This is a genomic window from Foetidibacter luteolus, assembly GCF_009650435.1.
Taxonomy (GTDB): domain Bacteria; phylum Bacteroidota; class Bacteroidia; order Chitinophagales; family Chitinophagaceae; genus Foetidibacter; species Foetidibacter luteolus.
The window spans coordinates 28178-84522 of the sequence record NZ_VVIP01000005.1 but is presented as its reverse complement, the minus strand read 5'-3'; the positions used below and the strand labels follow the sequence as shown (position 1 = coordinate 84522).

At 44.9% G+C, this 56345-nt stretch carries 36 protein-coding genes and 1 tRNA gene; 22 read left to right on the top strand and 15 right to left on the bottom strand.

Annotated elements, in window-relative coordinates; genetic code table 11:
* Positions 1-622: 622 nt before the first annotated feature.
* The 4 genes from sucD (at position 623) to F0364_RS01810 (ending at position 10452) form a co-directional block, all read left to right on the top strand.
* A complete protein-coding gene (gene sucD, locus F0364_RS01825) occupies positions 623-1495 on the top strand; it encodes a succinate--CoA ligase subunit alpha (protein ID WP_153796040.1) in 873 nt (290 codons plus the stop codon).
* Positions 1496-2219: 724 nt separating this feature from the next.
* Positions 2220-8450, top strand: a complete 6231-nt coding sequence (locus tag F0364_RS01820; RefSeq protein ID WP_153796039.1) for an alpha-2-macroglobulin family protein — start codon at positions 2220-2222, stop codon at positions 8448-8450.
* A 421-nt stretch (positions 8451-8871) separates the two neighbouring features.
* Positions 8872-9945, top strand: coding sequence for an NAD(P)/FAD-dependent oxidoreductase (locus F0364_RS01815; RefSeq protein ID WP_153796038.1), 1074 nt, complete (start codon positions 8872-8874; stop codon positions 9943-9945).
* Between the two features lie 36 nt (positions 9946-9981).
* The gene (locus F0364_RS01810) at positions 9982-10452 is read left to right on the top strand and encodes a hypothetical protein (RefSeq protein ID WP_235920987.1); all 471 of its coding nucleotides are present in this window, start codon (positions 9982-9984) and stop codon (positions 10450-10452) included.
* Positions 10453-10607: 155 nt separating this feature from the next.
* On the opposite strand, the gene F0364_RS01805 is transcribed toward F0364_RS01810, so the two are convergent.
* From F0364_RS01805 to F0364_RS01760, 10 genes are all read right to left on the bottom strand, one after another.
* A complete protein-coding gene (locus tag F0364_RS01805) occupies positions 10608-11705 on the bottom strand; it encodes a hypothetical protein (RefSeq protein WP_153796037.1) in 1098 nt (365 codons plus the stop codon).
* 7 nt (positions 11706-11712) lie between these two features.
* Complete coding sequence (locus F0364_RS01800) at positions 11713-13329, bottom strand: FAD-dependent oxidoreductase (protein ID WP_153796036.1); 1617 nt, start codon at positions 13327-13329, stop codon at positions 11713-11715.
* Position 13330: 1 nt separating this feature from the next.
* Complete coding sequence (locus F0364_RS01795) at positions 13331-14857, bottom strand: polyamine aminopropyltransferase (RefSeq protein WP_153796035.1); 1527 nt, start codon at positions 14855-14857, stop codon at positions 13331-13333.
* A 190-nt stretch (positions 14858-15047) separates the two neighbouring features.
* Positions 15048-15248 carry a DUF350 domain-containing protein gene (locus F0364_RS01790; protein ID WP_153796034.1) on the bottom strand — a complete coding sequence of 67 codons (201 nt, stop codon included), beginning with the start codon at positions 15246-15248 and terminating at the stop codon, positions 15048-15050.
* Positions 15249-15280: 32 nt separating this feature from the next.
* Entirely contained in the window at positions 15281-15457 is a 177-nt protein-coding gene (locus F0364_RS01785) for a hypothetical protein (protein WP_153796033.1), read from the bottom strand.
* A gap of 1 nt (position 15458) precedes the next feature.
* Positions 15459-17342: a DUF4178 domain-containing protein gene (locus F0364_RS01780; RefSeq protein WP_153796032.1), complete on the bottom strand. Its 1884-nt coding sequence runs from the start codon at positions 17340-17342 to the stop codon at positions 15459-15461.
* A 2-nt stretch (positions 17343-17344) separates the two neighbouring features.
* Positions 17345-17698: an adenosylmethionine decarboxylase gene (speD, locus tag F0364_RS01775; protein ID WP_153796031.1), complete on the bottom strand. Its 354-nt coding sequence runs from the start codon at positions 17696-17698 to the stop codon at positions 17345-17347.
* Between the two features lie 303 nt (positions 17699-18001).
* The gene (locus tag F0364_RS01770) at positions 18002-20437 is read right to left on the bottom strand and encodes an ABC transporter permease (RefSeq protein WP_153796030.1); all 2436 of its coding nucleotides are present in this window, start codon (positions 20435-20437) and stop codon (positions 18002-18004) included.
* 512 nt (positions 20438-20949) lie between these two features.
* On the bottom strand, positions 20950-23313 hold the full coding sequence (locus F0364_RS01765; protein WP_153796029.1) for an ABC transporter permease: 2364 nt from the start codon (positions 23311-23313) through the stop codon (positions 20950-20952).
* A gap of 255 nt (positions 23314-23568) precedes the next feature.
* Complete coding sequence (locus tag F0364_RS01760) at positions 23569-25692, bottom strand: tetratricopeptide repeat-containing sensor histidine kinase (RefSeq protein WP_153796028.1); 2124 nt, start codon at positions 25690-25692, stop codon at positions 23569-23571.
* A gap of 374 nt (positions 25693-26066) precedes the next feature.
* Between F0364_RS01760 and F0364_RS01755 the strand changes: the two genes are divergently transcribed.
* From F0364_RS01755 to F0364_RS01730, 6 genes are all read left to right on the top strand, one after another.
* The gene (locus tag F0364_RS01755) at positions 26067-26945 is read left to right on the top strand and encodes a bifunctional 5,10-methylenetetrahydrofolate dehydrogenase/5,10-methenyltetrahydrofolate cyclohydrolase (protein ID WP_153796027.1); all 879 of its coding nucleotides are present in this window, start codon (positions 26067-26069) and stop codon (positions 26943-26945) included.
* Positions 26946-26979: 34 nt separating this feature from the next.
* Positions 26980-27624, top strand: a complete 645-nt coding sequence (locus F0364_RS01750; protein ID WP_235920986.1) for a 7-carboxy-7-deazaguanine synthase QueE — start codon at positions 26980-26982, stop codon at positions 27622-27624.
* A gap of 448 nt (positions 27625-28072) precedes the next feature.
* A complete protein-coding gene (gene atpD, locus F0364_RS01745) occupies positions 28073-29572 on the top strand; it encodes a F0F1 ATP synthase subunit beta (protein ID WP_153796026.1) in 1500 nt (499 codons plus the stop codon).
* Between the two features lie 82 nt (positions 29573-29654).
* Entirely contained in the window at positions 29655-29909 is a 255-nt protein-coding gene (gene atpC, locus F0364_RS01740) for an ATP synthase F1 subunit epsilon (protein ID WP_153796025.1), read from the top strand.
* A 643-nt stretch (positions 29910-30552) separates the two neighbouring features.
* Positions 30553-31485 (top strand): CE1 family esterase, encoded by a 933-nt coding sequence (locus F0364_RS01735; RefSeq protein ID WP_153796024.1) that lies wholly within the window; start codon positions 30553-30555, stop codon positions 31483-31485.
* 373 nt (positions 31486-31858) lie between these two features.
* Positions 31859-33349: a hypothetical protein gene (locus F0364_RS01730; RefSeq protein ID WP_153796023.1), complete on the top strand. Its 1491-nt coding sequence runs from the start codon at positions 31859-31861 to the stop codon at positions 33347-33349.
* Positions 33350-33358: 9 nt separating this feature from the next.
* Here F0364_RS01730 and F0364_RS01725 read toward each other — a convergent pair whose 3' ends face one another.
* Positions 33359-34267 carry an alpha/beta hydrolase gene (locus tag F0364_RS01725; RefSeq protein ID WP_153796022.1) on the bottom strand — a complete coding sequence of 303 codons (909 nt, stop codon included), beginning with the start codon at positions 34265-34267 and terminating at the stop codon, positions 33359-33361.
* Positions 34268-34470: 203 nt separating this feature from the next.
* On the opposite strand from F0364_RS01725, the gene F0364_RS01720 reads away from it, so the two are divergent.
* From F0364_RS01720 to F0364_RS01710, 3 genes are read left to right on the top strand one after another with little or no spacing between them, the layout of a single operon-like run.
* A complete protein-coding gene (locus tag F0364_RS01720) occupies positions 34471-34800 on the top strand; it encodes a hypothetical protein (protein ID WP_153796021.1) in 330 nt (109 codons plus the stop codon).
* An 11-nt stretch (positions 34801-34811) separates the two neighbouring features.
* A complete protein-coding gene (locus F0364_RS01715; protein ID WP_153796020.1) occupies positions 34812-35216 on the top strand; it encodes a hypothetical protein in 405 nt (134 codons plus the stop codon).
* Between the two features lies 1 nt (position 35217).
* A complete protein-coding gene (locus F0364_RS01710; protein ID WP_153796019.1) occupies positions 35218-36054 on the top strand; it encodes a sterol desaturase family protein in 837 nt (278 codons plus the stop codon).
* Positions 36055-36273: 219 nt separating this feature from the next.
* Here F0364_RS01710 and F0364_RS01705 read toward each other — a convergent pair whose 3' ends face one another.
* Positions 36274-38727, bottom strand: coding sequence for a TonB-dependent receptor (locus F0364_RS01705; protein ID WP_153796018.1), 2454 nt, complete (start codon positions 38725-38727; stop codon positions 36274-36276).
* Between the two features lie 390 nt (positions 38728-39117).
* On the opposite strand from F0364_RS01705, the gene F0364_RS01700 reads away from it, so the two are divergent.
* The 7 genes from F0364_RS01700 to F0364_RS01670 all read left to right on the top strand — a co-directional run bounded on the left by F0364_RS01700 (position 39118) and on the right by F0364_RS01670 (position 47888).
* Positions 39118-39708, top strand: coding sequence for an OmpA family protein (locus F0364_RS01700; RefSeq protein ID WP_153796017.1), 591 nt, complete (start codon positions 39118-39120; stop codon positions 39706-39708).
* A 212-nt stretch (positions 39709-39920) separates the two neighbouring features.
* A tRNA-Val gene (locus F0364_RS01695) sits at positions 39921-39995 on the top strand.
* A 172-nt stretch (positions 39996-40167) separates the two neighbouring features.
* On the top strand, positions 40168-40833 hold the full coding sequence (locus F0364_RS01690) for a conflict system bpX4 domain-containing protein (RefSeq protein WP_153796016.1): 666 nt from the start codon (positions 40168-40170) through the stop codon (positions 40831-40833).
* Positions 40800-41954, top strand: a complete 1155-nt coding sequence (locus tag F0364_RS01685; RefSeq protein ID WP_153796015.1) for an AAA family ATPase — start codon at positions 40800-40802, stop codon at positions 41952-41954. The genes F0364_RS01690 and F0364_RS01685 overlap by 34 nt, the downstream gene beginning before the upstream one ends.
* An 8-nt stretch (positions 41955-41962) precedes the next feature.
* Complete coding sequence (locus F0364_RS01680; RefSeq protein ID WP_153796014.1) at positions 41963-42670, top strand: hypothetical protein; 708 nt, start codon at positions 41963-41965, stop codon at positions 42668-42670.
* Between the two features lie 131 nt (positions 42671-42801).
* Complete coding sequence (locus tag F0364_RS01675; protein ID WP_153796013.1) at positions 42802-45207, top strand: hypothetical protein; 2406 nt, start codon at positions 42802-42804, stop codon at positions 45205-45207.
* On the top strand, positions 45204-47888 hold the full coding sequence (locus tag F0364_RS01670; RefSeq protein WP_153796012.1) for a bpX3 domain-containing protein: 2685 nt from the start codon (positions 45204-45206) through the stop codon (positions 47886-47888). Before F0364_RS01675 ends, F0364_RS01670 begins: the two co-directional genes overlap by 4 nt.
* Positions 47889-48222: 334 nt before the next feature.
* Here the strand turns inward: F0364_RS01670 and F0364_RS01665 are convergent, their stop codons facing one another.
* Entirely contained in the window at positions 48223-49149 is a 927-nt protein-coding gene (locus F0364_RS01665; protein ID WP_153796011.1) for a VOC family protein, read from the bottom strand.
* Between the two features lie 515 nt (positions 49150-49664).
* Between F0364_RS01665 and F0364_RS01660 the strand changes: the two genes are divergently transcribed.
* Complete coding sequence (locus F0364_RS01660) at positions 49665-49985, top strand: hypothetical protein (protein WP_153796010.1); 321 nt, start codon at positions 49665-49667, stop codon at positions 49983-49985.
* A gap of 47 nt (positions 49986-50032) precedes the next feature.
* Here F0364_RS01660 and gldG read toward each other — a convergent pair whose 3' ends face one another.
* Together gldG and F0364_RS01650 are read right to left on the bottom strand one after the other, a co-directional pair.
* Positions 50033-51799 (bottom strand): gliding motility-associated ABC transporter substrate-binding protein GldG, encoded by a 1767-nt coding sequence (gene gldG / locus F0364_RS01655; RefSeq protein WP_153796009.1) that lies wholly within the window; start codon positions 51797-51799, stop codon positions 50033-50035.
* Positions 51800-52133: 334 nt separating this feature from the next.
* Positions 52134-52856: an ABC transporter permease subunit gene (locus tag F0364_RS01650; RefSeq protein ID WP_153796008.1), complete on the bottom strand. Its 723-nt coding sequence runs from the start codon at positions 52854-52856 to the stop codon at positions 52134-52136.
* A gap of 676 nt (positions 52857-53532) precedes the next feature.
* On the opposite strand from F0364_RS01650, the gene F0364_RS01645 reads away from it, so the two are divergent.
* Positions 53533-56151, top strand: a complete 2619-nt coding sequence (locus tag F0364_RS01645; protein ID WP_306452321.1) for a phosphocholine-specific phospholipase C — start codon at positions 53533-53535, stop codon at positions 56149-56151.
* Positions 56152-56345: the final 194 nt, after the last annotated feature.

The window sequence follows — 56345 nt, the reverse complement described above, 5'->3', positions numbered from 1 at the left end:
TATTTGCGGCGTTGACGGAAGCTGAATAAGTACGATTTACGAAGTACTTTAGGTAAAAGCCTTTCTATTTGCGGCGTTGACGGAAGCTGAATAAGTACGATTTACGAAGTACGAAGTACCTTTTTTGTGTAAGATGTTTGATGTGGGATGTACGATGTAATTAAGTACGATTTACGAAGTACGAAGTACTTTAGGTAAAAGCCTTTTTATTTGCGCTGTTGCAGAAATACAGGCTGCTAAGGAAAGTACTTCGTACTTCGTAAATCGTACTTTATAAAAACCCGCCTGCAAAAAAAGCAGCCTGTTGCACGTCGGGTGAGGGATTGAAGCGGTTACCCCGGTGAAGGTTTTGTGGGTTGGCTGCTGTGCCGGAGTAATAGCGGAAAGCCCGACCCCTTGCGTAGCTTGGGGGCACCCCCCATAGCAAGTACGAAAAGTGAAGTACGAAGTACTTTTTTATGTGAGATGTTAGATGTGGGATGCACAGTGTACAAGTTTACACCCTGGTACTTCCAACTTCGTAATTTGTACCTGCCCGTTTGCCGCTGCAATAATTTTTACTGCCGTTAATTAACCATCGAACCCTTATTTTTGCCCATCTTTTACCAAAAACTCCGTTTCCATGTCAGTATTAGTCAATAAAGACTCAAAGATCATCGTTCAGGGTTTTACCGGAACTGAAGGTACTTTTCATGCCACGCAAATGATTGAGTATGGAACCAATGTGGTAGGCGGCGTTACGCCGGGCAAAGGCGGCTCCACACACTTAGACAAACCGGTATTTAATACCGTTGCTGAAGCGGTTAAGATAACCGGTGCAGATGTAAGCATCATATTTGTACCGCCGGCTTTTGCCGCCGATGCCATTATGGAAGCTACTGACGCAGGCATTGGCCTGGTGGTGTGCATTACCGAAGGCATACCCACGCAGGATATGGTTAAAGTAAAAAATTACCTGCTGGGTAAAAACACCCGTTTAATAGGGCCTAACTGCCCTGGTGTTATTACCGCCGGAGAAGCTAAAGTGGGCATAATGCCGGGCTTTATTTTTAAACCGGGCCGCATAGGCATTGTTTCTAAATCCGGTACACTTACCTACGAAGCGGCTGACCAAACCGTTAAAGCCGGGCTGGGCATAAGCACTGCCATAGGCATTGGCGGCGACCCGATTATTGGTACCCCCACGGTGGAAGCTGTTAAGCTGTTGATGGAAGACGATGAAACAGATGGCATTATTATGATTGGTGAAATTGGCGGTGGTATGGAAGCGGAAGCCGCCCGTTGGCTAAAAGATAATTTGCGCAAACCGGTTGTTGGTTTTATAGCCGGCCAAACAGCGCCCCCCGGCCGCCGGATGGGCCATGCAGGGGCCATTATTGGCGGGGCCGATGATACTGCTGCGGCTAAAATGAAGATTATGGAAGAGTGCGGCATTCATGTAGTAGCAAGCCCGGCAGATATTGGCAAAACCATGGCTGCAGCATTAAAGAAATAACGAGCGATTTTTTTAAAAAATATCGAAACTGCTGAAAAATTTTCAGCAGTTTTTTTTGTGCCTTTGGTGCAACCGATTGCCTTAGAACAGCATTGCTTTTCAGCCCCGGTGTAGCTGTTTGCCATTCACTCAGTCATAACCGCCACTTGTATAATTGCGGCGCCGGGCATGTGGTTCGTATCAGATTTTGCCTTAATCTTGTACCTGAATTTCAGATAACACTGAATTATTCAATTTTCAAATTTCATTGGGGGTTAAAGCTTGTGGCGTCTGCCACAAGCTTTTTTTATGCCAGGTAAGCACGGAAAGAAAGGAAGTTTTTGGGGGTGCCCCCAAGCTATCGCAAGGGGTCGGGCTTTCCGCTATTACTCCGGCACAAAGCCCCTGCACAAAACCTTCACCGGGGTAACCGCTTCAATCCCTCACCCGGTAGTGACACCTGTTGCCCTTTTGCAAAAAGGTTGCTTGCAAGGCCGGAAAGAATTGCCACGGAAACACAGAAAAAAGGTAGAGTTGCACTATTGGCCGGTTCTTGTCCCTGCCCTTTGGAGAGGGGTTGGGGTGAGGTCAAACCTTTTAATTATTTAGCCTGGCAATAATGATTGCTTTTATCTTTCTCCTTCCGCACCCTCGTGGCATAACCGTTTATGCAATTCGTTAAACCGCTGCATCTACACTTCAACTTATAATAATTGATATTACTTTACAGCCTCAAATATTCTCTATGAGAAAAGCTTTTCTGCTTTTAGTATCCTGTTTGGCCTTTTGCCTTTTTGTTGCCGCCCAAACCACAGACCCGGACTTTACCAAACAATGGATTGAAATTGATACGCTGATTGTGCAGAAAGACCTGCCAAAATCTGCCCTTAAAAAAGTGAACAGCATTTACAACATAGCCAGGCAAAAAAAGCTGGCCGCCCAGGCCACAAAAGCATTGCTTTATAAACTTGCATTGGAAGACAAAACGACGGAAAAGAACATTAACCAGGAAGTAGCTTACCTGCAAAAGGAAATTGAAACATCTTTCAACGTTACCCACAAAAGCATACTGCAAACCCTGCTGGCAAAAACTTACCAGCAGTATTACAACAATAACCGCTGGAGATTTTACAACAGGAACAAAACAGCCACTTACAATAAAACCGATATTGAAACCTGGAACAATGACAACCTGCACCAGGCAATAACGAAAAACTACGCCGATGCCTTACAACCTGCAACCATATTGCAGCAAACCACGCTAAAACCGTATAATGCCATTATTATTAAAGGCAATACAGACAGCCTGCGCCCGACACTGTATGATTTGATTGCCCATGAAGCCCTTGATTACTTTAAAAGCGGGGATGCTTATTTAACCCAGCCAGACTATGCTTTTACCCTTACCGATAAAACAGCATTGGGCACAGCGGCAGAGTTTATGCAATACAAATTTGAAAGCAGGGACACTGCTTCCCATCTTTTACTGGCATTGCACCTGTTTCAAGAGCTTATGCGTTTTCACAGCAAGCACAAAGAGCCTTCCGCATTTATTGACGTTAACCTGGAAAGGATAGAATGGGTAAAACAGCAGGCTTCTATTGACAACGAGGATGAACTATATATTGCCGCCCTTAAAGACATTACCGGTACTTACCCTGATGAACCCGCCGCGGCCCAGGCCTGGTACCTGTTTATTAACACCTATGCGGCAAAAGCCCAACAGTACAAGCCGCTGACTGATACCGCCAACCAGTACGCTTATGTAACAGCTAAAGCACTCATCGGGCAACGCTTAAAAGCCCAGCCGGCGCCCAGCGAAGGCAACAGCAACATGCAGCAACTGCTTGACCGAATTACCGAAAAGGAAATTACCACACAGGCTGAAAATGTGAATATGCCCGGCCAGCCTTTTCGCCTGTTGGTGCAGTATAAAAATACAGACACTTTTTATGCACGTATAATCAACGCGGCCCTAATTGACAAAGCAGGGCTTAACCGCTACGATACCGCTTACTGGCGGCAACTGGCCAGGCTGAAGTATATCAAGGCTTTCAGCCAGCAACTGCCTGCAACCGGTGACTACCAGCAACATGCCGCAGAAATAAAAGTGGATGCATTGCCGGCAGGCAAATATGTTCTGTTGGGCAGCACCAGCAAAGATTTTGCAACTGCCGGCCGGCTGACAGAGCAACGTTTTGATGTATCCTCCATCAGCTACATTAAAAACGGCGAGGATTATTTTGTACTGAATAGGGAAAATGGCCAGCCTGTTGAAAAAGCAACAGTTAAATACATCAACTATTATTACGACAGCAAAAAGGGGAAATCCCTTACCGAAGAAGGCAGGCTGGAGACTGATAAGAACGGGTTCTTTACGTTAAAGAACAGGCTGAAGCATGGCAACAGCAATGTTCAACTGAAGTTTTACAAAAACGATGACTCCCTTGCGCTGGAAAACAACGAATATTTCTATAGCGACAGCAGCAGTGAAGATGATGAAGAAGATGAAGACGAAGATTATGAGAAAGACAATGCGAGGGTACACTTCTTTACAGACCGCAGCATTTACCGGCCGGGGCAAACCGTTTATTTTAAAGGCATTGTTATCACCAAAGACCGCAAGACCAAACAACCCAAACTGCTTGCCTGGAAAGACAGCATAGAAGTAATACTGAACGATGCAAACAGTCAAAAGATTGATTCGCTTGAATTGACGTTAAATGAGTATGGCTCTTTTACGGGTAAATTCAAACTGCCGGAGAATGTGCTGACCGGGGAATTTGAAATGGAAACAGAAGATTTTGAAGGCAACCTAAGCTTCAATGTAGAAGAATACAAACGCCCTAAATTTTACGTGGAGTTTGATACCCTAAAAGCCAGTTACCGGCTGAATGACAGCATACATATTACCGGCCATGCCAAAGCTTACGCAGGCAACAGTATTGGCGGGGCACAGGTAAAGTTTAATGTGCAGCGTGAAGCAAGGTTTCCTTACCCCTGGTTGTTCTGGCGGGTGCCCATGCCCCGCTCAGCCTCTCAGCAAATAAAAAACGGAACGGTTACTACGGATGATGACGGCAAGTTTGAGATAGCGTTTGCCGCAACGCCAGACTCCTCAATAGATAAAAAAACAGAGCCATTTTTTGATTTTGAAATAGAAGCCTCAGTAACAGATATCAGCGGCGAAACCAGGGAAAAGAAGACTACTGTATCGTTGTCTTATAAATCTTTATTCCTGCAACTAAATGTACCAAAGGTTGCAGATGCGGCAACGTTTAAAAATATTTTTGTAACGGCGCAGAACACCGCCGGCCAGGACATACCAACGGATGTAAAAATTTCCATTTCCCCACTTACCACACCAACCACCTTTTACCGCAAGAGATACTGGCAGCAGCCGGATGTTTTTGTAATGACGGAAGCTGAATACCACCTCAATTTTCCCTATGACGAGTATAAAGCGGAAAGCGACTACCAAAGCTGGCCAAAAAGCGATGCAGTAATAGCTGGGAATATTCATACAGACACTTCGTCAAAATTCGGCATTCCCAACCCGTTGCAGCAAGGCTGGTATGTGGTAGAAGCCACAGCAAAAGATAAGGATGGCAACGAAGTAAAAGATGTTAAGTATGTACAGTTGTACGATATGGCTTCGGAAGCACTTCCATCGCCCCAGGCCAATTTTCAGCAGGTGGTTAACAATAACCCATTACCCGGGGAACAGGCCAGGTTGTTGACGGGCACATCCTTAAAAGATGTGTTTGTTATACAACAAACTTTAAGAAAAGAAGCGAAGCCGCAATACAACTACTACAGCTTAAACAACGGTAAAAAGCAGCTTGATTTTACCGCAACAGAAAAAGACCGCGGCGGGTTTGCAGTGTACTATGCTTTTGTAAAACACAACCGCTATTACAGCAATGGTATGAATGTGTACGTTCCGTTTGACAATAAGGAACTGCAGGTAAGCTACACTACCTACCGGGATAAAACAGAGCCCGGCAGCAATGAAAAATGGAGCGTGCAGGTTAGCGGCAACAAAGGTGGTAAAGCAGCCGCGGAATTGTTAACCGCCATGTACGATGCATCGCTGGACCAGTTTAAGCAGCAAAGCTGGGCGGTGCCGGATGTGTGGAAAACTTTTGAAAATGGTAATGAATTTGAGAGCAACACTTGTTTTACGGAAGTCAATTCTACTTCCAACGAAACAGGAATTATTTATAACGACCATTTTAAATCATACAGTCAACTTGCTCTAAATGCCAGGCAGATATATAGTAACCTTAGATTTTCAACCTACCTTCAGGAAGGGGATATGTTTGTGAGAGGTATTTCTAGCCCGCGTCTCCATTACAGGGGTGGGAGCGACAGAGCCATCCATTCACTCTACTTTAACGGTGCAGAAGAAGAAAACAATGCATACAAACTGGCTACTCCCGCTATGGCAGAAGTTGTAATAACAAAACTTACCACTCCACAAGTTGTGCCAGACGAACAACAAAAACCAGAAAACATACAAGCCGCAGAAAATAACAAGCCTATCCAGCTTCGCAAAAACTTCAACGAAACGGCTTTCTTTTTCCCGCAATTGCAGGCAGATACAGCCGGCAATTACAGCTTCAGCTTTACCATGCCGGAAGCTTTAACCCAATGGAAATGGCTAACCCTGGCGCATACCAAAGACCTTGCTTTTGGCCTTAACCAGCGCAGCATTGTTACCCAAAAAACTTTAATGGTACAACCCAACCTGCCCCGCTTTGTAAGGGAGGGCGACAAAATGGAACTAACCGCCAAAATAAGCAACCTAAGCGATAGCGAACTCACCGGCCAGGTACACCTGCAACTGGTGGATGCCGCCACCCAGCAACTGGTGGATGGCCTGTTGCAGAATGTTTTTCCAGACCAGTATTTTACCGCCTCTGCCAATGGCAGCGCCGTGGTAAAGTTCCCGGTAAGCATCCCTTTTAATTTTAATAAACCACTCACCATACGCATCAGCGCAAAATCTAAACTCCCCTCCTCCGTTGGAGACGGGCAGGGGGGTGAGGTAAGCGATGGCGAAGAAAACACCCTGCCCGTACTCACCAACCGTATGCTGGTTACAGAAACGCTGCCATTATACGTTAAGGGCGATACCACCCGGCATTTTACATTTGATAAGCTCCTTAACAACAAGAGTGAATCGCTTCAAACACAATCCCTAACGGTAGAATATACGGCCAACCCTATCTGGCAGGCTGTACAGGCGTTGCCCTATTTAATAGAATATCCTTACGAATGTGCGGAACAGACCTTTAACCGCTTTTATGCCAATGCACTGGCAGCCTATATTGTAAAGCAGCACCCACGCATAAAACAGGCATTTGACCAATGGCGGGCCGACTCCCTCTCCTTTGGAGAGGGCCGGGGTGAGGTTAGTAACCTGGAGAAAAACCCGGAGCTGAAACAAATACTGTTACAGGAAACGCCCTGGGTGCTGGATGCGCAAAATGAAACACAGCAAAGAAAAAATATCGCACTGCTGTTTGATGCTGTCAAGATGGGCGGCAGCGCTAAATCATCCTTGCTTAAACTACAGGAAATGCAAAATGAAGCTGGTGGCTTTAGCTGGTTTAAAGGCGGGCAGGAAGACAGGCATATCACCCAGTACATACTAACCGGCATAGGCAAGCTGGCCAAACTGAATGCCATACCTGCAGACTGCAAAAGCATTACCGATGAAATTATTACCGCCGGGCTTAAAAACTCGGATAATGCAGCGGCAAAAGAATATGATGAGCTTGTTGCACACAAGGCAGACCTTACCAAAAACCAGCTTAGCTACATGATGGTGCAGTATGCTTATATGCGCAGCTTCTATCCTAAAAGGGCAGAAACCATTCCTGCCAGGGTTGCTAAATTCTACCTTAGCCAGGCACAAAAATTCTGGGCAGAACAGCATAGCCTGTACATGCGCAGCATGATTGCCCTTAGCCTGCACAGGGTTTTCCCTCTTGAGCCATCAACAACAGGAAAGTTCAAAAACACGCCGATGGAAATCATCCGGTCCATTAAAGAAAATGCTGTAGAAACCAACGATGGCGCCATGTACTGGAAGGCCAATACCAATGGCTATTACTGGCACCAGGGCGCTATAGAAACGCAAGCCTTGCTCATTAACGCTTTTGATGAAATTGCGCATGATGCCAAAGCCGTGTCTCAAATGCAAACCTGGCTGCTGCTGAACAAACAAACCAATAACTGGAAGACCACCAAAGCCACTGCCGACGCCTGCTATGCACTACTCTCTAACAACAGCCTTAAAGCAGACAAGAAGGCGGTTATACAATTGGGCAATATTGAAATCAAACATTCAGCAACAGAAGCCGGTTCCCGTTATTTTAAAGAACGTATTGATGGCAGCAAGGTAACAGCCGGTATGGCCAACATTACCGTAACCACTACCAGCCAGCCTGCCGGTAAGGCTGCGGCCACCCCATCCTGGGGCGCTGTTTACTGGCAGTATTTTGAAGACCTGGATAAGATAACAGCCGCCGCGTCTCCCCTATCGCTGGGCAAGCAATTGTTCGTGGAGAAAAATACCAGCAAAGGAAAAGAACTGCTGCCTGTTAATGCCAACGGCGAGCTGCATGTGGGCGATAAAATAACCGTACGCATCATTCTTAAAAGCGACAGGGATATGGAATACATTCACCTGAAAGATATGCGGGCTTCTTCCATGGAACCGGTGAATGTGTTAAGCGGCTACAAATGGCAGGATGGCCTTGGTTACTACGAAGCCACCAAAGATGCCAGCACCAGCTTCTTTATTGCCAACCTGCGCAAAGGCACTTATGTTTTTGATTATCCTTTGTACGTTACACATACAGGCAGTTTCTCTGTTGGTGTGGCAACCGTGCAGTGCATGTATGCGCCGGAATTCAGCAGCCATAGCGAAGGGATAAAGGTTAATGTGGCGAATGAGAAACAATAAATTGTTTATGCAGAAAATATTTTTGAGCCCGGCTGTAGATCCTTGTGGCATCGCCTGTTGCGTCGCAATACGTTCATCGTTCGGTTCATTGGGCGTCTTTTCAGACCCGGGTAGCTTCCTGAATGTGCTGCACCCGCTTCTGCCACCGACAGGTGCCAGAAGCATCATAAGCATTCACGAACTTATTGATTTGATTTTGCCGGCCTCTTGTTTGAAAACGTGTCTGGCAGCAAAGCTGGCAGACACTACCCGGGGCTGAAAAGATGCCATAAAAAACAGAACGATGAACGGATTGCGACGCAACGAAGCTCCCCATGAAAAACCGAACGCTGGTATCCGAATGTTGCTGGTCAAGTGTATTTTGATAATGTGTTTTTACTGCCTCATTTTTGCAACGTTATTCATAAAGACCATTCACCACATGAACGTTGACTTTATTATTGTTGGCCAGGGTATCTGCGGAACTTTTTTAAGTTACTACCTGCGCCAGGCAGGCAAGAAAATACTGGTGATAGATGAGGCCCGGCCATTTTGCGCAAGCAAGGTTGCCAGCGGTGTTATTAACCCTGTTACAGGCAGAAGGGTGGTTACGGTTTGGATGGCGGAAGAGTTGCTTGACTTTTCGTGGAAGGCCTATACCACGCTGGGTAATGAACTGGGAGAAACATTGATAACACAAAACAATATTGTGTCTTTTCCACCTTCGCAGCAAATGGTGGATGTGTACAACGAGCGGCAGGCAGAGAATAATTCCTATATACAAAAAGCGCAGCCCGGCAATTACCAGCAGTGGTTTGCTTACCTGTTTGAACCTGTTGAAATAGCCCCCACCTACCTGGTTAACCTGCACCCGTTACTGCATGGGTGGCGAAAAAAATTAAAGGAGATTGATTGTTTGCTGGAAGAAGGTTTTGATGAATCCCTACTGCGCATGCAGCCGGGTAAGGTAAGCTATAAAGGCATAGATGCGCAATGCATAATTTACTGCAACGGAGCGGATGCCTGGCGATCTACCTACTGGAAAAACCTGCCATCTGTTTACAATAAAGGCGAAGCGTTGATTGTAGATATACCGGGCTTGCCGCAACAACATATTTATAAGTTTGGCGCCAACAGTTTTGTGCCCTGGTACGATGGGCTTTGGTGGGTGGGCAGCAGCTACGATAACAACTTTGCCGATGAACTGCCGACAGAGCGGTTTAAACAGCAAAAAGAACGTGAACTTGGTTTTGCCTTAAGACAACCTTTTACTATTGTTGACCACATTGCGGGCGTAAGGCCGGCAACTATAGAACGGAGGCCCTTTGTAGGTTTGCACCCGTTACATGACCAGGTTGGCATATTAAACGGCATGGGTACCAAAGGCTGTTCGCTGGCGCCATATTTTGCCCTGCAGCTATCGCAGCATTTAACCAGCGGGGCTACCATAATGGCAGAAGCGGATGTAAAGCGTTTTCAAAAAATTTTAAGTAACAAATCCGCCATAAAAAATTAATATTGCAGCATTCATAAACCATTCCAACAAAACTAAATGGGCAATGCAAATGCCGCGGCAAATGTAAATGAGCCGCCCTCAGGTGTACAAACCGTTTCCCCCATAGCGGCCAGTGCAGAGCCGCAGTATAAAATACCTGTCCGCTACCGCAAGATGGAAAACCTGCACATTGTTTTTTGGTTGTTTAAAGATGTATCCTGGTGTTTATCGCTGCGTTTTTTGGGCATTGCCATGATTGTGCCTACATTGCTTATTGCCATTATAATAGCCTGGCGTACCAGGCATTTAATGAGTGAGCTTTGCCATAACATAGCTATTGCCGTTTGGATATCCGCTAACTCTTACTGGATGATCAGCGAATTCTTTCATTTTGATGAAAAAGAGGTGGTGCCAGGCGTTACTTTCAAACACCTTGCGTTAATACCCTTTACCATAGGGTTAATAGCCCTCGGCTATTATTACCTTTACTGGAAGCCCCGCCACAAAGACACATTGGAAACCATGTAGGTTTTGGATACCAGCTACAGGAACTTTGTGGAGGAATCGTTGCAAATAGGATTTTGTTATAATTGGGTCTTTCAGTGAAAGAACCGATTATAATCAAGCACTTCATCGTTCGGTACATTGGGCAGCAATGGGGTTTCAGGGTGGGTTTATGTGTTTCAGTCTTTTGCTTCACTGTTCCATTTAAAATTATCCTTTCGTATGCGCCAGATGTAGCCGTCAATAACATAATGCGTTATTTGTGGAAGTGCTAACAAAGGAACAATAAAAGCCAGCATCTTATCGCTTACATTAACCTTTATAAAATGAAAAGCGGCGAATACATTGGCACGTTCTTTCCATACCGCGATATCCCACAATCCTTCTTCTACATATGCTAAAAGAAAAATAATACCCACAAACAGCAGAACGCCATACTGGCTAAAAACAAGCCTTAAAAAACCGCCTGCTTTTGAAGTGGGTAAAGTATAATTTTTCTTTCCGTACAACCATATCAAAGCCATGTAAGGTACACCGTGACTTACTACATTAAGCAGGGTAAAAGCCATATCGCCATTAAAATAAACAATGCCAAAATACCAGGATAGAGCAGTGCCTGCAATTACAGTAATACGCGGCAGATTAATACTCCTGGTTGAAAAGCAAAAAACAACCTCCTTTACCAGGTATAAAGCAATAGTTAACCAATACAACGTGGTAGCCACGGCTAACAATGTTGCCGATTTAACGTTTACAAAATCTCCCTCAGTAAACCAGTTAAAGTTGCGGTTATCACTAAAATGCCAATATAACAGCGGGTAAACAGTTGCCGCATAAATTGTAAGGCTGTCTATACGATTGTACCAATTGTTCTTTTCCTCCTTGCGACTATATACACGAAGGAAACCATATTGTTGCCTTACAAAATGAAATACTGCTACATAGGCAAGCAGCCGCCAAAATAAAATGCTGCTGATACTATAGAATACAACCCCTGCGATAAAGGCGATAAAAGGGATGCCGAATAACAATCCTTTTTGCTGATGAAATATCTGCCTGTCAAAGTAAGTGCGGTACAAAGTGCTGTAAACATGCGCCACATCAATCAACAGTATCAGGATTACCCACCAGGTATCCGGAATGTCTTTATTATCCCGAAACATAGAAGGAAAAAGGAAAATGAACAACAAGCTTGCAAAAGGCGGCAGCAGGATGAAGATTATTTCTATCCACGGTTTACCAACCCACGGTTGCCTGTATGGTAAAGAAGAAGTCATATAGCCATTAGATAATTATACTTCCGTTTTTATGCTGAATAACAGACCCCGCAGCTTTGATACCCTGGTAAAAGGCCTCCTCAAAAATGCTGATGCCGGCCACATCCGTATGGGCAAAGAATATCCTGTCATCAACGGCTGCGCTTAACCTTTTGCGTGTATTCCCAAAAACAAGACCGGGTAGCGGTTGAATCATGGCATGTCCCCAAAGCATAATATCAAGCCGCTCTGTTTTCTCTGCAATGTCAGGGTGCACCACTTTTAAATCGTTGATGATAATATCTACCCACTCGCTGTAAGTTCTTTGTAGCGCAGCTTTTCGTTGAGCCGCAGGTTCCAGATCTGTTAATGGCAGGTAATAGGTAAGGTTTCTGTTTTTTATATCCTGCTGCAGTAATTGATGTGTAGCTACCACGTAACCCAAAGAATTGCTGCCATACAAAACATTATCCCAGCAGGCAGGTACACCACTACGTTCGGTTAACTGGCCTACTTTCAGGTTTGCTACCATCCAGGGGGCATAATGCATGTGCTGATGAACCAACTTAATGCGTTCATCATCTTTCGGTAATAAACGGGCTGCCACAAACTGCGGAACAGCCAGTATACAATACCTTGCTTTTATGGCTTTTAGCACGTTGGCTCTTACATCAAGATAATTCACCTGTATGGCATCGCCGTTCTTCTGCACTTTAACAGCCAGGCTACCAGTAATAACCTGCTTTTCAAACCGTTTCTTTAACTGTTCCACCAGCCAGGCATTGCCCTGCGGCCAGGTTAACACATCATGATAATTGATATTGGAACCCATCCCTTTACGGGCAGCAAAATAATGAATACCCATCCAGGCGCTTATTTTATCGTAAGTGGTACCAAAATCATCCCTTGTACAATAGTTTACATACCATTCAAGGTAAGAACTGCTAAAGTGCTGCTGCTCCATCCACTCTTTCATCGTTATACTATCCAGTATCGCAAAGGCTTCATCCCTGCTTGATTCATCAACAGGTATACTAAAGGCATCCTTGCCGTCTTTTCCTTTTGCATACCGGTAATTATTCATTAGCCGCAAAAAATCATCCATTTGTTTTACATCCTTTTGCGGAACAGCAAACTTTGGAACCAATCCCTCCTGCCAGCTTCCGTGAATATAAAGCCGCTCTTCAGGGTCAAAACAAACGTAGTAATCATTGTAAATGGGCAGTCCTTTTTCATCAAACCCCGTAACAACATTGCACTGCTTCAAAAACTCAATGTATTCGGGAAGATTATTATTGGGTGTGGGCAAATAATGTGCACCCCAGGGAAAAGATGAAATTTCATTAGCGCCAGATACAGAATTACCCCCAGGTTTATCCTCCAGTTCTATAACTGCAAAATCTGTTACGTCATTTTGATACAGCCACCGCGCTGCCGACAATCCACTAACGCCGCCGCCGACAACCACAACTTCATGCTCTTTAACAGTTTTAGGCTCAGCAAATGATTTATCTCTCAACAAATGCCCTACCTGGGATGAAGCGCCAATAATTGTACCCTGTATGTGCCTGTGTCTACAGGATTGCTGTAACAGGTTTAATCCGGCCAATGAAGCTGATAGTTGTATAAAATTTCTGCGGTGCATACTATTGCTCTGAATATTTCCCCCATTCTTCTTCAAAATAATTAACAAGGGCCTGGTTATTCAACTTATTAACAGCCAATATTTCATGAGGTTTCATGTCTTCAGGAAAATTCAGCATTTGCTGCCATGTTTCTTTGTTAAGGTACTTCAGCCGTGCCGAAAAGTTTCCCAATGCAGTATTTGCCTTTTCCATCGTGGCCATAATGTACCCCCACTCTCCAAAAGAAGGAACGTAATTATGATAAGGCACTGTGTTAAAACCAACTGTTCTCAATGTCTCATTAACACACCAAAAACTTTTGGGCGCCACAAACGGAGAAGTACTCTGTACCACAACATACCCCCCAGGCGCTAATGTATTTTTTACTAGCTGGTAAAAAGCAGTGCTGTATAACTTCCCAATAGAAAAATTAGATGGGTCTGGAAAATCAATAATGATGCAATCGAAAACCTGCCTGTTATTGCGCAGCCAGGTAAAGGCATCATTATTAATGATTTTTACAAGGTTATTATTAAGGGATGACTGGTTGATTTGCGTTAAAATGTTCTGGCCTTTGAAAAGTTTTGTCATATCTGCATCAAGATCAACAAGTGTAACAGCTTTAACAGAAGAATGTTTCAGTATTTCCCTTACAGCCAAGCCATCCCCGCCGCCCAATACCAAAACTTTTTCAGGACTGCCGGAAGCCAGCATTGCCGGGTGTACCAGGGCCTCATGGTAGCGGTATTCATCCAGGGTACTAAACTGGAGGTTTCCATTTAAAAATAAGCGCAACTCCCTTTTATTTTTGGTAACCACTATACGCTGGTACGGAGAAGATTTAGCGTATACAACACGGTCATTAAACATGAGTGTTTCACTAAAGTTCATAATGGAATCACTCATCACAAAAGAAACGAGCTCTGCCAGCAGAATAATTATGCCGGTTATCCTTATAGCTGTTACCTGTCTTAACTCCGTTGAAAATTTTTGCAACAGGTATAGACCAACAGCAATATTTAAAATGCCGAAAAACAGGGATGTTCTTATCAAACCCAGGTAAGGCACCAACAACAAAGGAAACACCAGGGAAGCGAGTAAAGCCCCAATATAATCAAATGTAAAAACCCGGCTTACCAATTCCTTAAACTCTACTTTATCTTTTAGAATACGCATCAGCAAAGGAATTTCCAGTCCCACAAGAACACCGGTTAATAATACAATACCGTAAAGTATAATTCTGAAAGAAGCTGCAACCGGGAAAGTAACGAACAAAATAACCGCACTGTAACCGCCCACAAAACCTACAAGTAATTCAATTTGTATAAACCACTTTAAGAGATTGCCATTAAAATACTTTGACAGGTACGCCCCCACCCCCATAGAAAAAAGATATACACCTATAATGGTACTGAATTGTGTAATGCTATCACCCAGCAGGTAGCTTGCCAGCGTGCCTGCCACAAGCTCATATATCAGCCCGCATGTGGCAATAACAAACACAGCTATCAGCAAAATCCATTGTGCACTGTTTCCTTTTTGTTGCATGTGTAAATAACTTATAAGCTTTGCATAGCGGCCCGGAAGATTGTACAGCAACCCGTAGCAGCCACAATAACCGAACGATAAACCGATTGATTATAATTGGTTCTTTCACTGAAAGACCCAATTATAACAAAATCCTATTTGCAACGATTGCCCTATAAAAAACTATCGCTGGTAACCCGGTAAAGAAAACTTAATGAATGGCCGAAGCAATAATAATGGCAATGGCCAACATAAAGAAACCGGCAAGCACAGCCACCGCCATGTTTTGCTTTTCCAGTATTTCTTTGCGTATGTTGTGTTTGGGTGTAAGTATTTCTATGAGGAAAAATGAAATAAACAAAATAGCTATACCCAAAAAAGAAAACAGGATAGAATTGGTAACGTATTGCATAGATAATTGTTTTATAATTTGTACTGCCATCGCTATTTGTGATGGGTTCCGGGGCCGCTGGCACTCCACTGTTGCTGATTGCCAAAGCTGAACACATTCCAGCCGGAATAATCGGCATAAGCCAGCCAGCCTGTTAATGCCACAGCTATTACAATAAACCACCTGAACGGGTGCAGGCGGGATTCTTCGTTAAAAAAATTAATCTTCATGTCACGATGCCGAAAATGGACTGTTATACCATCTTCTTTTTTCTTTATTAATTATTTGTATGCATTTAATTACCGGCCACAGCAGCAACAAAACTAAAAAGATGTAAAAGTTTCGGCTCATAGCGGTATCGTATGTAACTTTTATTTGGAAGCTGTTTACCAGGCTAAACATCTCTTTCGTTCCGCTTAGTTGCAAAAAATAAGTGCCGGCAGGAATGCTGCTTAAGTATACGGTTTCATTTGTTGATCCTTCGCTCCAGCTTTCGCCTCCATCATAGCCGGTATAGTATTCAACACCTTGCTCAACAGTGAATTCTTCACCGGTTTTTGCATTTACAAGGTTGGCCTGCAACTCAAACCAGCTATTGTTAACAGGGGCTATTATTTGAAATTCAAGATTGCTTTTTCTTTTGGTTAGTTCAAATTTATCGGTAACAAAGCTGGTTGTATTAAGGCTGTCAATAAGGGTGTAAGATGCATCCAACAGTACTTTGTTTTGCAGGAACGACCCGATTATCATGTGTACTATCAGCATAAATATAACCGCCAGCACACCAGCTTTCAATATTCGTAGCGGGTTAATAAACCCCGGCTGTAATACCCCTACGCCAGAAGGATAAGGCAAAGTATAAGGGAACTGCTCTCTCATCTTTCTTTCGCTCACATACCTTCCATAAAACCAGGTAACACCTTCTCTCTTGTTTATCTCCACACTCCACATTTCCGGTGGCGATATAAACTCCCACACCTCTGTTTTGCCGTCATTAAAAATGTCGTAGGGAAATTCCCCGGCGGTATCAACAGTTTTATAAGTGTATGTATTAAAACGTTTAAAAGGTTCAAGCCTATACTCAATTTCATCAACATTCAAGCGCTTAACAACAGGGGCATCACCCTGTTCTCTCAGGTAAATCCAATGTCCATTGTATTCACTTAAAAAAGCATATCCTTCTATTTTATTGTACAAAATATACTCTTTCCATTGCGACTGGTATTCATTCGCCTCTTCCTTTTTAGCATACCCAATCACCTCATACATTATGCCTTGAATATTGCCTTTTGCCCCAAGCGGAATGCTCAGTGCATTATCGTCAAACTTATCCTTACCGGATTTTTTAAAGTCAATACTGTTATGCAACGAAAAATGATTGCCACAGTTTGTACAACTGCAACTTTGTGCATACGGAAATGTTTTTACCTGAATACTTATTTTACATACAGGGCATTTAAATTCTTTACCCCGTAACGCTGCATCATTTGTATTGGCCAACTCAAGATCACCGGGTTTTATGTATTCTACCCGGTAAGCGGTTAAAGCATCAGGCGCCCATTCCAGAAACTGCAGGTGCAAACCAGTGTAAGATGAGAAATTGTAAATCCTTACATCCCGTGGTTGGCCGGGTATTATGCATTCACCTTCTACTTCTATTTTAACAACAGTATCTTTGCCGTGATAGAGATAATCCCCTTCGCCCAACAAATTTAGCTCGCTGCCTGTACCGGCATTCTTAATACTAAAATTGGAGGCGGTTACTCTTTGTTCCAGCGGAGTATGAAAAGCATATAATCCATAGCCTTCCGCCAAATAGCAAATACTGCCATTATCAAAAATAACCGTCCAATAGTTATATACAGCTTCATCAAGCCACAAGCGGCAACGGCCTATAACTTCAAATCTTACACCATTACGTTTTCCGGAAGTGCCGGTTTGAATATAGTCTTCGGGAAAAGCGACCACTGCTACAGCAAGAGACGACATTGCACCGCTCTTTAACCGGCTTACTACCGTTCCGCAGGAGCAAACTAAAGTATTTGCTTCACTACTGCGGTAGCTGATGGGCTTGGAACAGCCAGGGCATTGATATAATCCTGTAATACTGCCCATACTTAACGTTTAAGTGTTTGCATATCCAATGCTACCCCATCAAAAAAAGACAAAAAAGATTGGTAAATACCATGAACGGCACCCTCGTTATTTTTTTGATAGTTACTTAGGTAAATATCAAGGTTAACCTTGCCATACTCCGGCCAGGTGTGAATAGAAATATGGCTTTCGCTAAGGCATATTACGCCCGTAAAACCTGCCGGAGAAAAATCATGGTACACTTCGCCCAGCTTTTGCAGGCTGTGTTGCTTTATCACATCATCAACCAGTTGCTTAAAGCTGGCAGAGGCTGCAAGGGCAGAAATATTTTCTGACTGTATAGAAGCAATTAGATGAGTTCCCGGGTAATACATCATAGTTTGGGAGAAGCTTTTCTTTGATATTGAAGATGAAAATAAAGAAAAACCAGCAAATGCTTCAGCAATACAAGCAGCCAAAACACCGATGCTTTTTTTGGATACCAGCTACAGGAACTTTGTGGAGGAATCGTTGCAAATAGGATTTTGTTATAATTGGGTCTTTCAGTGAAAGAACCAATTATAATCAAGCACTTCATCGTTCGGTACTTTGGGCAGCAATGGGGTTTCAGGGTGGGTATCTCCAAAAACAAATGGCAACCTTTACAGATTGCCATTTGCAGTAAAAATATTGATTGATATTTACTCTGTTCTTAAGCTCTTTACAGGGTTCATCAAAGCGGCACGGATGGCCTGGAAGCTTACGGTAAGTAACGCTATCAGCAATGCGGCGCCACCGGCAACAGCGAATATCCACCAGCTAATGCTGATGCGGAAAGCAAAATCCTGTAGCCATTTGTTCATGGCCCACCAGGCCAGCGGCGAAGCTAATACGAATGATATGGCTACCAGCTTCATAAAATCTTTCGACAACATCTGTACAATACCATTTACACTAGCCCCCAATACTTTGCGTATGCCTATTTCTTTGGTGCGTTGCTCTGCTATAAAAGTGGCCAGGCCAAATAAACCCAGGCATGCTATTACAATTGCAAGTACCGAGAATATCATGGCAATGGTACCCACACGCTGCTCTGCACGGTACATTTCATCGAAGGACTCGTTTAAGAAGCGATAGCTAAAGGGCATTCCGGGGGCCATGGCTTTCCATTTGTTTTGCACCTGGCTTACCAGGTTTTGCACGTTACCGGCATTTACTTTAAAAGAAACCGTCCATGGGCTTTCGCCTAAAAACAAACCCAGTGGCCCAACGGTATGATGAATTGTCTCGAAATTGAAATTTTTAACTACGCCGATGATGGTATAGGCTTTGTTTTCACCATCGCCGCCGGAAGCGTAGTACACCTGCTTGCCCAGCGGGTCTGCATAGCCGAGTATCTGTGCCGTAGTTTCGTTAATGATAATGGCGGAAGAATCAGCGCCATAATCCGGGCTAAAGTTGCGGCCTTTAATGATGTTCATGCCCATCGTTCTGATGTAGTCATAATCTACACGCCAGTTCTGCATATCAAAACCGTTGGCCACATCCATTACCGGTGTTTTAGAAAAAGTGTTATCGTTTCTTGATGAATTGGAAACCGGTAAAAAAGCGCTGATGGTACCGCTTTGCACGCCCTGCATTTTCAGCACATCATTTTTAAAGGCCTTCACATTGTTGCCCAGCACACCAGTGCCATCAACTACCAGTACCTGGTCTTTATCAAAACCCAGGTTTTGGTTTTGTATATAGTGCAGTTGCCTGTATACTACAATTGTACCGATGATGAGTATGATAGATGTGGCAAACTGAAACACTACCAGCACACTTCTAAGCCCACCGCTTTTACTGCCCAGCTTTAGTTTTCCCTTCAACACCTCAATGGGCTTAAAGGCTGAAAGATAAAAGGCCGGGTAGCTGCCTGCCAGTAAGCCTGTAACAAAGGGCAAAGCCACAAGTAACGGCAATATATAGGGAGAGAACAAACTTCCCAATGTCATTTTCTTATCGGCCACATTGTTAAACAAATCGAGCACTGAATAATCAATAGCCAAAGCGATTACAAGGGACAGTACCACCATCAACGTAGATTCAATTAAAAACTGGGTAACCAGCTCTTTGCGCTCGGTACCTAATACTTTTCTTATACCTACTTCCCTTGCCCTGTTGGCAGAACGGGCTGTTGTAAGGTTCATGAAATTAATACATGCGATAAGCAATATAAATACCGCCACTGCGGAAAAGATATATACATACTGTATGTTTCCTGCAGGCCTGAGTTCAAACTGCCTGTCTGAATGCAGGTGGATATCCGTAAGCGGCATCAGGCTGTACTCCAGTTTGTTACCGGCTTTCTGAAACTCATCCATGCTTTGCACATTCATGTATTGCCTGGCCATAGGCATTACATATTTTTCAATGTACTCACCAAACTTAGCCTGTACCTGTTTGTAACCGTTTTCATCCTTCATTAGCAGGTAAGTGTAAAAATTATGGCTGGTATGTTGGCCCCACTGGTAATCCACGTTCTTCATAGAGAACAACATGTCAAACTTAAAATGGGAATTATCCGGCATGTCTTCAATAACGGCATTTACCTTATAGGGCACTACTTTTCCATCTTCCTGTAGTTCTAATGTTTTTCCCAGCACCTGGGTTGAGCCAAAATACTTTTGTGCCGCAGAAGCAGTTAATATGGTTGTATTAGGCTCGTTTAAAGCGGTATGCACATTGCCTTGCAGGGAAGGCAGTGAAAAGACTTTAAAAAAGGTGGAATCTACATGGCCCACCCGGTTTTCTGTTATGAAATCGTTGCCCTTCTTAACCAGTTTGCTGCCGTTAAAAGTATAAACGCGGGTATATTCTTCTATTTGCGGGTAATCCTTTTTCAGTAGCTGCCCCATCATGTCTGACGACAAAGGCATGTGCAGGTTAGCGCCGCCAAAACGTATATCGCTGTTAACGCGATATATCCGCGATGCATTTTTATAATGCCTGTCAAAGCTAAGCTCGTCCATTACATACAATGCAATCAGCAAAAAACACGATAAACCAATAGCTAGGCCAGCTATGTTGATAATGGAGAAAGTTTTATTCTTTCTCAAATTCCTCCAGGCAATTTTGATGTAGTTCTTAAACATGGTTTTGCTTTTTACAAATGCAAAAAAATTACAGTAGTATTTTTCGCAAGGGTGCTATAGTTTTTGCCAGCTACAGTCTCCCCAACCCTTCGACAAGCTCAGGATGGCATTGACCAGGGTGGCAGCTTAGCTGATACTGTAAACAGGGTAAAAATGTGCCATAACATTGTTCAACCCCTTCGGGGTTGGTATCTCTATCATTAAGCCCTCCCCGGATTTCATTCGGGGCTATTCACATTTAGCCCTTCGGGCTATTGCATAGTTTCATCCTGTGCGTACTATAACATTAAGTATTGAATTTCTCCTGTGCTTCATCAGCTAAAAAAATCGTTAGCCTTTTACCCATTTTACAGGACCGGCAACCTGTAACTTGTAACCTGCAACGGTCTTTCGGGTGAGGGATTGAAGCGGATACCCCGGTGAGGCCATCGCAGCATAGCTTTTGTGCCGGAGTATGAGCGGAAAGCCCGACCCCTTGCGATAGCTTGGGGGCACCCCCTGAAATACATGTCCTACTCTGTTCTTAAGCTTTTTACCGGGTTAGCAACGGCCGCCCTGATGGCCTGGTAACTTACTGATGCCACGGCTATGAATACAGACACCAGACCGGCCAACACAAATACCCACCAGCCAATAGGTACACGGTAAGAATACGTTTGCAGCCAGGTATGCATGGCCCACCATGCCGCCGGCGCCGCCAGCACAAAAGATATTAATACCAGCTTTAGAAAATCTTTAGACAGCAGCGCCGCCAGGCCGGTAACTGATGCGCCCAACACTTTGCGTACGCCTATTTCTTTTATGCGGTTTTCTGCCATATAGGTTGCCAGGCCAAACAAGCCGAGGCATGAAATAAAAATGGTAAGCCCGGCGAACAAAGCAGCCAATGTACCCTGCCGTTTTTCATCTTCAAATTTTTGGGCATACTCCTCGTCAATAAACTTGTACTCGAAGGGATACTCGGTGTTATATTTTTTAAAGATAGCTTCGGCCTTCTTTAAACTTTGCGCGGTGGAAGAAGCAGTGTTTAACTTAATTAGCACCACATTAAACCAGGCTTTGGCGCCATATATAAGCATGGGCTTTGTGGGCTCGTAAGGCGAGGTTAAAATAAAGTCTTTAATAACGCCAACGATATGCCAATCCTGTCCATTGTCTTTTACAATTTTGCCGATAGGATTTTTGAACTTCATTACCTTCAGAGAAGACTCGTTAATGATAAGACCATTGGAATCTGTAGGAAACTGCTTCAAATCAAAGTCACGCCCCTGCACAAACTGCAGGCCTGCTGTAACGCCAAGGCCTTCATCTTCATTATAACGGAAAAAATCGGTTTTGTCGTTGGGGTCTTTGCCTTCCCATTCCTGCCCCCATCCATCGCTCCAGCTTTGTGTTAGCGGGGCACTTGTTTTGGTTACTGAAGAAGCCGCGCCGGATGCCAGCAGCTCGTTTTTGATGAGGGGATAATTTTTCTCTATATCGCCGGTAAACATGTGGTAAACCAGGTTGTTTTTATTGTAGCCGGTTTCTCTGTTTTGGGCGTAATCAATTTGCTGTTTTACTATAATGGTGCATATGATAAGTATGATGGCAAATGTAAACTGTATTACCACCAGCGCTTTACGTGGTGTTACCAGTGCATGGGCTTTTTTAAATGTGCCTTTTAACACTTTTACCGGCTGAAACGCGGAAAGAAAAAATGCGGGGTAACTACCCGCCAGCACACCTGTAAACAGCACAAAACCCAATGCTGCCAGCCAAAACCCTGGGTTTGAATAATCTATAGAAAGCTGTTTATCTGTAAGTGTATTAAACCCTTTAAGGCTAAGCTGAACCAATACTACCGCTACAATACCTGCCAGGAAGGCAAGCAGTACAGACTCGCCTATAAACTGCGAAATAAGAGATGCTTTTTGGGCGCCCACCACTTTGCGTATGCCTACCTCTTTTGCCCTTTTCTCGCTCCTGGCAGTGCTTAAGTTCATAAAATTAATACAGGCGATAAGTAATATTAACCCTGCAATTACCGCGAATATTTTAATAAACACAATGCGGCCGCCACCATCTTCTTTGCCGTTGGTAAAGCTGGAATACATCCTCCATTTATTGAGGGGGTAAATAAACATTTCCCACTTAGGCTCGTCTTTTGCGTACTTCTGTTTAATCACTTTTATTTTTGACTGTGCAGAAGCCAGTGAAGCATTGGGTTTAAGCATTACGTACGTACGGGTGCTGTTGTTGCCCCAGTATTCATCATCATCGCCTTTGGAGCGTTTATAAGCCCAGGGTACCAGGTATTCAAAATCGAACCTGGTATTATTGGGAGGGTCTTTAACGATACCTGTAACGGTAAAGTTATCCTTGTTATCAATCTTGATTATTTTACCCATCGGGTCTTCGTTGCCATATAGCTTTTTAGCCAGCTTTTCTGTAAGCACTATGTTGTGCATGTCTTTTAATACGGTGGAAGCGTTGCCCTTAACCAGTGGGAAAGTAAACACCTGCAAAAAGTTAGAATCTACAATGCGGCCTTCTACAGTTAATCTTTTATCGCCTATGCTGAAGAGAAAGTTGCTGCCCCAGTCAACCCTTACGGACTGCTCAACTTCCGGTAAGTCGCGTTCCAGTGTCCTGGCAAGCACCTTAGGCGTAGTATTCCAGCAGTTAAGTTCACCGCTGAACTCAGCCCTGTTCCAGGCTTCATAAATACGGTCTTTTTTTTCATGGAACTGGTCGTAGCTTACTTCATTCAATATCCACATCAATATCAGCATGGCGCTGGCCATACCTATGGCCAGGCCGGCAATATTGATAAAAGAAAAGCCTTTGTTACGCAGCAGGTTGCGGTAAGCCACCTTAAAAAAATTCTTCAGCATTTGATAGCGTATTTTATTTCAGTTGCATAATACGTGCAACCCTATTGTTTGTTACACTGTGTTCTTCTATTTGCCCTATACAGGGCAAACCACGAACAACAGTTATGCCAGCCATCTTATACATTTGAAAATGAAATGATTATGAACAGCACAGGGATGCAGGTGTTCGAAAACGAACAGTTTTTGTACGGTGGCGTACAGGAAAAAAGATTGTTTACGGGGATAACGTAATCTAAAGAATAAGAGAGAACATGATTACCATTGGCCATTTAATGGTAGCTCCACGTAAAAGACAGTGCCCTTACCATCCTGGCTTTCAAACCATAACCTTCCATGATGCTCTTCCACAATTTTTCGGGAAATAGCAAGGCCCAGTCCATAAGATTCTTCACCGGCGGTACCGCTTCTAAGGGCATCGGGGGAAAGACTGAATATTTTATCCTGCAATTCAGCAGGTATGCCAATACCATTATCCTTTACGGATACGAGTATGGATGCCTCTTTTTTCTCAAGCGTTACTTCTATAACAGAATCGGCCGGGCTAAATTTGATGGCATTGGTGAGTATGTTGCTTGCTACCCGCCACATTTTCTGGCGGTTTACCAATAAGCTTACCGGCTCTGCATGCAATAGCAACTGCTGATTTTTTTCGCTGGCCTTTGGTTGCAGCAGCTCGATGCAGTATTCCAGCAGGCGCAGCATATCTACATTCTCCTGCTTGGCTACTGCAAGCTTTTTTTTCTCGCTCAGCAAGTCTTTAATAAGCCTCATGGAGTTAGCGCAGGCGTCCTGTATAAGTTCCAAAACCTCTTTCAGGCTTTCAGGCTGCTCTTTGCGCAGCATGGCATATACAAGGTTGTAAATACCACTGATAGGGTTTTTTAAATCATGCGCCACAATCCTGGTAATTCTGGTATTTTCTTTATGGCTTTGCTCAAGGGAAACAAATGCTTTTTGCAGGTCTTCATTCTTCTGCAGTATCTCATCGTTAAGTTGCTGCAGGTTTTCATTTTTTTGCTGTACCTGTACGTTCAGGTCTTCCAGTTGTTTAACGTGGCTGGCAGAACGGCGCAGGTTAAACCATATTAACAATACTATTACTACAGCCATTATTGATGCTATAATGGAAACCAGCAGGTACAGGCTCTTTAGTTCGTTCTCTTTCTTCAACAGTTCATTCATTGCCTTCTGTTCACGGTTTTCCAGTTCCCGGCCTACATCAAGCCCGGGCAAAACCTTTTCGCGTTCATCAATAGAGTCTTTTACAAAAAGGTATTTTTGCAGGTACCGGTGAGAAATTACAGGCTCCTGTTTTTTATCGTACAAGTTAGCCATAAGGCGGCTCCACCGTAATATGCCGCTGCCCACCAGCGAATGGGTGAAATTAGGGTTAATCTCTTTCAACAATTTTTCAGCCTTGTTAAGGCTATCCTGCCTTATATACATAGCGGCCAGGTCAAGCTGGGTAGCGCGGCCATAGTCTACATCTTCCTTCATTACATCGTTAATGCTTTTAAGGTAAAGCTGCTCCGCCTCTGCAAAGCGGCCCTGTTTATCGGCCACTCTTGCAAAACTTCCATAAACCACCGCTTTGGCTGTTATTGTAAAAACTTTTTTATCAGGAAAATCACCGGCGGTTTTGTTAATAAAATCCAGTGCACGTTTAAAATAGTAGCTGGCACTATCGTACACACCCGCATTATAGTAGCAGGTACCCACATTGTTAAGGTTGCCCTGCATATATACAAATTTCAGGTACCGGTCTTTTTGACAAGTGGCTTCTTCATTGTATCCCTCCAGGTAATACCTGGCAGCAGTAAGATAACGGCCCTGCCTGAAAATTATGTTGGCAATGCGGCCGCTATACCCGGCAAGTGCACACTTGTCTTTTATGCGGGTAACAACCACCTGCTTACCCAGCAAAAAGTATTCTATAGCCTTGCTATAGTTTTTTGCAGCAGAATATGTATCGCCCTTTTTAAAAAGCGCATTAGCATAAAATACCGCAAAGCGCTGTTCTGCAATACGTGGCTGCGCTATCAGCAACATACTGTCTGCAACCGCAAAAGCTTTTTCGTAATCTTTAGACACTTCAAGGTAAAAAAAGGTTTTGCGGCTGTATATCTCAAGCTTGTCCCCATCGCCGGCAACAGCAAAATTTTTAAGTGCGGAATCCAGCATGGCAATACCTGCGGGCCGCATTTCGTTTGGTAAGGAATCGTAACTTTTAAAAACAGCGCTAAAATATTCGGGATGATCATCTTTGCCCGAGGCTGGCTTACAGCCATAAGAAAAAACAATTGCTATGCAGGCAAACAGCAGTTGTATATAAGCAAGCCTTTTGGGGTATTGAAACATTGTTTTGAAAAAAAAATACATCTGCCAGCCAGGTTATCTATCTACAAGATACTTATTTTAGCCTTACTGCAAAATTTGCGCACACCTGTTGGCCCGGTTTTGCCTGGCTGTGTACAGCAAAAATCGACGAAGGCCGCACTATCTCCTGCACACTTGTAAAAATAACTTTTGCAATGCTGTACAATTTAAATTACATATACCCAACGTTCGCAATAATTATTAAGCATCGTTTAGCAACCTTGCGTGTAAAAGCAATAAGATTAGAACACTTATACGCCTTGCTACTTCATTCAGCGGAGAAAATACAGCCTGCCACATTACATCCACACTGGCGGCATAAAATGTATAAAATTACAAACTTGCCATTTGCAGCTCAGAAACTTACCTTTGCGCCCATGTTAATATTAGATGGTAAAATAGCCTCCCGGGCTGTAATAGATACATTAAAAACCGAAGTAGAACAAATTAAGTTAACCGGAAAAAGAACGCCACACCTTGCGGCGATTTTAATTGGTAATAACGGCGCCAGCGAAACTTATGTGGCCAGCAAAGTAAAGCATTGCGATGAAATTGGTTTTGGCTCTACGCTTATACGGCTGGCAGACAATATTTCAGAAGCGGAACTGATTGCAACAATTACTGAACTTAACAACAACGATGCAATTGACGGCATCCTTGTTCAGTTACCCCTTCCCAAACACATCAGCGAACAGAATATTATTATGGCCATTAACCCGGCAAAAGATGTGGATGGTTTTCACCCGGTTAGTGTTGGCAAACTGGTGCAGGGCCTGCCCACATTTATACCTGCCACGCCTTACGGTATTATGCTGATGCTGGAACATTTTAATATTACCACCAAAGGCAAACATGCCGTTGTTATTGGCCGCAGCAATATTGTGGGCCGCCCCATGAGCATATTGCTCAGCAGCAACCAGCCTTACGGCAACTGTACAGTTACGGTTTGCCACTCCCACACACCCAACCTTAACGAGATTTGCCTGCAGGGCGATATTATTGTAGCCGCTCTTGGCCGGGCAGAATTTGTTAAGGCCAATATGGTAAAAGAAGGCGCGGTTGTTATTGATGTAGGCATCACCCGAGTGGAAGACCCGACTGCTAAAAAGGGCTATCGCATTAAGGGCGATGTTGCTTATAACGAGGTTGCACCCAGAACTTCCGCCATTACACCTGTTCCCGGAGGCGTGGGTTTAATGACCATTGCCGGCCTCATGAAAAATACATTACAGGCCTATAAGGCAATTGGCAAATAACCACCATTAAGCCGCCCTTCTATAACTTTGCATTATGCTTACAGCTACACAGCCTACTGCCGCTTTGCCGGTAATGGAATCTTTTTACACCCTGCAGGGTGAGGGCTTTCACCAGGGCCGGGCCGCTTATTTTATAAGGCTGGGCGGTTGCGATGTGGGCTGCTTCTGGTGCGATGTAAAGGAAAGCTGGGATGCATCTATACACCCGGTTAAATCTATCCAGGAAATGGTTGAGCAGGCTTTACAGGAAATAGGCGGCGCCAGGCCCTCGGAAACGAAAAACCTGGTTGTTATAACCGGTGGGGAACCGTTAATGCATAACCTTGATGCGCTTACCCTTGCCCTGCATCAGGCCGGTTTTGAAACTAATATAGAAACTTCGGGTTCGTCCCCTCTTAGCGGATACTGGGACTGGATATGCCTTTCTCCCAAAAAATTTAAAGCACCATTGCCCCAGGTGGTTGCCGCAGCCAATGAACTTAAAGTTGTTATTTATAACAAAAGTGATTTTACCTGGGCTGAAAAATATGCCGCCCAGGTTTCTGCCAACTGCAAATTATACCTGCAGCCCGAATGGGATAAAAGCGCTGAAATGATGCCGCTTATCATTGACTACATAAAACTTAACCCCAAATGGGAACTTAGCCTGCAGATACACAAATTCATTAACGTACCTTAAAAATATCATATTTATCAAACGCAAATTACACATTTGCGCAGGTGCTATTTCCCGCTCCCTATTCACCATCCCCCATTCACTTTTTATGGTACCGGCGACATAACCTTATGGCATCATCGTTGCGTCGCAATCCGTTCATCGTTCTGCTCTTTGGGCGGCTTTTCAGACCCGGGTAAACAGCAGGCAACAAATACTTTGTTCATTGAACACGGTAGCATTAAACATTTAAAAAGTAGGCTGCACAATGCTCCATAGCATACAAGGCGTACAAGTAAGCAATCCTGTGTGTCAAAGCATTAGGATTGGCAACAACCAAAGCCCAATAGTGTTCCCTTCGCCGGCTACCACAAAAATTCCCATTTTTAAAAATGCCCGGCATAATTTTGAACACCTGAAACCCTTACCTTTGCCGCCAAATAAAAAAACCTCTTTTAAATAACATAGCTATATGGCTAAAACAGGTAAGGTTAAACAAATCATTGGTGCCGTGGTTGACGTTCAATTCGAAGGCACATTACCAGAAATTTATAACGCATTGGAACTCACCCGCCCCGGTGGCGAAAAGCTGGTACTGGAAGTACAGCAGCACCTGGGTGAAGACAGCGTTCGTACCATAGCCATGGACGGTACCGAAGGCCTGGTACGTGGCACCGAAGTAACCGATACCGGCAAAGCTATCGCAATGCCTACCGGTGAAGCCATTAATGGCCGTTTGTTTAATGTTACCGGAGACCCCATTGATGGTTTGCCAGCGGTTAGCAAAGCTACTGGCCGCCCCATCCATGCTATGCCCCCCAAATTTGAAGACCTGAGCACAGCTACCGAAGTACTGTTTACCGGCATTAAGGTAATTGACCTGATTGAGCCTTACGCAAAGGGTGGTAAGATTGGTTTGTTTGGCGGTGCAGGTGTAGGTAAAACTGTATTGATCCAGGAACTGATTAATAATATCGCTAAAGGTTACGGTGGTTTGTCGGTGTTTGCAGGTGTGGGTGAGCGTACCCGTGAAGGTAATGACCTGCTGCGTGAAATGATTGAAGCCGGCATTATGAAATACGGCGACAAATTCAAGCACAGCATGGAAGAAGGCGGTTGGGATTTGAGCAGTGTGGATATGGAAGGCCTGAAAGAATCTAAAGCTACTTTCGTTTTCGGACAGATGAACGAGCCCCCCGGCGCCCGTGCACGTGTGGCATTAAGCGGTTTAACCATCGCTGAGTACTTCCGTGATGGCGACGGTACCGGCAAAGGAAAAGACATCCTGTTCTTCGTAGATAATATCTTCCGTTTTACCCAGGCAGGTTCCGAAGTATCGGCGCTGTTAGGCCGTATGCCTTCTGCGGTGGGTTACCAGCCTACGTTGGCTACTGAGATGGGTTTGATGCAGGAGAGGATCACTTCTACCCGTAACGGTTCAATTACTTCCGTACAGGCGGTTTATGTACCTGCGGATGACTTGACTGACCCTGCTCCGGCTACCACTTTTGCCCACCTGGATGCTACTACGGTATTAAGCCGTAAGATTGCGGACTTAGGTATCTATCCTGCGGTTGACCCGCTGGATTCTACCAGCCGTATCTTAACCCCGGCCATTGTTGGCGACTTGCACTATGATACCGCCAACCGCGTTAAACTAATTTTACAGCGCTATAAAGAATTGCAGGATATCATTGCCATCCTTGGTATGGATGAATTAAGCGATGACGATAAAATGACGGTACAAAGGGCACGTAAGGTACAGCGTTTCCTTTCCCAGCCTTTCTTTGTAGCTGAACAATTTACCGGTTTAAAAGGCGTGTTTGTAAGTATAGAAGATACTATCCGTGGCTTTAACGCCATTATGGATGGCGAAGTGGATGAATACCCTGAAGCTGCCTTTAACCTGGTAGGTACATTGGAAGACGCTATTGAAAAAGGTAAGAAATTGCAGGCCCAGGCGCAGGGATAAATGCAAAGTCATGTAGTCAGTAAGTCAGTAAGGCTGATGACTAATGACCATTGACTAATGACTTAATGACTCGTTGAACTTTATGACTCTTGAGATATTAACTCCGGAAAAAAAGCTTTACAGCGGCGAAGTGTATGGCGTTCAGTTGCCCGGCATTAACGGTTTGTTTGAAGTGCTGGAAAAACACGCACCTTTGGTAAGCGCCCTGGCAAAGGGTAAGCTAAAAGTGCTCAAGTCCAGGAACGAAGCAAGCAGCTATTCAATAGAAAGCGGTTTTGTGGAAGTGCTGGATAATAAAGCTACTGTATTGGTGGAAGGCGCTGTTGCATTAGATTAACAACACATCTTAATAAATAAAACGGCTGTACAGTTTTGTGCAGCCGTTTTTTTGTACCTGGCTATGCCCTGCGGGCAATAGCTGAAAGATTATTGTCCGGTCTGTATTACTACTATTGGGCTTTGGTTGTGTCACTCACTTGTACGGCTGGTTTTTCATGGCATCTTTTCAGCCCCGGTAGATGGGCGGCATCCCCGAAAGTGCTGCAACATGCCGTACATTTTCCCTGTGCAACACTTTGCAGGTACAACATTGCAGGTTGTTACCTGTACGCCAAAATACGCTTTGTGCAGGTATCTGTGGGTTTGAGCACAAAATACCCCGGGTAAATTCAGGCACACACTACTGCCGTCTATTTATGCGCTGCCTCAACCCAAAATTTTGCAGCTTCACCACTCTTACGCCTCAACAGCTACAGTTCCATCAATTTCTTTGTGGCGCTTTATTAAATATTGGTCAACGTAAAATGCGTACTTAACGGGTTATGGTTGAATGCTGCATTGGCAAAGGCTGCCAACAAGGTTCTGCCTGTACAACAGTTAGATTTAACTATTATCACTGAAAGCCCACCTGTTTTCCCGGTAACCTTACGGCTTGCCGGCTACGTATTTGTTACGGCGTGCCTGGATACAAAAAAAAGTTTATGAATACAATGGCAAATATTATCGGCCTGCTTTTCTGTGTGCTGTTTTTTTCCTGCAATAAAGATAGCGCCCCGGCGCAGCCGGTTCAATTCCGTTTTGAAGAGCAGGTAGTTATAGACGGCATCCGCAGAACCTACATTGTAAAACTGCCCGAAAACTATTATGAAACGGATAGCGTAAGGCCACTGGTTATAGGCCTGCATGGCACGGGTGGTAATGCTGGCCAGTTTGAGAAAGCGTACGGATTTGAGCAAAAGGGTAACGAGGAAGGTTTTATAACTGTTTATCCGGATGGGGTGGAAAAACAGGATCGTGCTGGTTTACTGAACATACGTACATGGAATGCAGGCAGTTGCTGCGATTATGCCATGTACACTAATGTGAACGATGTTAAATTCATAAGCAGCCTTATTGATAATATTGGCCATCGCTTTAAGGTAAACCGAAAAAAAGTTTATGTAGCCGGTATGTCTAACGGAGGAATGCTGGCTTACCGGCTTGCATCTGAACTGCCGGATAAAATAGCGGCAGCGGGCATTGTAAGCGGAGACATGGTTTCGGTAAAAGACGGGCACAGACAAGGAGTTGTGCCCATACTGCACATACATGCCGTTCCTGATACCAAAGTGCCTTTTAGCGGAGGCGTAGGCATTGGAGGATACGATTTTCCGCCTGTAATGGACGGCATTAACTATTGGGTGGCCAGAAATAAGTGCACCGGGTACCCCGTTATAGATTATTACGAAGGATACAAGGTAACCAGTTGGGCCAACACTAATGGTACCGTACTTGTTAAATGCTATCTTACCAACGATGGCGGCCATGCCTGGCCGTCTTCCCCCATCCAGGGAAGAAGGGGCGACATACCATCCAGGGTTATTAATGCCACAAACCTGATTTGGGATTTTTGCAGCCAGTTTGAATTGCCATAATCAGCGAAAAAGTATGTTGCGGCTTACCCCGCTTACGATCCCCCTGAATGCTAACATGCCGTTGCGGCTGTTGAACTGATGCCGCTGTGTTTATCCTGCTCTTTTCATATATATCTGAAGTTTTTTTGCGGGTTCTTCATAAGTTGCACCTTAACCACGGCTTGCCTGCATAAAAGCAGCGTGTTGCACCGCCGGGTGAGGGATTGAAGCGGAAAGCCCGCAACCACCATAGCCTTAGCGAAGGTGGTGAGGACTTGCAGCGGAAAGCCCGGCCCGAGGTACGAGGGACACCCCCTAAAAATATTTAATCACTTCAACGGGTACAACCGTGCGGCATTGGCATGAATAAACATTTGTATTGTAAGGAGGGAGCATGTTTAATTTAAACTCTGCCATTACCAGGCGGCAGGCTTTCTCGCTAATCATCCTGCTCTTCCTGGTTAGTGTGCTGCTAAGGGTTCCTAATCTTGGCAGGCCGCTGGCCAAGCACCACGAATTTTTATCGGCGGTAGTGTTGATGAACACAACCTCGTGGGAGCAGGCAGGCGGTGGCGGACAATTTCACTTTACGCCTTTGATGAATTATCAAAACCCCGGTGATAAGCAATGCGGCAAAAGCGTTAACACAGATATGTATGGCAACACGCTGTACCTTTCACTTGGCCCGGCGTGGTATATTATCCCGTACTTTTTGTATTCAACATTGCATTTGCCGGTTATTCCACTGTATTTGCGGTTGCTTAATTTGTGTTTTGGGCTTGTTTCACTCATTACCTGCTTTTTGTTTTTTGAACAACTGGTACCGCAGGAAACAAAAAGAAAGTACCATGTGGTTATTGCCGGCTGCCTGTTGTTTCTTTTTGCCCCTGCCCTATTGTGGTATTCTGGCAACGGCTATACCCATACGGCTATTATGCTTCCGTTTGTTTTTGCAACATTGCTTATGTTATTGCCAATGCTTAAAGATGCGTCAAACATAACCGGAGGCCGGCTGGCAGGCATTTTTCTGCTTGTATTTGCACTTTTATATGTGGATTGGTTTGCCGTTTTTATTGGCGGTTGCTCGGCCATAGTTTGCCTTACAAAGGCAAGGCAACAAAAAAAGTATTTTTTACTGGCAGCAGTGCTTTTGCTTGCGCTGGTTGCCGGTATCGCTGCCATATTTTGGCAGTTTTCGTCGTACGCAGGCAGTGAAACAGTCATCGGCTACTGGAAATCACGTTTTCTTGAAAGGAGCATAACCACGAAAAAAGTCACCTTGCCCGTTATGCTGTTTTCTGTTTGCAAGCATTACATAACAAGCTTTTTGCCTGTAATTGGCGCCATTGTTATTCTGCACCTGGTAAACCTGGGAAAAGGGATAAGGGTAGTGTTTTCAAAAACAGAAAAGCTTCTGCTTTTCATGTTCGCTATTTCGCTTTTGCTGTACAATATTGTTTTATTACACTGGTCTCACGAGCATGAGTTTTCCATAGTTCCGGCAGGTATTTTAATAGCCTATGTTGCAGCAAAATACGTTGTTGTTAACAGGCGCTATCGCCTTGTTATGGCAACCATTATTGGCTTGTGTATTTGCCAGTATTATATTATTAACCCATCCGGAGAAATTTCTTTAACAGGGATGCGGTACGATATATTTAAACGCTTTGGCGGGCAGGTGAAGACAATTGACCCGGATTACAAAATTTTTGTGCAGAAGACGGAGATATTCCCCATTTCAGAATACTATGCCGGCAGAAACTTTGTTTACCTGCGTGATACCGCCGCTGTAAAAGACTCAATGCGCAGTTGCCACATAACAAAAGCACTTTGGGTAGAGCAGCAGGGCTTTAAGCTTAAAAAAATGGTTTGGCTCACCCAATAAGAGTAAACCTCATCTCAAGTGTTTCCTTAAAAACCTAAAAAGCTTTAGCCTTATCTCTTCTGCATCAAACATAGGCCCGTAATGCGGTGCGCCAGGTACGATGGTTAATTCATTCTCTACGCCGGCCAGCTTTAGATACGATTGCAACAGCACAGATTGTGTGTATGGCACAGACTCATCTTTTTCGCCCTGAACAATAAAGAAGGGCGGATCATTTTTGTCAACATAAGTTACGGGGCTGGCAGCTTTGGCTATATCAGGGCGTTCGATAGGCAGGGCACCTAAAAGGCGGGTGATAGGCTTGGGTTCGTCTTTGTCCATATCAGCCCCGGCGAATACCATAAAATCTGAAGGGCCATAAAAATCCAGCACGGCTTTAATTTTAAACAATGGCTTTTTGCCATCTGCATAAAAAGCAGGCACGTTGCTATTATGCGCCAGCGCCAGTAAAGATGCCAGGTGGCCACCCGCAGAAAACCCAATTAAGGCTATGTTGTTTTTATCGAACCCATACTTTTCCGCATGGTTGTACAGGAAGTTAATGGTCTGGTTGCAATCCTGCAACTGTGCCGGAAAAACAGCCTCTGTACTGTACCTGTAATCAATAGAAGCCAGCGCATAGCCACTGTCAATAAAGCCTTTAACAGTGTTCTTCATGTAGCTCATGTCGGCGTATTTGTCGTTCAGCATCCAAGCGCCGCCATGTACCCATACAACCAGTGGTATGCCGGGTTTTGCGTTGGCGGGCAGGTAAATATCCAGCAAGTGATGGCGGGATGTATCGCCGGCGTAAGAAATATTCTCATGAAAAACGGTGCCGGGTGGAAAAAGCTGTTTTACCGGCGATGGCCGTTGGGCATTGGTGAATGCCGCCGACAGAAAAAGAAGAAACAAAGCAAGAACCGGTTGTTTTTTCATGGCAATAATATTTGCAGGAGAACAGTTAAAATTTTGTAACAAGATATTATACAACGGCCAAATAACTAAATTCATCCCCTAAACTAAAACGGCTGCAATAAAGGATGAATGTACCACCAGAATTTTTGCAGCGATGCTGCTGACTTACAAAGAACCCGTATTAACAATTAATAGCGCCACTAACAACCCAAAAACAAAAGCACATGAAGTATCCTGCCATCACAAAAACTTTTACCCTGTTATGCTTTCTTTTATTTATTGTGGTATTCATAGTATTCAGAGCAGGCGGTTTTAGAAAAGCTTCTTTAGGGCAGCCTTCCATAACAGCAAACATTGAAATAGATACAAGCAAGACTTTCGACCCTGATACTACAAAATTTATATCCCTCTACTCATCCAGTAAGGAAATGTTTTCTTCTTCAAAATCCATGGTAGTGTTTAACCAGTTCCCATTCCTTACAGATAGCTTCAAGCAACTTGTTATGGAAGCTTTGCCAGGATACAGAAATTTAGACAAACCTCTTTTTCCGTAAAACCCAACAATATGAAATACGCAAAGATTATTAAACCACTTACCCTGATGATGTTTTTCTGCCTGGTTGCTGTATTCATCATTTACAGAACAGGCGGCCTTAACAAATACATCCTGAAGAAGGAAGCAGCAATGCAGACAAGCCCGAATGGGGGTACGCTGAAAACAGCCAAACTTGACAGCTTGCTAAAACTCAGGAAATCCATACCACCTAAAAAGAAACACATTCTGTACTCATCTAAGTCTGCGATAATGGTAGATGAATCACAGATTATACCAGACAGCCTGGAGAAAAGTTATAGATTAACCCCTTACCGACGGCATTACGATTCCACACAAATATTTTACCCGCTGCGCCAAAGGAAATTAATGCCAGACACTACCAAAAAAGATACTCTAAAAATAAAAAAACCTTGATATGACCCGGATTGCAGAACTATTGTTAGCGGCTGCCATCAGCATTATCTTTCTGCTGTTGGTATTTGTCCCTATGGAAAAAGTTTTTCCGGCTAAAAAAGGCCAGAAAATATTCCGCCGCCATTGGGTACTGGATTTGTGTTACCTGCTTGGCCAATATTTGTTATGGAGCGGGTTGGTATTATGGGTACTGAATTATTTCAGTTTCTGGATGGATGGACTGGTGCCGGCGAAGTTTAGGGCGCTGGTAAAATCGCAACCGGTATGGTTGCAGGCAGTAGAAGTGCTTTTCTTTAGCGACCTGCTGATTTACTGGGGCCACCGGTTACAGCATAAAGTTGATTTTCTCTGGAGGTTTCATAAAGTGCACCACAGCTCAGAACACCTTGACTGGCTGGCTGCACATCGTGAGCATCCGCTGGATTCCATCTATACGATCGGCTTAATTAACCTGCCGGCATTTGTAATGGGCTTTCAACTGGAAGCATTGGCAGCCATTGTTGCTTTCCGCGGTATTTGGGATATATATATTCATTCCAATGTTAGGCTTCCCATCGGCCCGCTTAAAATGCTGATTGGCTCGCCGGAGCTGCACCACTGGCACCATGATATTGAAAGAGATGCTGGTAATTATGCCAACATCTCTCCAATAATGGACAAACTATTCGGCACGTATGTTTGTCCGCCGCAGGAACCGGAGCAATATGGCATTAAGGAAGATTTTCCCAAAACTTATGTGGGGCAAATGCTGAAACCAGTTGTGCCTGGTTGGTTGTGGAAGAAGCTAGGGGAGAAAAGAAAAGCAGGTACGTCCACTAAAATTGAAATCTCAAGCTAATCTACCTGGGTCTGCAAAGCCGCCCAATGAGCCGAACGATAAACGGATTGATTATTAAATGTTCTTTCACTGAAAGACCATTTAATAACAAAATCATATTTGCAACGAAGCCTCCCATGAAAAACCGGACGCTGGCACCATAGTCGTGAAGAGTCAACGGTGGATGGTGAAATGCAGTCAATGCAAGACCCCGCACCTTTCATTTTGTACCCTGCATGTTCAAAAACTTTCATCCGAACCATCCAGCTTCTTTGGCTTAGCCGGGGGCTTGGCCTGTTTTAAACGATAGTTGAGTGTAAGGTTAACCTGGCGGCGGCGGTACTGGCTGTTGCCATTGGTATAAAAGTTGGGCCCGTTGGTAATGTAACGAAAGCGCCGGCTGTTGAATACATCCAGCACATTCAGGTTAAGGGTTCCGTTGCCTTTAAACACATCTTTGCTGATGGCCACATCCATATAAATTAATGCCTTGCGGCTACCCTGTGCCGTCTTTTGAGGGGCCTCGTAGTTGCCCCTTAACTGTATGTCGAAATTTTTAGCCAGGGAAAACCTGGATGTCTGCCGCAGAAACCAGCTATAGGTAGAGGCCTTGTAATCTTTAACGATATTGCTGCCGTCAATATCCGCATGAAAGAAGTTGGCGTTAAAGTCCAGTTTCCACCATTTGTAAGGCGAGTAAGCGCTGGTTAGCTCTATACCATAAGCTTTTTCTGAAGAAAGGTTTTGTGGTTTGGTTATGGAATTACCCTCGTTGTCAACTGTTCTTATCTGGTCAATTTTACCGGTAGTGTTGCGGTAGTAAACAGCGGAAGTAAATGTACCCTTGTCAAAATATTTGATATGCCCCACTTCAAAAACATTGCTGAATTCCGGGTTTAAATCAGGATTACCGCTGAAAAAGTTGCGGCTGTCTGAAAAGGTAAAGAAAGGGCTTAGATCGTTGTAAAAAGGCCGGCGTATGCGGCGGCTATAGCTTAACTGGATGGCGTTTTCTTTGGGCAGGTCAAACGTAAGGTGTGCACTGGGGAAAAGGTTGGCATATTTACGCGGGTTTACCTGGTGCGTTTCCTGAAGGGTTGTTGTTACGGCCGTCCACTCAGCCCGCAGCCCGGCCTGGTAAGATACCTTGCCCGTCTTATTCCCCAAAATACCATAAGCGGCATGAATATTTTCATCATAGAGAAACACATTATCAAGCCCCGGCAATGGCGTGTAGCTGCCATCGGCATTCTTTTGATTTACCACAAAATCGTTCACCATATCTCTTGAACTGCTGCGCAGGCCGGTTTCAAACTTACCATCTTTGCCAATGGGCTGCACATAATCTACCTGGAAGAGTAATTGCTTTTCAGATTCATCATTTACTGAATGCTGCACGATATTTTTTTCCGGCTGCTGTGTTCCGTCAGGCTTTAAAAACTGCTGGGTAAATAGCTGGTCGCTGCTTTCCCAATTGTCCAGGTATTTTACCTCGGCAACCAGTTCATGACCGCTGCGGGTAAATGTTCTTTTGTAAATAAGCGAGTACTCAGAATTGGGTTCTTCTTCGTTTTCGTCCTGGCGCCGGGTGGAAACACCAGTGGGGTTATTCAGATTGAAGAGATAGTCTTCATAACGTATATCGGTAATGCGGTTGGCATCGCTGCGGCGGAAGAGATAAGAGGCGGTAAGAATGCTTTTCTCCGTAAAATAATAATCCAGTCCTCCGCGAATGTTATTGTTAAAGCCACGCACCGTGCCGCTGTTGTTTTGCTTTAAAATAAAAGTGGTATCCTTTCCATATACTTCCTGGTAAAGGTTGCCCACATTGGGCTGGCGGCGGTAAGCTATGCCGTAGTTGATAAAGAAGTTGAGTTTGTTATGGCGGTAGTTTATGTTGGCTGCCGCGCCAAAGTTGGCGGGGTTGCCAGTAATAAGTTCAAAGGAACCGTTAAAGCCCTGGCGCTTGTCTTTCTTAAGCACAATGTTAATAATACCGGCCATGCCTTCTGCCTCGTAACGGGCCGAAGGGTTGGTGATGATTTCCACACGGTCAATCATGCTCGCCTGTAATTGCTGTAAACCACTGCCCCCTTTAAAGCTAACCAACCCGGATGGTTTGCCGTCTATCAGAATGCGTACATTATCGCTGCCGCGCAGTTTAATGTTACCTTCAGGATCAACAGATACGGAGGGTATATTGGTGAGGATATCCGAAGCCGTACCCCCGGCATTGGCAAGGTCTTTACCAACGTTGAAAATTTTCTTGTCAAGCGAAAGCTGCATGGTACTTTTTTCTGCTTGCACAACCACCTCTGTTAAAGCAGCAGATGAAGTTGTTAGCTGCACCAGCCCCATGTTGTGCAGCGGCTTATCCTTCGACAGAGTAAACGTTTTGCTCTTCCAGGATTGGTAGCCCATAAAATCCACCTGCGCATAGTAAGTGCCATAGGGCAGCTCTATGTTAAACTCTCCGTTTTCACTGCTGATGTTGCCTTCCACCAGCTTCTTATCTGCACTGTTAAAAACCTGTACACTCACAGATGCCAGCGGCGCCTGGGAAACCGAGTCGGCAACTTTGCCTTTCAGGGTGGCCTTATCAACAGGGGTGGCCGTGCTTGTATAAAAACAAAAAAGCGCAATAACAACAGCTACCGGTTTAATACACAGTAATTTTTTCTGGCGGGGCAGCATGGCGTGCAAGGTGTTTAAGCAAGGCATTAAAATAACAGATAGCTTTAGGGATTGCTAAAATACAGGTATCCCAGTAGAATAGGGTGGAAAATCGGCGTGATTAGTGCGATAAGGCGCAAACAGGCTGACGAATGCTGAACAAGGAACCAGGAATAAAGAACGACGAAACTAAATCGCCTACCCGCCATTCATTATTCGCAAATCATGATTTTAGATACCAGCGATATATTTCCATGGCATCGCCTGTTGCGTCGCAATCCTTTCATCGGTTGGTTCATTGGGCGGCATTTCAGCCCCGGATAGGTAACGTTTCCGGCGCCAAAGGTGGCAGAAACTAAGCGGCTTTATTGCAGGTGCGTAATTTTATGCCGTCAGGCAGTAACTTTAACCATGGCTATAAAATCATTCTATGTTTTGCTGTTGCTTGTTACCTGCTTACAGGCTGTATCCTTTGCGCAGCAAAAAGATACCGTACCGGGCCGTACCGTTAAAAAAGAGACCTGCCCTGTAGATACGCATGGCGTAAAGCTGGATACCGACGGAGATGGCGTGCCTGATTGCCTGGATAAGGAAAAGCTTACCCAGCAGCAATGTTTTCCCGTGGATTCTTTTGGTGTAGGGTTTTGCCCGGAACCAGCTTGCTGTGCAGAGAAAAGACATATTTGCACTATCAGTTTCTCCTGTGATAATTATAGTTTTCCATCTGTTTCATTTGCGGATAAAACAACTGCACTGATTCCCACCGTTAAGGTAACACTTGATAGTATTGCTCATATATTAAACACCATGCCTTCATGCCCGCTTCAGATATCTGGTTATTACAGTAGGGCAAGACCAGAAACCAAGCGTATAAGCGAGGCAAGGATAAAAAATATAATATCCTACCTTACGTCAGGCAGCAGCGGCATAGACAAATCAAGGATAGTATCTGACATTAAAAATGGCGGTGCTATTTACAGGATTGATTTCAAAACAGAATAGCCGGAAACTGTAACAAAAACTGCAACCGTACATGGAATGCCCATACAGGAGTTTAAAGACCATGCAGGAAAAGCCTGCAACCCCTCTTTGCCGCACACCGTAACAAGACTATTATTACTTTAAAACACACTAAGTTCCCGGGTAAAAAAAAGGGCAAAAAATATTTGGAGAAAATATTGCTACGCCTATCTTTGCACTCCCAAATAGAAAAAGGGAGTTTAGCTCAGCTGGTTTAGAGCATCTGCCTTACAAGCAGAGGGTCGGCGGTTCGATCCCGTCAACTCCCACAAAACAAGAGGTCTTCGAAAGAAGGCCTTTTTTGTTGGGCTGTAAATCCGGTACTTTATACACAAACTTTTAACCCAATAGCCCGGTAGGGTTAGGCGCTTAAACGTTTGCCCTTTATCAATAATTAATTTTCACTCTCCGCTTATCCTGTTAATTTGCACCTATCAACCAATGCATTTAACCCTATTTATATCAACCCTGCTCAGTGAAGGCAAAGTAACCATAGAAGGCAGCCTGTACCAATTTGAAGAAGAGGATGTACAACAAGCATTAATACTTCTACGCCGGTACCACCAGGAGGACAGCCTGGAAATGCCTTATACCGCTCCCGGTTTTTCGGAAGAAGCCGCGATTTGGGCGGCAAAATTTTTTTACCAGGCCATCCAGTTAACAGTCATCCGCGAAACAGAAGATGCAGTTATCCAACAAATGTTGACGAATTTTGAAGGCCCCGTTACGCCGGAGGTTATTTACTCCGCTGACCTGGTGCTTCGTTATCTTCCTGCATTGTTTAACCTGGCTAAAGGGCTGGCCCCTGCTGATATACTGGTAAAAGAACTTACAAGAATAGCAGGCCTCTGGCCATTCTCGTCACCGGGCATCCAGGTAAAGCAGGCGACGGATTATACAACTGTTTTCGCAAACCCTTCTTTAAAGCAGGCATTTACAGACAGTATTATCAGGCTGGGCGACCTGGAAAAGGCATCAGATCCCGTTATAAGAAATTCCATTATAGAAGCATTGGGCCAACATGCCGGCAGGTTTTGGCCAGAATTTGAATATGCGATAAAAAATAAACCCGCATGGAAACAAACACTACAAGACAATTTGAATTAACTGACCGCCTTAACAGCGTACTGGGGCATCTTAAAGAAAAATTTGTTGGTAAAGATGATATTATAGACCTGATGGGCATTTGCCTTGCCGGCCGTGAAAATCTGTTTTTACTCGGCCCTCCCGGTACCGCCAAAAGTGCCCTGGTAAGAGAACTGTCTAAAATGCTGAATGGCAAAACGTTTGAATACCTGCTTACCCGTTTTACAGAACCCAACGAACTATTTGGCCCTTTTGACATACGCAAGCTTAGAGAAGGCGACCTTGTTACCAATACAGAAGGCATGTTGCCTGAAGCCAACCTGGTTTTTCTTGATGAATTGTTAAACGCCAACAGCGCCATACTGAACAGCCTGCTGATGGTGCTGAATGAGAAAGTTTTTCGCAGGGGACGTGAAAACAAGGCCTTACCGGTAGTAATGATTGCGGGCGCCAGCAACCACCTGCCGGAGGATGAAGCATTGCAGGCCCTGTTTGACCGTTTCTTAATAAGGGTACGGTGCGATTATGTGGACCCGGCCCTGCTTAACAATGTACTGGAGGCCGGATGGAAACTGGAACGCAAAGAAATTGCCGGCCAACCTAAAATTTCCGCTGAAGATATTTTTGAAATACAGCGCCTGATTGGAACTGTTGATTTGAATGACATACGCCCCGCTTATATTAACCTTGTTGAAATGCTGCGCAACGCAGGCGTGCAGGTATCAGACAGGCGTGCGGTAAAACTACAGCGATTGATTGCCGCAAGTGCGCTGTTGTGCAAAAGAGCAGCGGCCATTCCGTCAGACATGTGGGTACTTCGCTATATATGGGATACCGAGGAACAAATAGAAGTAATTGCCGGCATAGTAAACAACCTTATACAGCCCGGCGCGGCTGCACCGCAACAGCACCCCAGGGCATTTGTTACTACAGCCCCTGATGCTGATGAAATATATAAAGAAATAACCACTATGGCAGAGCAATGGGAAGACGCATCGCTGCCTATGGGGGAACGTACCATAATAAAAGACAGGCTACGCTATTTAAACGGCCGCTGCGAATGGATTACCAACGAGGTGCAACGCCGTTATGTACAGGAACCTATTGACGCCTTGTGGCAAAAAATTCTTCACTCTGCATAAGCTGGCGCATGGAAAAAGAAATGATTTTATTAATGGATGAAAGTAACAGGCAGGCCCTTGGTACTGTACGCTGCTTACCGGGTTTATACGCCGCGGTAAGTGATAAGGGCATCTGGGTAAAAGGCTGGGGCCATACTGAAGAAATAGCTATTGAAATAAAACAATTGCCAGTTAAGAAAAAATTTCTGAAAGATGACAGTAACAGGCTTTACCCGCCAGGCTTACCGGTGCCTGTTGATGTTCTTCCGGCATTAAACTGGCAGCCGTTACAGGAGTTTGTACCGGTTAAAGTGCCTGTAGCCGCCTTGCCAGGGAATATAGAAACAGGGATACCCATAAAGATTGTTGCTTCTGCAAAAGAAAGAAAAGGCGAGGCGCTTGTTACCACACTTTCTTTACTTAAAGCTTTTGCCGAAACTGCGCCGGAAGCAAGGTTAGAAGCAATAGTTTTTGCCGTGTCTGAAAATAAAGAGGTGTTGCTAATGGGCAACCCGTTGCCCCCCATGCCCGGCAGGGAATATTGGTTGTTGCACGATATTTTACTACCCTGCGGTTATGATTTTGACCTGCCTGCCCTGGCAGTTTTGATTTCAGAAAAATTGATTAAAAATAAAGAAGCATTTCTATTGTTTGATGACAGAGGTACATGGCAAAAAATTGACAAAAGTTTTTTTGTGAAGGCGGCAAGAAGCGCTGTACGGCTTACCCTGGAATAATGAAGACGATTGACAAGTACCGGGGTTAATTGCTGAGCCCTATTCAGGCGTACAAGAGTGCGACGCAACGGAAGCCTGATTTATAGTAAAGAGCCGGGTACAAAAATAATCCCTTAAACACGGGACTAAACATGATTGAAGCAATAAAAAATACCGTACAATACTTCAGGTGTCCGGCCAACTATTTTTGGCAATGGGCAGAGGGTGGCGAAATTATTGAATGGAAAAACGGAGCTACTATTTGTTACCGGGACGATCTGCTTCAGTTATTAAAAAAAATACAGGTTAAGGAAACACCTTCACTAAGCGCCGTATTGCTGTTGCTTTCGTGCTGTAATGACAATTTTCACGCCTCGGGTGGCAGAGGTATCCTTGCGGGGATGCTGGCAGGTTTTAACAGTGGCCGTGAAGGGAAATACGGGACTACCAAAGAAATTTTACAACACCATCTTTACCAGGCGCTGAAGTTTATGGATATAGTAGCAGCGCTTCCGCCGGATTTGAGAAAAGGCCGGCACCGCATACACCTGTGCCATGAGATATTTTCTCCTGGCACATTCAGTATATCCGAACCGCCTTTAAAAGCTATTGCGGAAGAACTTGACAGCGGAATGGTTGATAAACTCGCTTTTACACAAACAAGCGCAGTTAGAAGCGATGCATTTAAAAAAGACCTGGAATACCTGAGCAAAGCCCTGCAACAATACAACACTGCTGAGCACCTGGAAATGCGGTTGCGTACTGGCTTAAACCAGCTTCCTGCCGCTATTGAAATTCCGCAGCCCGAAGAAAAGCCGCTTGACTTATGGCAACAGTTATCACTCGACAACAAAACGGCAGGCGTGGCAAGACTGGCAAGGCATTTAATTGCAGCCTTAAACATTCCCATGCATTCTTACGACAGAAGCGATTTATCGTTTGGCGGCATTGCAGATATTACCAACCGTGGCAATTATGACCGCCTGTTATTAAGTGAGCTGGCACACGACGATGACCTGTTAATGGCAAGGCTGGTAAACAATGAAGCCCTCTATTTTCATCGGGAAGCCCCGCCTGACAACCCTAAACTGCAACGCACCATACTGATAGACACTACCATAAAAATGTGGGGCCTGCCACGTGTATTCGCCGTATCTGCGGCATTGGCCTGTTGCCACAACCTGAAACACGGAGAACTGGCAGAAGCGTATATATTATATGGGAAGAATTATACACAGGCTGATTTGTTTGCAAAAGAAGGCATTATAAGGGCCTTGGGCATGCTTGATCATTCACTGCATTGCGGGGCATCGTTGCAACTGGCATTAAAGAGCCTTCAGGCATCTGCCATGAATGAATTTATGCTTATTACGGATGCGCAATCCTTGCATAACCCGGATTTTTATGCCTGCCTTGCGGAGGTAAAGGAGTCGCTCAACTTTTTAATTACTGTAAGCAGAACAGGCGAACTCCATTTTTATGAATATATAAAGGGCAGGATAAAACTATTAAGCAAGGCTAAGTTTGATTTGGAAGAGTTGTTGTTTGCCACCACGTTTAACCATGCAGAAAAAAAACTTAATGACAGTCTTCCGGCCTTTCTGCAGGCCACAACGTTCACACTAATGTTCCCTGCACACCGGCTTAACCTTACCGGTAAAAACAAAACGGTAAAGTTCAGCAACGAAGCCATCATAACGTTTACAGAAACACAACGTGTATTGTTATGGACTAGCGCAAATTATGGAGCAAGAGAAATTCTTGATTTTATAGAAAAAGGAGAATACTATGTGGGCAACAAGAACGACCAACAGCTTTACATTCTTGTGTACCAACAATCAAAAGACCTGGCCAGGTTTTATAATATCCATCTTCAGGATTTAAGAGCAGACGTTTCGGAAACAATCGGCATCAGCCGGGTTAGCAGCGTTTCTTTTTGTGAAGAATATTTTGTAGTAAGGCATGTTTCGGGCGTATCTTTTTATGACTACCGGGAAGCGCGGCTGTTAAATACAGCAAACCATTCCGGGTACGACAGCGATACTGAGGCCAATCTTTTTAATTGCACGGAGCCGGAGCAGGCGGATATCAAAGATTGCATACTCAGCAATTACAGCCTGCTGTTTAATGTAAGGGACATCCATGTAAGCGGAGGCAATGAACTGATTTTAGGAAACCATGTCCTGCGTGTACATTCAGACAGGGATGTAAGCATCCTTGAAAATACCGACAAGATAAAAGGCAGCAGGCAGGCAAAGCAACAGGGAGACACTTATTTTCCGTTAAAAAACAAAAACATCAAGTTCAACAAATGGTTATGGGCGGATGGAAGTGAAGCTGTAATTGATTCAAGAGGCTTTGTACATCTTAAAAGTTCGGATAGCGGTTTGCCGGAGATTACCGTGGTGATGATACTTGGAAAAGCCACTGCTTGCTGGGCTTCTGATGGGGCTGTATGCGGCTCGGAATATTTTACAGGCGTTACTAACGCTAACATGATAAGCGCTGAGCTATTCAACAAAAAATATATTCAACCATTTATCTCGCACCTGTTATGATGCTGCAGTTAAAATATAGCAACCGGACGCTGCATACCGTTGCTGCCGCTTTTATTAAAAGCAGTTCGCCCCGTGTATGGTTAACAGAAATAAACAACTGGGGCGTATCTGTTAAAGAACTGGATTGTTACATAATGCCGGAATCCATCCGGTCAGTAAAAGCCGCGGGCCTGCTAGTTACGTTCAACAACACAGCATTACTTGAAGGCCTGGTTATACCTGATGGCTATGGGTTAATAGCAGGCAAACTATTTATACCCGTTAATGCCAGCCTGTACCCCCAGGTAAATGAAGAAGAGCTTAGCAAACTGCTTGCATGGGAATACCAGTTTTTTCACCCTTCCATTGGCCTTGTAGGTTTTGATAAAAAAGACAGGTTTGATTTTGGAAGCCTTGCGTTGCTTACGCAAGAAAAAGAGAATGACTGGAGTTTTGCACACCCAGGCATAGAACGTAAGCCACCCCTGCAGCAGGTACAGGTAAAACAACCTACGGTACAGGAATTGATGGAGGAGCTTAAAAAAGACATTCATACCAGGCCACTGGATGAAATGCCGGGCAAAAAGGGAACTGTTGCCCAAACAGTTGACAAGGCCCTTGATAAGGTGAAATGGGGATTGTTTAAAACAATACTCGCGGCTGCAAATGGCATTCAAAACGTTTCTGGCACCCATAACAATGACCAGGAAAACGACCGGCCCGGCGGTTTGGAACGCCTTCAGCAGTGGCTGGGCGAAAACCTGCAGGAGATTGAAAAAAGAAGAAACGAGGAATTGAACCGCCTGGTGAAGCTTTTTGACAAGGACACTGATGAAGCTCTGCAATATGCCCTGCCGTTAAACTCCCCTTATTTGAACCGTGGCAATGCACAAAAGACTTCTGCATTAACGCGCAGGCCAACAAATTTTAATCCCGGAGGCCTGGGTGGCGGCGGCGCCGTGGATGGATGGGATGTTGGCGGATATTACCATAGCCTTCGCACCAGGTATCTTGATGCGGCACAAAAAGAAATTAAACGCAAAGACTTTAAAAAAGCGGCATACGTTTATGCACATCTTCTTGGCGACTACAGCGGTGCGGCCAATGCCCTTGAACAGGGGAAACTTTACCGCGAAGCCGCAGCACTTTATAAAGACCACCTGAAGAACAATGTGGCGGCAGCCGAATGCCTGGAACGTGGAGGGCTGTATTCAGAAGCCATCGAATTGTACGACAAACTGCTTCGCCATGAGAAAGTGGGCGACCTCTACAGCATACTGCAACAAAAGGATAACGCCAACAGGTATTACCAGGAAACAGTAGCCAGTAAAATTTCAGCCCACGACTACCTGGATGCATCCCGGGTTATGATGAAAAAAATGCAGCAGCCAGAGGAGGCAAAACAACTGCTGCTTACCGGTTGGAAAGAAAACTGCCAATCAGAACATTGTCTCAAAAAGTATTTTGACCTGGTAAATGAAACGGAGGAAAACAATACGTTTCAAAAAGTAAAGGATGTTTATGAACAGCATACCCCACCGGTTAAACAAGAGCTTTTTTTGCATGTACTGCATCATGTAAGCCAGACCAACAAGGCAGACAAAGAAAGAACGCTTTACCAGGATATTGCTTACAACATTATAAGCGATGAAACAGCAAAGGGAAACAGTTCCATTGTACATAAACTCAAAAATTTTATTACAACAGACCGGCTTATCAGCTCTGACTGCAGCCGCTATGTGACAAATACCCGGGACAATACCGAACAGCCAACAAGTAACAATGTATTACAGCTTGATCAAAGTATCCGCTGGCAAAAAGCTGTCAGCCACCGCAACCAGTTTTTAGCAGTGGGAACAAAGGATAACCTATTGCACCTGGCAAGAGGAAACTGGTATGGGAATATCGAATATTACACGTGGGATAACCCTGTACAACCTCATGTGCGTTTCACCTTTATTCATTCACCTTACTACAGCAAGCATATTCTTTTGCATGCGTCTGATGGCTTGCCGGTTACCAGGAAAACCCTGGATAAAAACAAGTATTTCGGTGACAGCCTGACTGTATATTGTCCTGTTTGGCTGCATAAAGAGCCAGCGAAGTTTATTATAACAGAAGATAACGAACTATGCCGGCTGGAAACAAGTAGTGATACAATGACGCTTCATTATTATACAATTGAAGGCCAGTTAAAACGTTCCCTTAATTGCAATATTGAAAATGAGGTACAGATAAGTTCAAGCCATGTAAACCCGCTAATGGCATGCTTTAACGATTATTATTATACTTACCGGGATAAACAATTCTTCAGCATTTCAAAAAAGGGTGAAGTAAAAGCGGTTCATTTTGATACCGGCATCCGCTTGTTTGGAGCATCTGAAGATGCAACTTCTTTCAGCATTATTATTTCTACAAACAAGGGCCTGGTTTTTTGCCGGCCCAAGGATGGTTCTTTGAATGTACAGGGAGAACCTTTTGCATCCCATCTTATACCCGGCCAGGTGTTATTTTTTCCGGGTAAGAAATTCCTGGTTGTAGAGAAGCATAAAGCCGTTTTGTTTTCTATTGAGGCCAATACACCAATTTCCCAAAGGGAATATGCCACAACCGCTCCTATAGCAACAGCAATACATGCCAACCGCAACCAGTTTGCCCTGGTTGAACAGACCGGCAGGATTATGATCTACACTATTGAATAGCGCAATTGTTTGTGTATTACTCCGGGAAATAGTAAACTACATAAAGCAGGTTAAGCAACAGCAGTGAGGGTTTTTACCTTCTTTCAACTCCATTTGCCGGCTGCGCAGAAATGCGGCATGCATACAACCTGCCCACAAAAGCAGCAGCGTGTTGCACCTTAGGGTGAGGGATTGCAGCGGTTACCCCGGTGAGGCCATCGCAGCAGGGCTTTGAGCCGGATTATGAACAGAACCGAGAAAAAGCAACTTAATGTTGCTTTGACGAAGGTTGCGAACGCAGTTCTGCCCGGCCCCTTGCGATAGCTTGGGGGCACCCCCTGATTCTCTTTATATCCTACCCATTACTAACGGCCTTTTTAATGGCAGCAATGTCAATCTTTTTCATAGGCAGAAAAGCCTGCGTTATGCGGTTTATTTCATCCTGTGTGCCCTGCTGCATCATGGTTTCCATTTCGGCAGAGGTTATTTGCCAGGAGAGGCCGTACTTGTCTTTCAGCCAGCCGCATTGCTCGGCTTCGGGCACAGCAGAAAGTTGTTGCCAGTAATAATCAATTTCCTCCTGGTCGGCACAGGTAACCATAAACGAGACGGCCTCGTTAAAGCTAAAGCCATGCTGCCGGGCACTGTCCATAGCAGCCAGCCAGGTATCTTCCAGCTTTACATCGCCAAACATCAGCGAGCCTTCTTTATCAGGCTCCATACCTGCGGGGTAATGGTGTACACTGCCCGCCTGCGCATGTTTAAAAACGGATTGATAAAAATTGATAGCCTCTTCTGCCTTGCCGCAAATGCTGCCGGTAAACAGCAGCGACGGCACGATGGCGGGGCGCTGCTCACCATCGGGGTTGGTAAGCATAAGCTGCCAGGATACGCCATACTTGTCCTGTAGCCAGCCATAGCGCTTGCTAAAGGGGTAAGCGTCAATAGGCATAAGCACTTTGCCGCCTTCGGCCAGTTTATCCCATACAGTATTGAGGGCGTTTAACGCAGCCTGGTTATTTTCCGGTGACTGCCCAAAGAACAGGGGATCGAAATTGACGATGAACGATATGGAAGGGTTGAATGAAAACAAGGGCCCGGCACTGATGGCCATAAACTGTTTGTTCCATAACTCAAAACTTACAATATCGCAACTGCCCGAGGGCGTATCATGTATCTGCGATGTATGTATAATCTTAGACTGCGGAAATACGAATGTATAAAACGCGGCGGCTTCTTTGGCTTCTTTATTAAACCATAAATGTGGGATAATTTTTTGCATGGCAATGCTTTTTGTACGTTAAAAATAGTAACAGGATAGTGCCATAAAAATCGTACCGGGGCGGCGGGGTTGTTGGGTTATTTGTGTTACCTGTTCATTACTTTAAACCCTACGGACAAAGCCACATTTCGATCCTACCGCCCAATGGCTGCCGGATGGAAATGAAAACCCCGCTGAGGGTTTGGGCGTATGGTCTTGCGGCGGAGTTGCAATGAACAGCCGGGACAGGAGCCAAATAGTTTTCCAGGTGATGAAAGCCCCAAAATAAGCGATTTCAAGCAGGTGAAAAAAGGGGCATAAACGGCGGACAACACACTGTCGTAACCCTCCAGGATTTGTACTTTTACTTTTGTTGAAATAAGTACAGCCATAATACTATACATTAATAAATTTGAGATTCTGATGATAAAAGGACAAATCTATGCGCATAGGAGCTTTTATAAAATCACCGAAAATGGGGAAGTATAATCAGGAGATGAACTAAAAATCATTATAACTATTTTTGGAAAAAAGTTATGGGATTTTTTAGAAAAAGAAAAAGGAAAGTTAAGCTCCTGCTTGGGGGAGGTTTGATTTATAATGATGGACAAAATCAATTTTATCTTGACTCGCAAAGTGTCGTACGTTTATTTAAAAAAACCTATGTAGAAATATATCGAAAAGAAGTCCGTAAAATAGTGGAAAACAATCCGATGGTTATAAATGAGGTGACTCAATTAACAGATGACGAAAAAAATGAGATCACACTGAAAACAAAAATAGAGCTGGAAAAAGAGGGAATTGAAGTTGGAATTTCACCTTCTTTTCCATTGGATTTTGTATTTGCAAACAAATGACTCTTTTCAATTGCATATAACAAAATTTCTGTTTATAATTTCCTGGATTAGGCTTCACCTAACCCCCACCTTTTCCCCCTCCGCCACTGCACCAGCCCCCCAAAAAGCAATACAATTGCAATACTCCCACCGATATTTACCAACTGCCACAAACCGCGCTGTTCAGATACTTTGGTTTTGTCCAGCAGGCGCAGCGTAAAGTCCTTGTTGCGGCTCTCGAAAATTTTGCTGTTGCTTACAAGGTAGTCTATGCTGTTTAAAAAGAATTCGCGGTTGGCAAACCGGTAGTTTTCCAGCGGCAGCATACCCATGGGCAAGGGGCCGGTAGTGTTGCTGACCGCATTGGTAACAATATCGCCATCCGATACCACGATCTGCTGCGTTGGCTTTTCAGCAACGCCTGCAAAAGGCTTGCCCAGCGCCCTGCCTACGCTGTCTTTTACTTCGGCGCTAAGGCGGTTAGCGTACAGGGAGGTGAACTTACCTTCCAGCAGTACCGCTACAGGCAGGTGGCTTTTGTTCATGGCCTGAAAATCGTTATCCGTAGCAATACTGTTCAGGCTTACCATCGCCGGCGAACTAAGCACCCGGCTGTTGGTATCGCTGGCCAGCAATACTGTCTTCTCAATACCCGGCGCTTTTACCGTATCAATGCTGGAGGGAAAAATGGGCAACACCCTGTCCAGGTTTTTGGAAATCGGGTTGTTGTTATACGCCGATAAAAACGGGTAATAAGGCCAGGGCAGGCGCTGCATACGCGGACTGTTATCGGGGTTATACCCAACCACTATCGGTATCTTGGAGCAGTTCAGGTCCTGTAGCAAATCGCTGTTAATACGCACGCCATATTTAAACAGCAGGTCATCCAGGTTAAGGTTGCGGTCAAAAGCCACAAAGTCGCTCTGGCTGCGCATCAGGCTGTCCAGCTCCGCATAAAGCTTATCCACAAACCAAACAATCTTGCCGCCATGCATCACGTACTGGTCAAGCTTCAGCTTGTCTTCTTCGCTAAACGGTTTTTGCGGTTTCACCACAATCAACGCGTTAATGGCATCTGGGTTAGGGTACGATTGTTTTAAATCAAAAATACCCAGCTTGTATTCATTGCGCAGGCTTTCAATAAGGTCATTCACTTTTTGCGGCCCGGGTTCTTCATTGCCAATAACATAAGCCACCGTCGGTACTTCTTTGCGGGTTAGCTTTTCAATGGCATTGGCAAACTTAAATTCCAGCAAAGCTTCCGCGGCATTCAGCGTGGCTTCCTTATCTTCCTGCGGCACATCATTCACCACGTTAAAATTCTTAAACACTTTGCGGCTGCTGCGCAGGTCAATCACAAAAGGCTGGTAATTTTTATAGTACACCAATGCCGATGGAATAATGATCTGTTGTGTGGACTTATTATCTGCCGCCGATACATCCTCGCTGCGTTCAAACACAACCCCCATGCGGGCCAGGCTGTCATACAACTGCAGGCGGCTGCTGTCCGGCAGGCCTTCTCCGGGTGTTTCAAATTCCACACGCACCAGGTTGCCGCTAAGGTCTTTAAATTCATTCAGCAGGTCGGCGGTGGCAATGCTCAGCTTACGGTAATCAGAGGGTAGTTCGCCCGTTAAAAACACTTTGATGTTAACCACAGAGTCCACGTTTTCTTTCAGCAGGGTTTTGGTACTGTTGCTCAGGCTAAAACGCTTTTCAGCGGTAAGGTCAACACGGTAATTGAACAAGGTAGAAATGTAGGTAATAGCGGCAAACAAAACCAGCGCAGCTATCCACCAGAATCTATGTTGTATTATTTTTTTAACAAGCTTCATTTTACGTATAAACTTTTACAACAGGTTTCGGTTGAAGATTATTTTTATGGGCCCGGCGACAGAACAGGAATGTAGCATCGTTGCGTCGTCCCGAAACTTCGGGATACTGTTCGTACGTTACGCAGCATGGTGCAACAGGCGGTATCTGTTCAATGTCATTTTGTTCAAAATTCAATGTTCGCAGAGCCAGCCTTACAGCATCTTTGTTTCTGCCACCGCAGGTGCTTGAAACATCATCTATCCGGGTCTGAAAAGCCGCCATGAAAAACCAGCCGTACAAGTGAGTGACACAACCAGGCCGCCACAAGGCACTCAAAGCCCGTCACCAAAAAACCTACCGCTTCAGCAACATTCTTTGTGTTACAAAGGCAAATAAAAAGATCATGCCGGCGAAATACACTATGTCCCGCACATCCACCACGCCACGGCTGATACTGTGGTAATGAAATTTGATACCCAGCATCTCAATATAATAATCCAGCCCATTGCTGAACACCGGCAGTTTGCTTACCGCTTCAAAACCGTTGTACAGCAAAAAGCACATAAAGGCCCCGGCAATAAAAGCTACTACGGTATTATTAGTAAAGCTGCTGGCGCAAACACCTACGGCGGTAAACACGGCGCCCAGCAGCAGCAAACCTATATAGCTGCCTGTAGTGCTGCCCACATCAATACCGCCTGTGCTGCTTAATGCCTGCATGGAAAAAGCATAAATAACTGTAGGCACAACAGCCATAGCCACCACCATAAAAGCCCCCGCTATTTTACCCCAAACAATTTGGGCAGCGCTTAGCGGCATGGTTTTCAGCAGCTCGAATGTGCCGCTTTTGTACTCATCAGCCAGGCTGCGCATGGTAACCACCGGCACCAGGAAAAGCAGTATCAGCGGCGCCAGCTCAAAAAAACCGTTGAGGGAAGCATACCCAAAATCCAGCAGGCTGGTATCCGGAAACACAAACAGGAAAAGCCCCATCAACAGCAGAAAGATGATGATAGCGACATAGCCTGTAAGGCTGCCAAAAAATTGTTGCCACTCTTTTTTGCAGATTGTCCACATAAATTAACGAAAGGGGTAAAACTACTATCTATACGTAAATGTTGCAGAGATATTTTGTTAAGGATGGATTGCTACAGAAGCAAGGAGAAAGGCATTGCCACAGAGGCACGGAAAAAGAGTGAATTGATTAATAATAAAAAGCTTCTGCTTCCTCCCATATTCTCCGTGCCTCCATGGCAACCCCTACCTTGTCCCATCTCTTTACAGCTTAGCACCTTTGCGTGCAACTTTCTCTGTGCTTCTGTAGCAACCCTTTCTGCAGAGCAGAAATCTACTCCATATTTTCCGTGCCTCCGTGGCAAACCCTCTTCCCTTAGCGGCTTAGCGCCTTTGCGTGCAACTTTCTCTGTGCTTCTGTAGCAATCCTTCCTGCAAAGCAGAAATCTACTCCATATTTTCCGTGCCTCCGTGGCAAACCCTCTTCCCTTAGCGGCTTAGCACCTTTGCGTGCAACTTTTCTCTGTCCTCTCAAGGCCATCCCCCCTGTTTACAATTTCATAAAGTTGCGGTTACGCAAACGTTTGATATTTTTTCGCTTTATTCTTTCTTATAGGTTTGAAGATAGCCTGCGGCGATGCTGCCGGTATTTATTAACAAGCATCAGGTGTTTTTGCAATGTGCGTATGAAATGGCTAATCCGTTTCCCTTGTCTGTTCAGCATAAAAAAAATCAACCCATGATGGATTCAAGAAGAGAGTTTCTAAAAAAAGCTGCATTGTTATCAGGCGGTGCGGGTTTAATAGGTATGTTGCCGCCTTCGGTTCAAAAAGCCCTGGCTATTGATCCCGCCCCCGGCACTACGTTTATGGATGCGGAGCATATCGTTTTCCTGATGCAGGAAAACCGCTCTTTCGATCATTGCTTTGGTACACTGCAGGGTGTACGCGGTTTTAATGACCCGCGGGCCATTAATCAGCCTAATAAAAACAAAGTGTGGCTGCAAACCAACGACAAAGGTGAAACCTATGCCCCTTTTAGGTTGGATATAAAAAATACCAAAGCTACCTGGATGAGCGCCCTTCCGCACAACTGGGGCGACCAGGTGGATGCTGCCAATGGCGGTAAAATGGACGGCTGGCTGGAGGCCAAACGCCCCGGCAACCCGGACTACTTTGATATTCCCATGACAATGGGCTACTACACAAGGGAAGACATACCCTTTTATTATTCCCTGGCAGATGCCTTTACCGTTTGCGACCAGCATTTCTGCTCCTCACTTACCGGCACCACCCCCAACCGTCTTTACTTCTGGACGGGCAACGTTAGGGAAGATGCCACTTCTATGGCAAGGGTACGTAACGAAGACACTGATTATGATGAAAACAGGCAGGCTTCCTGGACAACCTTTCCCGAAAGGCTGGAAGAAAACGGCGTATCCTGGAAAATATACCAGAACGAATTGAGCGTTGGCGTTGGCTTTGAAGGCGAACAGGATGCCTGGCTGGCTAATTTTACCGATAACCCAATTGAGTGGTTTAAACAATACAACGTAAAACTATCTACCGGTTATATCAATTGGCTGCAACGGGCAGAGCCGGTGGTAAAAGAATGGATAGAAAAACTGGAAAAAAAACTGGTTTCGCTACCGGCAAAAGGCAGGCAAACCCGCAAAACAAAACAGCAGCTAAAAGAAGCCCGTCAGTACCTTGTTACGGTTATAAAAGACAAAGAGATATATACCCTGGAAAAATACAATGCCCTTTCTGATAAGGAAAAAAGCATACACAACAAGGCTTTTACCGTTAACAGCGGAGACCCTTTCTTTCACCAGCTTACAGCGCTGGAGTATGACGATGCCGGAACAAAACGCCAGGTTGAAATACCCAAAGGCGATGTGCTGCACCAGTTCAGGCAGGATGTAAAGAACGGAAGCCTGCCCACAGTATCCTGGCTGGTGGCGCCGGAAAATTTTTCTGACCATCCCGGTGCGCCCTGGTATGGCGCCTGGTACCTTAGCGAAGTATTGGATATACTTACACAAAACCCGGAAGTGTGGAAGAAAACCATCTTTATACTCACCTACGATGAAAACGATGGCTGCTTTGACCATGTGCCGCCCTTCCTGGCGCCGCACCCTGTTAAAGAAAATACCGGCCTTGTTTCCAGCGGTATTGATACAGCGGCGGAATTTGTTACCATGGAGCAGGAATTAAAACGGTACGATAAGCTGCACCCGCCGCGCCCCCAGGAGCCGGTTGAAAAAGGAGAGGATGACGACGAGCCCAAACCCAAAAGAAAAGAAGACCCGCAGCACGGCATGCGGGAAAGCCCTATCGGCCTGGGCTTCCGGGTACCGATGCTGATAGCCTCTCCCTGGAGCCGCGGTGGCAGGGTATGTTCAGAGGTTTTTGACCACACCTCCTGCCTGCAGTTCCTGGAAACCTTCCTTAGCCATAAGCTTGGCAAACGCATACAGGAAACCAACATAAGCCAATGGCGCAGAACAGTATGCGGCAACCTTACTTCCGCATTCAAGCCTTACAACGGCGAAAAAACCGGCAGCCTGCCTTTCGAGCAAAAAGAAGCGGTTATTGAAAGCATACATAAAGCCAAATTTAAAAACCTGCCGGATGGGTATAAAAATCTGGCTGCACAGGAAATAGAGCAAATTAACCTTCAGCCGCAATCTTCACCGTACATGCCTGCGCAGGAAAAAGGCACCCGCTCTTCCTGCGCCCTGCCTTACGAACTCTATGTGGATGGCAGGCTTAATGCCGGTGGAAAAATGTTTGAGATAGATTTCGCCGCTGGTAAGGAGCTTTTTGGAGATGCATCGGCAGGTGCGCCATACATTGTATATGCCCCCGGTATTTACCGGGATGAGGCCCTGCGCTGCTGGAACTATGCAGTAACCGCAGGAGACAAATTGACCGATAACTGGGCCATCGAAAACTTTGAAGGCAGCGCTTACCACCTGCAGGTGTATGGGCCCAATGGTTTTTTCCGGGAGTTCAAGGGTACAGCGAATGCCCCGCTGGTAGAAACCTCCCTGCAGTATGAACGGGTTAAAGGTAATTCCAGGGCTACCGGCAACCTGTTGATAAAGCTTACGAATAAAGGCAAAACCGCTTATACCGTACAGGTAAAAGACGAAGCGTATAAAACCGGCATCCGCAGCAAAACCATTGCCCCGGGCGCCACTGCCACCTTGTTATTCAACCTGGTCCAAAGCCACAACTGGTACGATTTTTCAGTAACCATCAAAGGCCACAGCAGCTTTACCAAACGTTATGCCGGCAAGGTGGAAACCGGTAAAGAAGGCATTACCGACCCGCTGATGGGTGGAGTGGTATAAAGCAGTATATAAAATAATTTTTGGGGGTGTCCCTCGTACCTCGGGCCGGGCTTTCCGCTCATACTCCGGCACAAGGCCCTGCTTCGATGGCCTCACCGGGGTATCCGCTTCAATCCCTCACCCGAAAGGCAGTTACCGGTTACCAGTTGCAGGTTACCGGTCTGTTGACGGGTAAGATGCTGCTGTTGTTTTGA

Coding starts and splice junctions, on each gene's coding strand:
- sucD (WP_153796040.1), top strand. CDS start 623: ATGTCAGTATTAGTCAATAAAGACTCAAAGATCATCGTTCAGGGTTTT.
- F0364_RS01820 (WP_153796039.1), top strand. CDS start 2,220: ATGAGAAAAGCTTTTCTGCTTTTAGTATCCTGTTTGGCCTTTTGCCTT.
- F0364_RS01815 (WP_153796038.1), top strand. CDS start 8,872: ATGAACGTTGACTTTATTATTGTTGGCCAGGGTATCTGCGGAACTTTT.
- F0364_RS01810 (WP_235920987.1), top strand. CDS start 9,982: ATGGGCAATGCAAATGCCGCGGCAAATGTAAATGAGCCGCCCTCAGGT.
- F0364_RS01805 (WP_153796037.1), bottom strand. CDS start 11,705: ATGACTTCTTCTTTACCATACAGGCAACCGTGGGTTGGTAAACCGTGG.
- F0364_RS01800 (WP_153796036.1), bottom strand. CDS start 13,329: ATGCACCGCAGAAATTTTATACAACTATCAGCTTCATTGGCCGGATTA.
- F0364_RS01795 (WP_153796035.1), bottom strand. CDS start 14,857: ATGCAACAAAAAGGAAACAGTGCACAATGGATTTTGCTGATAGCTGTG.
- F0364_RS01790 (WP_153796034.1), bottom strand. CDS start 15,248: ATGCAATACGTTACCAATTCTATCCTGTTTTCTTTTTTGGGTATAGCT.
- F0364_RS01785 (WP_153796033.1), bottom strand. CDS start 15,457: ATGAAGATTAATTTTTTTAACGAAGAATCCCGCCTGCACCCGTTCAGG.
- F0364_RS01780 (WP_153796032.1), bottom strand. CDS start 17,342: ATGGGCAGTATTACAGGATTATATCAATGCCCTGGCTGTTCCAAGCCC.
- speD (WP_153796031.1), bottom strand. CDS start 17,698: ATGATGTATTACCCGGGAACTCATCTAATTGCTTCTATACAGTCAGAA.
- F0364_RS01770 (WP_153796030.1), bottom strand. CDS start 20,437: ATGTTTAAGAACTACATCAAAATTGCCTGGAGGAATTTGAGAAAGAAT.
- F0364_RS01765 (WP_153796029.1), bottom strand. CDS start 23,313: ATGCTGAAGAATTTTTTTAAGGTGGCTTACCGCAACCTGCTGCGTAAC.
- F0364_RS01760 (WP_153796028.1), bottom strand. CDS start 25,692: ATGTATTTTTTTTTCAAAACAATGTTTCAATACCCCAAAAGGCTTGCT.
- F0364_RS01755 (WP_153796027.1), top strand. CDS start 26,067: ATGTTAATATTAGATGGTAAAATAGCCTCCCGGGCTGTAATAGATACA.
- F0364_RS01750 (WP_235920986.1), top strand. CDS start 26,980: ATGCTTACAGCTACACAGCCTACTGCCGCTTTGCCGGTAATGGAATCT.
- atpD (WP_153796026.1), top strand. CDS start 28,073: ATGGCTAAAACAGGTAAGGTTAAACAAATCATTGGTGCCGTGGTTGAC.
- atpC (WP_153796025.1), top strand. CDS start 29,655: ATGACTCTTGAGATATTAACTCCGGAAAAAAAGCTTTACAGCGGCGAA.
- F0364_RS01735 (WP_153796024.1), top strand. CDS start 30,553: ATGAATACAATGGCAAATATTATCGGCCTGCTTTTCTGTGTGCTGTTT.
- F0364_RS01730 (WP_153796023.1), top strand. CDS start 31,859: ATGTTTAATTTAAACTCTGCCATTACCAGGCGGCAGGCTTTCTCGCTA.
- F0364_RS01725 (WP_153796022.1), bottom strand. CDS start 34,267: ATGAAAAAACAACCGGTTCTTGCTTTGTTTCTTCTTTTTCTGTCGGCG.
- F0364_RS01720 (WP_153796021.1), top strand. CDS start 34,471: ATGAAGTATCCTGCCATCACAAAAACTTTTACCCTGTTATGCTTTCTT.
- F0364_RS01715 (WP_153796020.1), top strand. CDS start 34,812: ATGAAATACGCAAAGATTATTAAACCACTTACCCTGATGATGTTTTTC.
- F0364_RS01710 (WP_153796019.1), top strand. CDS start 35,218: ATGACCCGGATTGCAGAACTATTGTTAGCGGCTGCCATCAGCATTATC.
- F0364_RS01705 (WP_153796018.1), bottom strand. CDS start 38,727: ATGCTGCCCCGCCAGAAAAAATTACTGTGTATTAAACCGGTAGCTGTT.
- F0364_RS01700 (WP_153796017.1), top strand. CDS start 39,118: ATGGCTATAAAATCATTCTATGTTTTGCTGTTGCTTGTTACCTGCTTA.
- F0364_RS01690 (WP_153796016.1), top strand. CDS start 40,168: ATGCATTTAACCCTATTTATATCAACCCTGCTCAGTGAAGGCAAAGTA.
- F0364_RS01685 (WP_153796015.1), top strand. CDS start 40,800: ATGGAAACAAACACTACAAGACAATTTGAATTAACTGACCGCCTTAAC.
- F0364_RS01680 (WP_153796014.1), top strand. CDS start 41,963: ATGGAAAAAGAAATGATTTTATTAATGGATGAAAGTAACAGGCAGGCC.
- F0364_RS01675 (WP_153796013.1), top strand. CDS start 42,802: ATGATTGAAGCAATAAAAAATACCGTACAATACTTCAGGTGTCCGGCC.
- F0364_RS01670 (WP_153796012.1), top strand. CDS start 45,204: ATGATGCTGCAGTTAAAATATAGCAACCGGACGCTGCATACCGTTGCT.
- F0364_RS01665 (WP_153796011.1), bottom strand. CDS start 49,149: ATGCAAAAAATTATCCCACATTTATGGTTTAATAAAGAAGCCAAAGAA.
- F0364_RS01660 (WP_153796010.1), top strand. CDS start 49,665: ATGGGATTTTTTAGAAAAAGAAAAAGGAAAGTTAAGCTCCTGCTTGGG.
- gldG (WP_153796009.1), bottom strand. CDS start 51,799: ATGAAGCTTGTTAAAAAAATAATACAACATAGATTCTGGTGGATAGCT.
- F0364_RS01650 (WP_153796008.1), bottom strand. CDS start 52,856: ATGTGGACAATCTGCAAAAAAGAGTGGCAACAATTTTTTGGCAGCCTT.
- F0364_RS01645 (WP_306452321.1), top strand. CDS start 53,533: ATGATGGATTCAAGAAGAGAGTTTCTAAAAAAAGCTGCATTGTTATCA.